The organism is Microbacterium proteolyticum, assembly GCF_014192415.1.
In the GTDB taxonomy this organism is placed as follows: Bacteria; Actinomycetota; Actinomycetes; order Actinomycetales; family Microbacteriaceae; genus Microbacterium; species Microbacterium proteolyticum.
Genome location: NZ_JACHXY010000001.1, coordinates 1,085,246 through 1,140,598, shown reverse-complemented (window position 1 = coordinate 1,140,598; position 55,353 = coordinate 1,085,246). Strand labels below are relative to the sequence as shown.

Genomic DNA, 55,353 nt, shown 5'->3' with positions numbered 1-55,353 from the left:
CACCACCTCGGCGGCACGTTCGCCCTGGCCGCGCGCGAACTGGTCGATGCTGGTGAGCCCGAACCAGCGGCCGAGCTCGTGCCCGTCGACGCCGATGATCGACACGTCGTGGGGTACGTGCAGACCGAGCTCGCGCGCGGCGAGGATCGCCCCGATCGCCATCTCGTCGGATGCGGCGAACACAGCCGTCGGGGCATCGTCGGTCGAGAGCAGGCGGGTCGCCGCGCGCGAGCCTCCGTCGATGGTGAAGTCGGCCGGTTCGACGCCGTGCGCCTCGATGCCGGCGTCGGCGAGCCTCTCCTCGAAGCCGCGGCGTCGGAGGGCCGGTACCGACGAGGCGGCGGCCGCCACGGCATCCGCCCCGATATGGGCGAGGCGGCGGTGGCCGAGTTCGAGCAGGTGCGCGGTCGCCAGCCGCCCCACCGCGAGATCGTCGACGGTGAGCGTGGTCAGCAGGGGGTGGGGTCCGGCGATCGCGACGATCGGCACGTCGAGTCCGCGCAGCGACGCCGACTCCTCGGCATCCAGCTCGAGGGCGACGGTGATGACGGCGTCGATGCGTCGTCGCCGCAGGTGGTCGTCGAAGACGCGGCGCCGTTCGGTCGGGTCTGCGCTCACGCTGTAGAGCGTGATGTCGTAGCCGCGGCGCACGAGCGCGTCGGAGATGCCCGCGAGGACAGTGCTGAAGAACCACCGGTCGAGGAACGGCACGACGACCCCGACGGCCCGCGCCCGCCCGGTCGCGAGGGCCGACGCGGCCGCCGACACCACGTAACCCAGTCTCGCGGCGGCGGCCAGCACGCGTTCGCGCGTCGCGTTCGAGACCGAGCCGCGCCCGCTCAACGCCCGCGAGACCGTGGCCGTCGACACTCCCGCTGCGCGGGCGACGTCGTCGATTCCGGTCACGGTCTCGCGTTCTCGGGGGAGCGGGGTCGGATGCGGGCCGCTCAGACCGCGGCGACCCAGACGGTGGTGTCTGTCGGAATGCGCGTGCCGTCGAGCGGGCCGCTGGCGGCCACGACGTCGCCCTCGGGCAGCTCCACCGCGTCGTCGCCGAGGTTGGCGATCACGACGAGACCGCGGTTGCGCAGCGCCACCACGTCGTCGCCGAACCCGTCGAGCCACTCGATCTCGCCCGCACCGAGGTTTCGGCTGCGGCGCTCGGCCAGCAGCACCCGGTACAGCATGAGCGTCGAGGCGGGGTCGTCGACCTGCACGTCGTGCGCGAGCGCGGCCCACTCGGCCGGCTGCGGCAGCCACGACGCGCCGGTGGAGTTGAAGCCGTACGCGGGGCCGTCGGCGGTCCACGGGATCGGGACGCGGCAGCCGTCGCGGCCGTAGCGCTCGCCGTTCGTGCGGAACCACGTCGGGTCCTGACGGGCGTCGTCGGGCAGATCGATGACTTCGGGCAGGCCCAGCTCCTCGCCCTGGTACAGGTACGACGAGCCCGGGAGGGCCAGCATGAGTGCTGTCGCGGCGCGGGCGCGGTGCAGACCCTTCACGGGATCGGGCTTGCCGGGGGAGTCGGGACCGATACCCGCGCCCTGAGGGTTCTCGGCGGTCAGTGCGAGGCGCGAGGCGTGGCGCACGACGTCGTGGTTCGACAGCACCCAGGTGCTCGGGGCGCCCACGGCACCGTACTCGGCGAGCGACTCGGCGATCACGGCGCGGAGGGCCGCGGCATCCCACTTCGTCTCGAGGTAATGGAAGTTGAACGCCTGGTGCATCTCGTCGGGGCGCACCCACAGGGCGGTCTGCTCCACGGTGGGCAGCCAGGCCTCGGCGCACAGCGCGCGGTCGCCGTCGTACGCGGCCAGCACCTCGTGCCACTCGCGCCACACCTCGTGAACGCCGGGCCGGCCCCAGTACGGCACCTCGTCGGCGTCGCCGCCCATGGAGCCGCCCTCGGGGTCGGGCGTGAAGTCGGGCAGGCCCTCGGCCTTGATCAGGCCGTGCGCGACATCGACGCGGAAGCCGTCGACTCCGCGGTCGAGCCAGAAACGCAGGATGTCGCGGAACTCGGCGCGCACCTCGTCGTTGGTCCAGTCGAAGTCGGGCTGCGACTCGTCGAAGATGTGGAGGTACCACTGTCCGGGCGAGCCGTCGGCCTCGGTCACACGCTTCCACATGCCGCCGCCGAAGACGCTCTCCCAGTTGTTCGGGGGCAGCTCGCCGTTCTCGCCCTTCCCGTCGCGGAAGATGTACCGCGCCCGCTCGGGGCTGCCGGGGGCGGCCTTCAGCGCCTCTTGGAACCACACGTGCTGATCGCTGGAGTGATTGGGCACGAGGTCGACGATGACCCGGATGCCGCGCTCGTGCGCGCCCGAGAGCATCTCGTCGAAGTCGGCGAGGGTGCCGAAGATCGGGTCGACGTCGCGGTAGTCGGCGACGTCGTAGCCCGCGTCCTTCTGCGGCGACGTCTGGAAGGGGCTCAGCCAGATGGCATCCACTCCCAGCGTCTGCAGGTCGTCGAGGTGCGCGGTGACCCCGGGGAGATCGCCCAGGCCGTCGCCCGACGCATCAGCGAACGAGCGGGGGTAGATCTGGTAGATGACGGCGGTGCGCCACCACTCCGAGCCGGGTGCCGAGGCGAGGTCGGCGCGCGCGTCCTCCTGCGTGAAAGTCATGCAGCTACGTTAGTGCAAGCGCTTGCACCCCTGTCAATCGACATCCGCGCCCCCCCCCCTTCCTCGTTGAGTGTCCACAACACGCCGCATCCCGGGTCCGTGTGCGGCGTGTCGTGGACACTCGACGGGGGGAAGGGCGGGGGAGGGGGCAGAGCGCGCGATTAGGCTGAGCGGGTGCCTGACGCCTCTGCCCTCGCCCGCGCTGAATCGCTCATCACCAGCATCCCCGACTACCCCAAGCCGGGCATCGTGTTCCGTGACATCACGCCGCTGCTGACGGATGCCGCGGCCCTGCGCACCGTCGTCGAAGCGCTCATGGAGCCGTTCGCCGGCCGGATCGACGCCGTCGCGGGCGTCGAGGCGCGTGGGTTCCTGTTGGCGGGGGCCGCGGCCATCGTCGCGAACGTGGGGCTCATGCCGATCCGCAAGGCCGGCAAGCTGCCCCGCCCGGCGGCGTCGATGTCGTACGACCTCGAATACGGCTCCGCGCAGATCGAGATGCACGACGACAACGCCGACGGCGCCCGCGTGCTGCTGCTCGACGACGTGCTCGCCACCGGCGGAACCCTCCGCGCCGGCCGCGACCTGCTGCAGGCCGTCGGCAGCGAGGTCATCGGCATCGCGACGCTGCTCGAGATCGACGGCCTGGGCGGCCGCGAGGCGCTGGGCGGCGACGTGCACGCGGTCTTCCACGTCTGAGCGGCGACCCCGCTCGGGAGTGGTGCGCTCCACCGCCCCCGTCGCCTCTCGGCGCAGCGGGACTCGTCAGAGGTCGAACCCGAATGCCAGCAGATCGAGAAAGCGCCCCGGTGCCACCTCGACCGGGTGCTCGCGCTCGGGCAGCCGGTGGAAGCCGAGCTTGAGATAGAGCGCGTGTGCACCGAGCATCTCGGCGTCGCTGTTCATCACCACGCGCTGCGCCCCGCGGTCACGGGCCAGCGAGAGGACGTGCCGTGTGAGCGCCTCACCGACGCCACGGCCGCGAGCCGACGGGGCGACCGCGAGCTGACGGAAGTCGATCTCCCCCTCGGCCGCAAGGGGGGACAGGCGCTCCCCGGGCCGCGGCGTCCACACCGTGCCCACGAGTTCGCCGCCCTCGAGCGCCACCCACACCTCGCCCTGGGCGACCCGGCCTTCGACGTCGGCGAGCGAGTCGAGGTAGTCCTCGTTGAGGCCCGCGTAGCTGTGCCGATAGGCCCCGGCGGTGAGCCGCCCGGCATCCGCGTACTCGTCCGGGGCGACGAGGCGGATGGTGAGGGTGGGGGTCATGGCATCCATTCTGCGACGCGGGTGCGTGCTCCGACTCGGGCGGGTCCACGCTCCGCACCGCGGAGTCCGGCTCCGGGCGGCGGAGTCTGCGCCAACGGCGAGCCCACCCGTGCCCGACCGGAGGGTCTCCGGCCGAGGGGCGGAGATGGGGTCAGCGGGTCAGCGCAACACGCTCGCCCCGAGCTCGACCGGACTGCCCTCGATGTTGCCGACGATGCCGCGGATGACCCCGCTGCCGTCTTCGCGGCGCAGGCCGTCGTACCAGGCCTGCGTCGCGTCGAGGTCGAAGGCGTGGGTCTCGTGCGCGCGCTTGCGGGCGCGCAGCACGAGGTCGCCCGCCCGCTCCGTGCGGATGCGTTCGTAGCGTCGGAGGGAGTCCTCGACTCCCAGGGTCGACGTCGCGAAGACGATGCCGAGGGCGAAGCTGTCCTCCAGGGCCGAGCAGGCGCCCTGCCCGATGTCGGGCGCGGTGTTGTGGGCGGCGTCGCCGAGGATCGCCACGCGTCCTCGCGCCCACGTGTCGAAGGGGTCGATGTCCCAGATCTCCACGCGGTTCAGCGACTGGTCGGGGTCGATGCCGTCGAGCAGCGCCCGCACGCCCGGTGCGCCCCACGACCCGAACGCGGCCTCGAGGGCGGCCATGCGGTCCTCGACCACGCCCGACGGGCCCGGCACGTCGACGAAGAAGTAGAAGCGGTCACCCGCCACAGGCATGACGGCGCAACGCTTGCCGTCGCCGACGTAGGTGGTCCACTGATCGAGCGGCCCGATCCGCTCGTCGGCCTTCACCAGGCCGTTGTAGTTGACGTAACCGGAATAGGACCGTTGCGGACGGATGCCGGTGGGCTCGGTGACGTAGTCGCGCACGAGCGAGCGCGCCCCGTCGGCCCCGATCAGCAGGTCGGCGGTGTCGGTGGAGCCGTCGGCGAAGGCGGCCGTCACGGTCCGCCCGTCGTCGGCGACGGCGACCAGCTGCTTGCCGAGGCGGATGTGCGCCGAGCCTACGGCATCCATCATCATCTGCTGCAGGTCGGCGCGGGCGACGGGGTAGGGCCGCTGGCCGGTCTGCTCGGTCACGGGGGCGAGGCTGAAACGGCAGAGTTCGTCGCCGGTGTGCCCGTCGTAATAGGCCATGTCGTCCATCTGCCCGCCGAGGGCGGCGACCTGCGGGCCGAGGCCGAGCCAGTTGAGCACCTTCACGCCGTTGGACCACAGCGACAGCGCCGCCCCGACCGGGCGGTTCTCGCGCATGCGGTCGTAGACCACGACCTCGTGGCCGAGCTTCTGCAGGGCGAGGGCGGCGGAGGTTCCGCCCACGCCGGCGCCGATGACGATGACCTTCATGACGCTCCTCAGCTGCCGCGGTAGGTCGAGTAGGCGAACGGGCTCAGCAGCAGGGGCACGTGCAGGTGCGCGTCGCCCGAGACGGTGAACGCCACCGTCACGACGGGGTGGAACGAAGCGACGCCCTTCGCGCGGAAGTAGGCGCCGGTCGCGAACGTGAGCGCGTAGTCGCCGTCGTCGAGGCGCTCGGGGCCCAGGGCGAGGCGGCCGTCGGCGTCGGTGGTGGCCGCCTCGATCGTCGTGCCGTCGAGGGGGGCCAGCGTCACGGCGACGCCGGATGCGGGCGTGCCGGTGGTGGCATCCAGGATGTGGGTGGTGACGTGGGTCATTCCGCGGCCTCCGGTTCGGCGGGTGCGTCGTCGGCGAAGGTCGTCCGCAGCCGGAGCAGGGCGATCTCGGCGAGCTGACGCGTGGCCTCGATGGTCTCGGCGTCGGAGTCGTTGCCGAGGCGGCGCTCCAGTTCGGCGCGCATCTCGCTCGGTGTGCGGCCGGCGGCGCGGATGAGGAACACGCGTCCGAACCGCTCCTCGTACGCGGCGTTGCCGGCGGCGATCGCGGCGACGTCGTCGTCGGCGGCGGCGGACATCGAGCCTTGTTCCCGACGGGATGCCGCGGCCTCGGCGCCGTCGCCCGAGACCTTCCCGCCGATGCGGGGGTGGGTGTGGAGGGCGGCCTCGAGGTCGGCGGGCGACCACGTCGAGGCGAGGTCTGCGGCGTAGGCGGCGAGGGCGTCGACGTTCGCGTACGGGCGGCCGGCGACGACGGCGTCGACCCAGCCCGGGACGTCGGCCCAGACGCGGGCGACCGCTGCTGCCTCGGCGGGTGAGTCCGCGTTGAAGTGGTGCAGGTGCATGGGCGCCAGGCTATGCGGTGCGCGTTACGGGGCTGTGGCCCGATGTGTCCGCAATGTTGCTGTGGGGAACATTCCGGACGGCTCCCGAGGCGGTCGGGGTCACTTCCGCGCGAGGGGCTGCGGATCGGGGCGCATTCCGCGCTTTTGCGGCGCGAGAGTCACGCCCCGAGTCTTCTTCGTTTGGGGCGCATTTCGCCTTCTGGGGCGCGAAATTTGCGCCCCGAAGCGCGGATCGCGCCCCAAACCCGAAACGACGCGCGGCCGGGACGCGCGCCTCGACGCGCGGCCCGGAGCCGCACCTCGACGCGCGGGCGGACGTGTCAGGCGTGCACGATCAGCCAGTGCGCGACGGCATCCGTGGTGCCGGTGTTGTGCAGGCGGTGGGGGACCGAGCAGGGGTAGCTGATCGCGTCGCCGGCGCGCAGGACGACGCGCTCGGCCTCGAAGTCGATGGTGAGCTCGCCCGCGACGACCGTTCCGACCTCGTACCCCTCGTGATGGAAGAGGCCGTCGGCGCCGTGGGCGGCGGCCCCGGGCGGGTAGATCGACTCGAAGTAGTCGATGCCCGGTGACGAACCGGGCGTCAGACGGCGGAACGACACCCCGCTGTCGAGAACGATGTCGGCCGTCTGCCCCGCGCGCTGCAGCGTGAAACCCGAGGGGCCGGCGGGTTCGACGGGGCGGTCGGATGCCGGGTCGAAGGCCGCCACGAGCGGAACGCCGAGGGCGTCGGTGATGGCGATGAGTCGCGAGACGCTCGGCTGCATGACTCCCCGCTCGATCTGCGAGACGGCGCTGGGGGAGATGCCGAGGGTCTTGGCGAGGGCACGCGCGGAGATGCCGCGAGACTGACGCAGGTCGCGGATGCGTCCACCGACCGACGCCTCGGCGGGGGCGCTCGAGTCGGGGACTGCGGGCGCGATCGCGGAGCCGGCGCCGGCGGCGTCGGGGGAAGTGACGCGGGCGTCGTCAACGGTGGCGGGCTGCGTCATGCCCCGAGTCTAAGGACGCCTCTCGCGTGAAGGTGTGACTTCACACGCCTGTTACATGAGCGAAACCCGGCGAGCGATGTGAACCCATAACTTCACATCAGAGCTCCACTCCGGCCGCGGACTCCACGTCGTGGCATCCATCGTCCTGAGAGGAATGACATGACTTCGAGCCCGCTCACCGGCCCCCACGATCTCGTGGAGGCTGCCGGCCACCCCCACGGGGGCGGCAACATGCTGCCGCACTACGACGACCGCCTCGCCAACGAGGACCTCGCGCCGCTGCGCAGGCAGAAGTGGTCGAGCTACAACATCTTCGCGTTCTGGATGAGCGACGTGCACTCCGTCGGCGGCTACGTCACCGCGGGCTCGCTCTTCGCGCTCGGACTGCAGTCGTGGCAGGTGCTGGTGGCGCTGATCGCCGGCATCGTCATCGTGCAGCTGTTCGCCAACATGGTCGCCAAGCCCAGCCAGAAGACGGGCGTGCCCTACCCCGTGATCAACCGCGTGGTGTTCGGCATCCGGGGCGCGAACATCCCCGCCATCATCCGCGGTCTGATCGCCATCGCCTGGTACGGCGTGCAGACCTTCCTCGCGGCCGAGTCGCTGAACATCGTGTTCCTGAAGTTCATCCCGGGATCCGCGGCCCTGCTCGACGTGTCGTTCGCGGGGCTGTCCGCCCTCGGCTGGATCTCGTACGCGATCCTGTGGACCGCGCAGTTCCTGCTCTTCTGGAACGGTATGGAGGTCATCCGCCGCTTCATCGACTGGGCGGGCCCCGCGGTGTACCTCGTCATGATCGTGCTCGCGATCTACCTCGTCTCACAGGCGGGCATCCAGAACATCTCGTTCACCCTCTCGACCACGCAGCTGGACTTCTGGGCGTCGATCCCGGTCATGTTCGCCGCGGTCGCGCTGGTCGTGTCGTACTTCTCGGGCCCGATGCTGAACTTCGGCGACTTCGCCCGCTACGGCAAGAGCTTCGCGGCGGTCAAGAAGGGGAACTTCTGGGGCCTTCCGATCAACTTCCTCTTCTTCTCGCTGCTGACCGTCATCACCGCCTCGGCCACCGTGCCAGTGTTCGGCTCGCTCATCACCGACCCGATCGCGACCGTCGAACGCATCGACACCCCCTTCGCGATCCTCCTCGGCGGCCTGACCTTCGTCACCGCCACCGTCGGCATCAACATCGTCGCCAACTTCATCTCGCCCGCGTTCGACTTCTCCAACGTGGCCCCGAAGAAGATCTCCTGGCGTGCGGGCGGCATGATCGCGGCCGTCGGGTCCACCTTCCTCATGCCGTGGAACTGGTATTCCAACGCCGACGCCATCCACTACTCGCTCGGTGTGCTGGGTGCGTTGATCGGTCCGCTCTTCGGCATCCTGATCGCCGGCTACTACATCGCCGCCCGTCAGCGCGTGAAGGTCGACGCGATGTTCACGATGGACACCGCCGGACCCTACTGGTACCGCAACGGCTTCAACCCGAACGCGGTCAAGGCGGTCATCGCGTCCGGTGTGCCGACGGTAGCGATCGCGATCTTCCCGAAGCTCTTCGCCGACCTGGGCCTGTTCGACATCTCCGCGGTGAGCGATTACAGCTGGTTCATCGGCTGCGGATTGGGTTACGTGCTGTTCCTGCTGTTCGAGCGCCTCGACCCCCGCATCCCGACGTTCGACGGCGAGACCGAGGGCATCTCCGACGGCACCGTCGACGCGGTGGCCGCGGACGCGGCATCCGAGGTTCCGGTGCTCGCGCAGACGGCTCGGGATACCGTGCCGGGCTCGGCGCCGGTGCTCGCGAACGACGTTCCGGATGCCGCAACATCGGCGTCCGCGCTCCCGCGACCGACCACGGGACCCTCTCGCGAGGCGCTCGCGTGAAGATCCTGCTGATCAACCCCAACACCTCCCGGGCGATGACCGGGAAGATCGCCGACGCCGCCCGGGACGTCGCCGGACCCGATGTGCTCATCGAGGCCGTGTGTCCCGCCTCCGGAGCCGCCGCGATCGAGAGCCACACCGATGAGATCGCCGCGGCGGCGGCCGTGGTCGAGGCGATCCAGGCGGATCGCGACGGACCCGACCCGGCCGATGCGTACGTCATCGCGTGCTTCGGCGACCCGGGTCTGGACGCTGCCCGCGAGGTGGCCGATGCCCCGGTGGTCGGTATCGCCGAGGCGGCGATGCACCTGGCCGCGGTGTCGGGTCGGCACTTCGGGGTCGTGACGACACTCAGTCGCACGCTGGGCCGGGCCGAGGACCTCGTCACCCGGTACGGCATGGAGCGCGCGTGCGTGTCGCTGGAGGCGACCGGAATTCCGGTGCTCGATCTCGAGGACACGGGATCCGAGGCGGTCGCGACCATCGAGCGATACGGTGCGCGCGCCGCGGCGGACGGTGCCGACGTCATCGTGCTCGGCTGCGCCGGCATGGCCGATCTGTGCGCGGAGCTCACGGCGCGTATCGGGGTGCCGGTCGTCGACGGGGTCGCGGCGGCGGTGGGGATGGCATCCGGAATGGTGCGGATGGGGCTGGGAACCAGCAAGCGCGACGAGTACGCGCGGCCGCCGCGGGTGTGGGGTGTCTCGTCCGGGGTCCGCGGGGGGCCCGTGGTGGCCGGGGTGGCCGGCGTGGCCGGCGGGGAGCGGGGCACGATCTGTGCGCCGGGGTGGACGGGAGACGCCCCGGTGCACGATGAGCGCCCCGCTGCGGCGGTGTCCGGCGCGGCGGTGTCGAGGCGCACTCCTCCTCCCCAGGCGGGCGATCTCGCGGTTTTCGCGTGAATGTTGATGACGGTTACATTCAGGAAATGCGGGGCGCCTAGCGTGAACGACATGAGCACACGGATCGCCGCCCGACGGGTCTACCTCGACGGCGCCTTCAGTCCTGCCACCGTCGTGATCGACGACGGGGTGATCGCCGCCATCGAGCCCTTCGACGCGGCCGCCACCACCGTGTTGCCCGGCGACGCCGTGCTGCTGCCCGGGCTCGTCGACTCGCACGTTCATCTCGACGAACCGGGTCGTACCGAGTGGGAGGGTTTCGCGACGGGCACCGCCGCCGCGGCGGCCGGTGGGGTCACGACGGTGGTCGACATGCCGCTGAACAGCCTGCCCGTCACCACCACCCCCGAGGCTCTGGATGCCAAGCGCCGGGCCACGACAGGAAAGCTCGCGGTCGACGTGGCGTACTGGGGCGGCGCCGTCCCCGAGAACCTCGGATCGCTGCGTGCGCTCTCCGAGGCCGGGGTCGTCGGGTTCAAGTGCTTCTTGTCGCCCAGCGGGATCGACGAGTTCGGACACCTCGACACCGACCGGCTCGAGCAGTGCCTCGCCGAACTCGCCGAGTTCGACGGCCTGCTCATCGTGCACGCCGAAGACCCCGCTCACCTGCACGCCGACGGCGCGCTCGGACCCCACTACAGCGACTTCGAGGCCAGCCGCCCGCCGCTCAGTGAACGTGCCGCGATCCGCCGGGTCATCGATGCCGCGCGTCGCACGGGCGCCCGCGCGCACATCGTGCACGTCGCCGACGGCGGCGCGCTCGACGACGTGCGGGCGGCGAAAGCCGAGGGCGTGCGCCTGACGGTCGAGACCTGTCCGCACTATCTGACGCTCGATGCCGAAGAGGTGCCCGACGGCGCGGGGGCGTTCAAGTGCTGCCCGCCGATCCGCGGCGGCGACAATCGCGACCTGCTGTGGGCGGGCGTCATCGACGGCACCATCGACGCGATCGTCAGCGACCATTCGCCGGCCACCGTCGAGCTGAAGGGCAATCCCGACTTCGGTCTCGCCTGGGGCGGTATCGCGGGGCTGCAGACCGGCCTGTCGGCCGTGCACACCACCGCCCGCGAGCGGGGGCTGGCATTCGAGAGCCTCCTGCCGCTGCTGACGACGGGCCCCGCGCGCATCGCGGGCCTCGGGGGGCTCGGCGTGATCGAACCGGGCGCGCCGGCTCACCTCGTCGCCTTCGCGCCCGACGAGACGTTCGTGGTGGATGCCGCGACGCTGGAGTACCGCAACCCGGTGACGCCCTGGCACGGCAAGACCCTCACGGGCGTCGTGCGCGAGACCTGGCTGCGCGGTGAGTCGGTGTACCGCCGCGGCGCAGCGGTGACCGAGCGCGAGGGCCGCGAGATCCTGCACACCCCCGCGGCGGTGCAGGCGTGAGCGCCGCCGTGGCCGGGGAGCGCGGCTCGGGGAGTGCCGCGGGCGGGACCCACGCCGCGGCCGAGGTCGCTGAGCCCGTCGGAGGGAGCGGACCCCGCGGTGCAGCGGGTGGTGTCGACGAGCTCGGCCACCCTGGTTCGGCCGCGACCGGGCCCGGCACCGCGACGCCGGTGCCGATCCTCCAGCCCGGCGTCGGCGCCGTCCCCGGCGACCATTACCTCCGCGCCACCCCCGACACCGTCCTGTGGGGGCGTCTGCCGTGCGCGCGCGACACCGCCGTGCTCGAGATCGCATCGGGCGCCAGCGTCACGTTCGACACCGTCAGCCACGAGGGGATCCTCGACGACCAGGGCAAAGACCCGGTCGCCTACTTCGCGGCACACGGCGTTCCGCGTGAGCAGGTGCTCGACGACGCCGTCGAGATCGCGGCATCCGTCTCTCGCGACGTGATGGCCGACGGACCCCACGTCGTCGTCGGTCCCGTGCACGTGCGGGACGCCCATCCCGGCGACCTGCTCAAGATCACCGTCGAGACGCTCGTTCCTCGGGTGCCCTACGGCGTGATCTCGAACCGGCACGGCAAGGGCGCGCTCGTGGGCGAGCTGCCGCGCGGCGAGCACAACGTCAGCGTGTTCGCCGCCGTCGCCGAGCGCAGCGGCATCCTGCACGGCACGCTCCCGCTCGTCGAGGGCGGAGAGCCGGTCGTGGCGTTCCCCCTCGCGCCGTTCCTCGGCACGATGGGGGTCGCCGTCGCTGGTCCGGAACGACCGCACTCGGTGCCGCCGGGAACGCACGGCGGCAACATCGACATCAACCTCCTGGTCGAGGGGACGGTCCTCTACCTCCCCGTGCAGGTCGAGGGGGCGCTGGCGTACGTCGGCGATCCCCACTTCGCGCAGGGCGACGGCGAGGTCGCGCTCACCGCTCTCGAGGCGTCGCTGCGTGCCACGTTGCGCTTCGAGGTGATCCCCGCGGCCGCCGCCCACGCCGCGTTCGGCGAGGTCACGGGGCCGCTCGTGCGCACACCCGACTTTCTCGTGCCGACGGGGATGGATCCCGACCTCGATGCGGCGATGCGCGCCTGCGTGCGCTCGTCGCTGGCGCTCCTGCACGGCCGCTGGGGCATGGACGAGCACCTGGGCTACGCCTACCTGAGCGCGGCGACCGACTTCGACATCTCGCAGGTCGTCGATATCGTCTCGGGCGTGCACGCGCGCATCCGCGAGGCCGATTTCGCGGGAGTGCCGTCGGCGGAGCCGGTGGCGCTCGCATCCGTTCCCCTGCCCGAGGGAGGCACCGCATGACCCCCGCCCTGGCCGCCGCGCTCGCCCGCGCCGAGGTCTCCACGTCCTCAACCCCCGTTCGAGTGTCCACGACACGCCGCACGGCGGGGGCGCGAGTCGGCGTGTTTCGGACACTCGACGGGCTGCGACCCCGCGGGGAGGAGAAGCGATGACGGGTGCCACCATCCCCGCCGACCTGCGCGAGGCCTTCGACGCGTACGAGTGCGCCATCGTCGCGAACGACCTCGACGCCCTCGACGCGTTCTTCGCGCCCGGACCCGACACGCTCCGCGGCGACACGGCGGGACTGCTCGTCGGCCATGACGCGATCAGCGGGTTCCGGTCGCTGCGCGGCGGCGTGCCCCCGCGCGACATCGCCGACGTCCACTACCGCCCGCTCGCCACGGCCACCACCGACGCGAGCACCGACGGCGACGTCGCCCTGCTCATGTCGGTGTCGCAGTTCCGCGGCGGCGGGCGAGGCCTGCAGACGCAGGTGTGGCAACGCATCGACGGTCGGTGGCTCATCACCGCGGCGCACGTGACGCCGCGCACGCCTCCGCTCGACCGCACCATCTGGCGCAGCGTCGGCGATCCGTTCCTGCAGGGGGCGTGGGAGGGACCGCTCGAGGGACTCACCGTCGCGGTGAAAGACCTGTTCGCCATCGCCGGTTTCCGTATCGGCGCGGGCAACCCGACATTCCTCGAAGAAGCGCGGCCCGAGAAGGCCACCGCCCCGGCCGTCGCCGACCTGCTGCGAGCCGGCGCGTCGCTGCGCGGTATCGCCCGCACCGACGAGTTCGCCTACTCGATCGCCGGAGACAACGCCCACTACGGCACGCCGCCCAACGGCGCGGTGGTCGGTGCTCTGCCCGGCGGGTCGTCGAGCGGACCGGCATCAGCGGTCGCCCTCGGCCACGCCGACATCGCCCTCGCCACCGACACTGCCGGTTCCATCCGCGTCCCGGCGTCGTACCAGGGGCTCTGGGGGCTGCGCACGACCCACGACCTCGTCCCCCGACAGGGCATGCTGCCGCTCGCGCAGTCGTTCGACACGATCGGCTGGCTCACCCGCGACGGCGACACCCTGCAGCGTGTGGCCGACTGGTGCCTCAGCTACGACGGCTCCGCGTCCACCGAGAACGTGTACGGCGCCGCAGGCAGCGACCTTCCCTGGCGGTTCGTGATCCCCGAAGAGATCCTCGACTGCGCCGACGCCGCTACCCGCGAGGAGTTCTCGCGCTTCCTGGCCGGGCTCGCGGCATCCGACGACCCGCCCTCGTTCCGCGCGGTGCACACGGGAGACCTGGATGCCGGCTTCGCGGCGTTCCGCACCGTGCAGGGCGCCGAGGCGTGGCGCAACGACGGCGAGTGGCTGCGCGCGCATCCCGGTGCCGTGGGCCCGGCGGTCGCCGAACGCTTCCGCGTCGCCGCGCAGATCACCGCCGACGACGAACGGGCGGCGCGCAGCGGCCTCGAACCGATCGCCGCGCACCTGGCCGAGCTCGTCGACGGTGCCGTCATGGTCTTCCCCACCGTCCCGGGTCCCGCACCTCAGCGCACCGCCGATGTCGACGCGGTGCGTGCGGCCACCCTGCGCATGACGGCCCCCGCTGCCATCGCCGGTCTCCCGGCGATCTCGGTGCCGCTGCTCACCGTCGACGGCGCCCCCGTCGGCGTCTGCCTCGTGTCGCGTGCGGGCACCGACATCGCGCTCGTGCGCCTCGCCCGCCGGCTCGCCGCCCTGTCGGCATCCTCTCGTGCTTCCGCCCCCTCCCGCCCCATGGAGACCCCGTGAACAGCCAGCTCCCCGGCCCCATCGACCCGCCCGCCCGTCTCCTCATGGGCCCCGGGCCCATCTCGGCGTACCCGAGCGTGCTGCGCGCGATGGGGGCGCCGCTCGTCGGCCAGTACGACCCGTTCATGACCGCGACGATGACCGAGACGCAAGACCTCTACCGCCAGGTCTGGGGCACCGGCAACGACGCGACGCTTCTCATCGACGGCACCAGTCGCGCCGGCATCGAGGCGGCGATGCTCTCGCTCATCCGCCCGGGCGATCGCGTGCTCGTGCCCGTCTTCGGTCGGTTCGGGCACCTTCTCGCCGAGATCGCCGAGCGCGCGCTCGCCGAGGTCCACACGATCGAGGTCCCCTGGGGTCAGGTCTTCCCCGTGTCGGCGATCCGCGAGGCGGTCGAACGGGTCAAGCCGCACCTCGTCGCCTGCGTGCAGGGCGACACGTCCACCACGATGCTCCAGCCGCTGGACGAGATCGGCGAGATCTGCCGCGCGCACGGGGCCTTGTTCTACACCGACGCCACGGCGTCCCTCGGCGGCAACCCGTTCGAGATGGATGCCTGGGGATTGGATGCCGCCACCGCGGGCCTGCAGAAGTGCCTCGGCGGGCCGTCGGGGTCGGCGCCGATCAGCCTGTCGGAGCGGGCCGTCGAGGTGGTGCGCTCGCGCGCCCGCGTCGAGGCCGGAATCCGGGAGGAGGGCGATGCCGTGGCATCCGACTTCATCCGCTCGAACTACTTCGACCTGGCGATGATCCTCGACTACTGGGGCCCGCGGCGCCTGAACCACCACACCGAGGCGACGACGATGCTCTACGGCGCGCGGGAGTGCGCGCGCGTTCTGCTGCTAGAGGGGCGCGACGCCGTGATCGCGCGGCACCGGCTACACGGCGACGCCATGCTCGCGGGCGTCGAAGGCCTCGGCCTCACGGTGTTCGGCGACGTCGCACACAAGATGACGAACGTCGTCGCGGTCGAGATCCCCGAGGGCGTGGTGGGCGACGCGGTACGGTCGGAGCTGCTGAGCGACTTCGGCATCGAGATCGGCACGTCGTTCGGTCCACTGCACGGCCGCGTCTGGCGCATCGGCACGATGGGGTACAACGCGCGCACCGACGCCGTGCTGACCACCCTCGCCGCGCTCGAGGCGGTGCTGCGTCGCCACGGCGCAACGGTCGCACCCGGTGGCGGGGTCGAGGCCGCGCAGGGCGTGTACGCGGCGGCGCGCTCGTGAGCACCGTTCCCGCCGGGTGTGCGCCGGTTCTGCGGCCGGCTGGTATCGCAGGCCCTGCGCTCGTGAGCGCCGTCCTCGCCGGGCGTGCGCCGGTCCTGCGGCCGCCCGGTCTCGCCGGCCCGGCGAGCGGGGCCCGACCATGACCACCACGACCCGCCTGCAGGTCGCGCCCGAGCGCATCGCCTCGGCGGCGCGGCGGATCATGGGGCGGTGCGAAGAGCTGGCCCGGGTCACGGCGACCCCGGGCAGCATCACGCGCGTGTACCTGTCGCCCGAGCACGCCCGGGTCAACCGCCTGTCGGCGGAGTGGATGCGCGAACTCGGCATGACCACGAGACAGGATGCCGCGGGCAACCAGGTCGGACGCCTCGCCCCGGCCGGAGCCCCCGACGCCCCGGCGCTGCTGATGGGCTCGCACCTCGACACCGTCCCCGACGCCGGACGCTTCGACGGCATCGTCGGGGTGCTCATGGCCCTCGAGGTCGTGCGGCTCATCCGCCTGGTCGACGACGAGGGCACGGCGTCCAGTCCCTTCCCGTTCGCGCTCGAGGTCATCGCCTTCAGCGACGAGGAGGGCACGCGGTTCGGCAAAGCCCTGCTCGGCTCCTCGGCGGTCGCCGGACAGTGGGACGCATCGTGGTGGGACCTGATGGATGCCGACGGCTACACGCTGCGCCAGGCCTTCCGCGAGTTCGGGCTCGATCCGGGCCGCATCGGCGAGGCCGCACGACGCCCCGACGAGCTCGTCGCCTATCTGGAGGCGCACATCGAGCAGGGGCCCGAGCTGCACCGCAGCGGCCGGGCGCTCGCGGCCGTGTCGTCGATCGCGTCTGCGCGCCGCTTCCAGCTGGTCGTCGAGGGCGAGGCGCGGCACGCCGGCGGCACCCCCTACGACATGCGCCGCGACGCCCTGCTCGGTGCGAGCGAAGCGGCCCTCGCGGTGGAGCGCATCTGCCGCGGCGAGCATCACATCATCGGCACCGTCGGCCAGCTCGAGGCGTTCCCCGGCGCGGTGAACGTCGTGCCCGGCGAGGCGCACTTCTCGCTCGATCTGCGCGGCGAGTTCGACGCCAGCCGCGACCACACGTGGGACGAGATCTCGCACGAACTCGATGCCATCATGGGCCGCCGCGGCCTGCGCTGGCGAGCCCGCGAGGTGCACAGCGCACCGGCCGTCTTCTGCGCCCCGCTGCTGCAAGACGTGGTGCGCGCCGGTATCGGCGGCGAGGCGCCGACCCTGTTCAGCCGTGCCGGCCACGACGCGATGGCGATCGGGGCCATCACCGAGGTGGGCATGCTGTTCCTGCGCAACCCCGACGGCATCAGCCATCACCCCGACGAGGCGGTGACCGGTGCCGACGTCGCCGCGGGACTGCGGGCACTCGCCGAGGCGGTGCTGCACCTGGGGGCGGAGCCCCGCTGAACCCGGCGCGCGACGTCGGTCATCGACAGGTCCACTCATCCCCGATCGGCCCTCGGATCCACCGCGAGCCCTGCGCGAGAATCGTGGAATGACCGACACACCCGGCATCCTGCAGCTGCTCGCCTTCGCCGCCGAACCCGGAGGTGGCAACCCCGCGGGCGTCGTCCTGGATGCCACGACCCTCGACGACGCGCAGATGCAGCGCATCGCGGCTGACCTCGGCCACCCCGAGACGGCGTTCGTGACCGCGCGCGAAGGCGATCGCGTCGCCGTGCGGTACTTCTCGCCCGACGACGAGGTGCCCTTCTGCGGACACGCCACCATCGCGACAGCGGTCGCGCTCGCCGAGATCGAGGGCGCCGGCAGCTACGTCTTCGACACCGCCGCGGGCGCGGTCGACGTGGTCGCCGAGCGCGACGCCGGGGGTGCCATGGGCGCCGGTTTCACCAGCGTCGAGCCGCGGATCATCGACCTGGAGCCCGAGGTGGCCGACCGCCTGCTCGGCTTGATGGGCCTGACCCACGACGCCCTCGACGAGCGGATGCCGCTGGCGCAGTCCTTCGCCGGCAACCTGCATCCGGTCGTCGCCGTGACCGCGCGGGAGGTGTTCGACACGTTCACCTTCGATCCCGGCGCGATGCGGGAACTCCTCGACGAACGCGGATGGAAGGGCACCGTCATCGTGGTGCACGTCGCGGGCGGCGTCGCCGACGGCCTCGTCGTCGAGGCCCGAAACCTCTTCCCCGTCGGAGGCATCACCGAAGACCCCGCCACGGGCTCCGCCGCAGCCGCGCTGGGGGCGTATCTGCGTGACCGCGTCGGCGTTCCCGCTCCCTTCGGTTTCACCGTGCGGCAGGGGCGGCACATCGGTCGGCCGAGCGTGCTGCAGGTCGAGGTCCCGGCATCCGGCGGCATCGTGGTGCGGGGCGGCGCGACGCCGCTCTGACCGCGGGCCGGGTTGCGGCGACCCGCGGCTGCGGGGAGGCGCGCCGCGTGTTGGGGCGGGGATTGTGCAGCGGGGCGGGTTGCGGTCGCCCCGGTGCACAAAACGTGCCCCGAACCGGGATCCGGCGGTCGTGCGAGCGGGCCCGCGTGTTGGGGCGGGGATTGTGCAGCGGGGCGGGTTGCGGTCGCCCCGGTGCGCAGATCGTGCCCCGAATCCGGATCCGGCGGTCGTGCGAGCGGGCCCGCGTGTTGGGGCGGGGATTGTGCAGCGGGGCGGGTTGCGGTCGCCCCAGTGCACAAGACGTGCCCCGAACCGGGCCTGGCGGCCGTGGGTGGTGCGCCGGGGCCAGCGGGATGCCGTGGACTTGCTGCCGCAGGGAGAGTGCGGCGAGCTGGGTGCGGCGGGCGTCGGGGGAGCGCATCAGCATTGGGGCGGAGATGGCGCGTTGGGGCGGATACTGCCCGCCCCAACGCGCGAAACGCGCCCCGAAGTCGTCGAGCCCGCCCCGCCCTCGTCGAGCCCGCCCCGAACTGGTCGAGCCCCCGCCTCAAACTCGTCGAGCCCCGGCCCCGAACTGCTCGAGGCCGCCGCCCCCGCCCCACCTCGCCGCCCCCGCCGTCACCGTGTGCACGCGGTCTCGCCCGCGCGAAGGCCTCACTCCCCGCCGGCCAACCTCCACACGCGATCCCGCGAGAACGGCAGCTCGTACCCCCGGCGCCCGAGAGCCCGCGACACGGCGTTGCCGATCGCCGCTCCCACCGGGTTGTAGGGCGACTCGCTCATCGACTTCGCGCCGAACGGACCCAGCGTGTCGTCGGTCTCCGCGAAGTACACCTCGGTGTCGGGCACGTCGGCGAACTGGGGCACGCGGTACGTGCGGAACACCGGGTTCTGCACCACCCCGTCCTCGACGTACACCTCCTCGTACAGCGCCCCGCCGAGGCCCTGGGCCACGCCGCCCTCGACCTGACCGCGGCACTGCGCCGGATTGATGACGACGCCGGCATCGGCGGACTGGATCGACTGGAGCACCTTCACCGTGCCCGTCTCGGGATCGACGGCCACACGCGCCGCGTGAACGTTGAACGCGAGCGAGCGATAGTCGCCGAATTCCGCGCCGTCTGCGGTCAGCCCGTCGATGGTCTGATACCCGGCGGGGGCCGCGGCGATGATCCGCTCCCACGTCACGATCTCGTCTCCCACGCGCACTCCGGATGCCACGAGCTCCGCGCCGAGGCTTCCGGCGCCGGATGCCGCGCCCCCTGCGCCGCCGCCGGCCACGGATGCCGCGCCCCCGCCTGCCACGGATGCCCTGCCCCCCGCGGCATCGCCTCCCGCCAATTCCGTCGCGATCTCGACCATCCGTCGTCGCAAGGCCGTGCAGGCGCCGAAGAGCGCCTTGCCGGCCACGACGGTGCCGGCGGAGGCGAAGGCACCCGTGTCGTGCCGCACCGCGTCGGTGTCGGCGGCCCACAGTTCGAGACGGTCGAGGGGGGCGTCCAGCACGGTCGCGGCGATCTGCCGGTGCACGGTCGAGGTGCCGTTGCCGAACTCGGCCGTGCCCACCCGCAGCAGGTAGGTGCCGTCGGGACGCAGGGTCGCGGTGGTGTGCGCGATGTGGCCCCGGGGCGCCATGGTGGCGATCATGGACGCTGCCATCCCCTCGCCGACGAGCCAGCCGTCGGGGGCGTCGACACCGTTGCCGCGACGCAGGGCGCCCTCGGCGAGGTCGAGGCACTGGTCGAGGCCGTAACTGCCCCAGATCAGGTCTTCCTCGTACTTGTCGTCGTCGGGGTGCAGCGGGTCGCCCTCGCGCACGGCGTTGATGCGGCGGAGATCGAACGGGTCGATGTCCAGCTCCACGGCGAGGGCGTCGAGCGCCGACTCGACGGCGAACACCACCTGTCCGAGCCCGTAGCCGCGGAACGCCCCCGACGGCGGGTTGTTCGTGTAGACCGCCTCGGCGTCGATCCACTTCACCGGCACCCGGTACAGCGTGGTCGATTCGGCGCACGAGTGGAACAGCACTCCGATCGCGTGATTGCCGTACGCGCCGGTGTCGCTGAGCACGTCGATCTTCATCGCGGTGAGGGTGCCCCCGGCATCCGATCCGAGGGTCACGCGCACCCGCATCGGATGCCGCAGCGACGCTCGGACGAACTGGTCGGTTCGCGAGAACTCGTACGCCACCGGGCGTCCGAGTTTCAGCACGGCCAGCGCCGTGAGGTCTTCGGTGAACAGCTCCTGCTTGCCGCCGAAGCCCCCGCCGACCCGCGTGGCGAACACGCGGACGCGATCGCGCTCGAGGCCGAAGATGTGGGCGAGCTCGTCGCGCGCGAGGAAGGGCACCTGCGTGGACGATCGGATGACGAGACGCCCGTCGTCGTCGAGCCACCCCACGGCGCCATGCGTCTCGAGGGCCGCGTGGGTGACGCGCGACGACCGCCACTCGCCGGTGACGGTGGTGTGGCTCTCCGCGAGCGCCGCGTCGACGTCGCCGCCGTGACCGGTGTGGAAGCCGGCGACGACGTTGCGCCCGGCTGCCATGACCCGTTCCGCGGGCGTGCGGTCGGGGTGCAGCAGCGGGGCGCCCGGGCGGCGGGCCTCTTCGGGGTCGAACACGGCGGGCAGCACGTCGTAGTCGACGACGACCGCGCGGCATCCGGCATCCGCCGCTTCCGCCGTTTCGGCGACCACCGCGACCACGCGCTGACCGACGTGGCGCACGACGTCGTCGAGCATGCGCGTGTCGTCGGGATCGTCAGTGCGATGCTCATGGCGGCCCGTCGAGTACCGCAGGTCGGGCACGTCGTGGTGGGTGAAGACCGCGACGACCCCCGGTACGGCGAGGGCGGCCGCGGTGTGGATCGCACGCACGCGGGCGTGTGCGTGAGGCGAGACCACCACCCGCAGCACGAGGGGCGGGCCGCCGGGCACGGGTTCGTCGAAGGTGAACGGCTCGCGGCCCTGGACGATGCGCCGGGCGGCCTCGGGCACGGCCGAGGTGCCGACCAGGCCGGTGGGTGGTCCATCTGCAGGATCGCCGGGGCCGCAGTGCGCTCCCGGGGCGGATGGTGCGCCGGTCGGGATGGGGGTCGGACATCCGGACGACCCCGTGCCGCCGGCCGCCGCGCCGGGGTGGCAGCCCGCCCCGGTCTCGCGCACCGGCCCCAGCACGGACTCGCGGATGGCCTCGCGGATCGGGCGGTAACCCGTGCAGCGGCAGAGGTTGCCCTTCATACGCCGGTCGAGATCATCGAGGTCGGCGGGGCTCAGCGTCGACGCGGTCACGCTCATCCCCGGCGAGCAGAAGCCGCACTGGAAACCGAACCCGGTCGCCAGGGCCTCCTGCACGGGATGCAGCTCGTCGCCCGGGGCGAGTCCCGCCGCGGTGGTGATCGCGCGTCCTTCGAGGCGCATGGCCGGAATGATGCAGGAGTGCGTCGGATCGCCGTCCAGCAGCACCGAGCACGCGCCGCAGTCGCCCGCGTCGCATCCCTTCTTCACCTCGACATGGCCCGTCTCGCGCAGGAGCGTGCGCGCGCTCTGGCCCGGCCTCGGCTCCGCGTCGACGGGGATGCCGTTGATCTCGAATCTCACGTGCGGGCTCCTCGACGGAGAACGTCGGGGCGCCCGGCGGGCCGTTCTCCGGTGATCGTGTCGTGGCGGGTCGGGCTGAGGGGCGCAACGGGGTACGCGATCGTGATTCCTCCGGAGATCGGCGCGTCATCGGCCGGGGTGACGAGACCGATGCTCACGCGGCGCCCTCCTGCAGGTCACGCGCCAGACCCTGGCGCACCCGCTCTGCGAGCACCACGCTCACGCCGCGACGCCAGTCGGCGCTGCCCAGCGGGTCGGTGTAGAAGTCGGTGGCGCTGGCCACGGCATCTCGCAGCTCGCCCGCCCCGGGGATGCGCCCGAAGCGGAGGACCCGGGGCCGGCGCACCGCCGCGGTCACCACGAATACGGCGGATCCGTCGGGGTCGACCCGGGCGGTGACGACCGCGCCCGATCGGCCGAGCTCGGCCAGGGCGATCTTGTGCAGGCCGACGCGGGCGCCGAGGGCATGGGCCGGGATGTCGAGGGCGCGCACCACTTCGCCCGGCGCGAGCGAGGTCGCGGCGTTGTCGATCACGAGGTCGGCCACCGCGATCACGCGCTCGCCGCCGTCGGGCGTCCAGATCAGCGCCGTGGCATCCAGGGTCGAGAGCAGCGCGATCATCGCCCCCGCGGCGAAGGCCTGGCAGACGTTTCCGCCGACGGTGGCGGTGTTCCAGATCTTGAAGGACGCCAGCAGCGCGTCGGCGGAGGGACGGGCGAGTGCGAGAGAGGTCCAGGCGGCGGGTGCGTCGCGCTCGGCCCAGGCGAGCAGGCGCGCGATCGTGCAGGTCGCGCCGATGCGCAGGCCCTCGGCCGTGATCTCGATGTCGGGCCAGCCCAACGTCGTGAGGTCGACGAAGCCCGTCGTGCCGGGCTGCGGCTCGCTCATGAGCCAGGTCCCCCCGGCGATGACGACCTCGCCGGGGCCGAGGGTGAGGTCGTCGCGCGTGCGGGCGGAGCGGAACGAGGTGACAGTGGTGATGTCCATGCGTCAGCCCGCCAGGATCCGTCCCGACCACCGGCCGTCGGTGAGCGTGTACTGCTGTCGGACGCTCTGACCGAGCAGATCGCCGCGCCAGAACGTCAGCGTCAGGGGGCGGACGCGGAACCCGGCCCATCGCTCCGGAGGATCGAGCGTCGGGTGCGCCTCGTCGAACTCGGCCCACAGGTGCCGGCGGTCGTACGCCGGCAGGCGGGCGTTGTCGTTCGTGTTCAGCCACGCCAGCAGCTGCAGGTACCGCGACCGCCGGCGGTAGGTCTCGGCCGCGGAGGCGTTGCTCACGCGCTCGACGATGCCCCGCACCACCAGCTGCCGACCCAGCTCGGGCCAGGCCACCGACAGGGCGGCGACGGGGTTCGCGGCGATCTCGGCGACCTTCTCGCTGGCGGAGTCGGTGTGAAAGTACAGACCGGTGGGATCTTGATCGCTCACGAGCACGTGCCGGAGGGAGGGGATGCCGTCGCGACCGATGGTCGAGAGCGCGGCGAGCGGGCGGAGCTCGCTGTCGTGCGCGGGGAGCCAGCGCACCAGTAGTGCGAGAGGGTCGTCGACGAGCGCGTCGATGTCGTCGACGTCGGAACCGAACGACGTTCCGGCTGTGATCATGGTGACCTCCGAGAGGCTGCGGGTACCGCCGAGCGTAAGGAGTGCTCGTTTCCACAATGTTGCCGCCATGAACATCGGTCGAAACACGTGCTCCCTACACTCCGGTCATGACCCTGCTGCCCCTCATCGACGTGTGCCCCAAGCACATGGAGTACGGCCCGTGCGGCGGTGTGGGCTTCGACGGCTCGTGCGAGATCGACCCCGCCCACCGCTGCGCATTCCTGCACCGCCCGACGGTGCCGTGGACGGGTGTGGACCGCGAGACCATCGTGCCGCCGTCGCCGCGCACGGATGCCGCAGCCGGCACCCTCGCCGCTCTCGGCACGCGAGCGTGGGTGGTGGCGGACCTTCCCGCGCGGGCGTTGAGCGTGGCATCCATCGACGCGTGCGCCGCCGTGTTGTCGGGAGAGGTGGATGCCGTGCTCGCCGGCGACGCGGGAAGCGCTCGGGTGCAGTTCCCTCCCGCGTACCGCGCGCACCTACTGCAGCGGCGGGGGCTGCGCGTCTGGAGCGGCGTGAACATGCGCGACCGCAACCGCGTCGCGATCGAGGGCGAGCTCGAAGCTCTCGCCGTCGAGGGAGTGGCCGGGGTGCACTGCGTGACCGGTGATCACACCCGAAAGGGGGACCGCCCCGACGCCGCCGCCGTCTTCGACCTCGACTCCACCGAGGCGACGGCCCTGGCGCGCGCGGCGGGTCACGTCGTCTCGGTCGCGGCATCGCCGGCTGCTCCTCCCGTCGAGCGACGCGCGGCGCGCCTGCGCGAGAAGCTGCGCGCCGGTGCCGACGTCTGCTTCGTCAACCACGCCGGCGGCGCGGCGCCCGTGCGCCGGTTCATCGACGAGGTGGGCGACGGCATCCGGTTCATCCCGTGCATCCCCGTCGTCGTCGACGAGGCCTCGGCCGACCTGCTGGAGTCGTTCACCACTCTCGTGCTGCCCGAGGGGTTTCTCGGTCGCATCCGCGACGCGCGCGATCCACGGGCCGAGGGGATCGCCCTCTCCGTCGCGCTCGCCGAGGAGATGCTCGCACTCCCCGGCGTCGTCGGCGTCAACCTGTCGGGCGGTCGCGAGGGCGCCGAGGAGTCGTTCGCCGAGGCGCTCGCGGAGGTCGCGCGGCGCGTGCGCTGACCCGGCGGCGGTGGGCGCGCCGCGGCGGGAGGGGATCGGGCGCACCGCCTACCGAACTCCGGGGATCCGGCCTCCGCGGGGGCGATTTCAGGTTCGGGCGACCGGTGCCGCCGTTCCTCCGGAGTTCCGCACGGCCGATCCGGACGCCCGGCTCCGAACCGGGCCGGGGAGGGCGGGGTCAGCGGGTGATGGCGGCACCGAGGTCGGCGGCGACCGCCACGAGATGGCCGCCCTTGCGCTCGGCGCGCTCGACCGCGCCCGGGTCGACGGCGTCGCGCTCGAGCAGCCGCCAGGGATGGGCGTCGATGTCGGCGCCGCCGGTGGCGCACGCCAGCAGCGCGAGCGGCTCGAGCGCGCGCCAACGGCCGTGCGGGCGCTGCATGTCGACGATCCCGGCGCGGCCGCCCGGGCGCACGGCGGCGCGGACGCGCCGCCACGCTTCCTCGCGCGCGGGCATGACACTGAGCGCATACGTCGAGAACACGGCATCCGCGCCTCGCCCGCCGGTGAGCGCGACCACGTCACCGGGATCGAGGGTTGCGGCGTCGGCCGGCACCAGCCGCACGCAGTCGTGCCACCCCATCGCCTCGACGCGGCGGCGGGCCACGGCCAGCATGTCGACACTGCGATCGATGCCGATCACGCGCCCCTCGGGCCCGACCGCGGCGAGCAGACCGGAGAAGTTCAGCCCCGTGCCGCACCCGAGGTCGATGACGGTGTCGCCGCGTCGGGGGCGCAGCAGACGGATGCCGGCCTCTCGGCCCGCGCGATAGACCCACTTCTCGCCCGAGAGCACGTCGTACCACCGTGCACCCGCGCCGTACCTGCGCATCAGCGTCGCCATCGTGCCACCCCCTCTGCGACCACCTTAGGCTTCGGGAATGACCACTCCGCCGGGGCGCCGCGCCCGCACGCTCACCCCCACCGAGGCCGGTCGCCTCACCTGGGATCTCGTCGTCATCGGGGCCGGGAGTGCGGGTCTGGTCGGTGCGCGCACCGCGGCCGCGCTGGGGGCGCGGGTGCTGCTCGTCGAGGCGAGGGACTTCGGCGGCGAGTGCCTGTTCACCGGCTGCGTCCCGTCGAAGGCGCTGATCGCGGCCGCCGACGCGGCCGAGGACGCGCGCGGCGCCCGCCGTCTCGGCATCCACGCGGGACCGGTACGTGTGGATTTCCCCGCGGTCATGGCGCACGTCAGACGCGCGATCGCCGAGATCGAGCCGGTCGACTCGCCCGACACCCTCGCGGCGAGCGGCGTCTACACGCTGCGGGGCCGGGCGCGCTTCGACTCTGCGCGATCGGTCGTCGTCGAGGGGGTCGGCATCCCCTTCCGCGACGCTCTGATCGCCACGGGGAGCTCGCCCGTGCTCCCGGCGGGGGCCGACACCGGTGCCGTGCTCACGAACGAGACGCTGTGGGACCTCGACGAACTCCCCGCGCGCTTACTGGTGCTGGGCGGCGGGGCGATCGGGTGCGAGATGGCGCAGGCGTTCGCGCGGCTGGGCAGCGAGGTCACGCTCGTGCATCGCGGCGACCGCCTGCTGCCCAAGGAAGACCCCGATGCGAGCGCTCTGATTCTCGACGCCCTTCGCGCCGACGGTGTCGACGTGCGGCTGCGCACCACCCTCGAGAGCGCCCTTACGCGGGACGCGGCGACGCTCGCGCGCCTGAGCGACGGCACGACCGTGACGGCAGACCGCGTGTTGGCTGCGCTCGGTCGCCGTGTCGACACGACGGGGCTGGGACTGGATGCCGCGGGCGTCCGCACCGAGTCCTCCGGGGCGGTCGCCGTCGATCGGACCCTCGCCACGAGCAACCCGCGGATCCGGGCGGCGGGAGATACGACGCCCCTTCCCCGGTTCACGCACACGGCCGGCATGTTCGGCAGCGTCGCGGCGACCAACGCCGTGCTCGGGCTGTCGCGGCGCGTCCGCCTCGACGACGTGCCGCGGGTGACCTTCACCTCTCCCGAGGTCGCGGCGGTGGGCGCCTCGTCGGCGGATGCCGCCGCCTCGGGCCTGCGCGTGGTCGAGACGGCGCACGCTCACCTCGACCGCGCGATCGCCGAGAACCGGACCGCAGGATTCACCCGACTCGTCGTCGACCGGAAGGGAAGGGTCGTCGGGGCGACGATCGTCGGACCGCGCGCGGGGGAGTCGCTCGGCGAGATGTCGACCGCGGTGTCGCGGGGTCTGACGGTGAGCGGCCTCGCGGGAGTGATCCACGCGTATCCGACATACTCGGACGCCGCGTGGAACGCCGCGGTGCGCGACGCGCAGAGCGCGCTGCACCGGGGCGTGATCGCCGCGGCGATCCGGCTGCTGCGCCGACTGCGCCGTCGTCGGCGCTGAGCGGGACGGGGCTCGCGCGGATCACGCGCCGTCGACGACCGAACGCGCCCGGCTCAGCGCAACAGGCGATACCCCGCGACCACGCGCTGCACCGCGCTCACGCCCACGAAAACGGCCCACACGAGGGCGATCTGCCAGGCCCAGAAGGGCAGGATCAACCAGAGCGCGTGCACGGCGATCGTCTCGGTACCCTCGGCGATGCGTCCGAGGAACGACAGCGAGCGCCCGTCATCGATGCGGCGCCCGGTGCGCTCGGCGATCGACGAGAACGCCAAGAAGGCGGTGCCGTTGACGTAGTAGGCCACCAGCACGAGGAGGAACGGCCACCAGGGGGCGTCGTAGGCCGCGCTCGCGCCCCACGCCACGCCGAAGACACCGGTACCGTACGCGATGAAGTCCGCCGTGATGTCGAGGAACCCGCCGGCCTCGCTCTCGCCGCCCCGGCCTCTCGCCCGTCGTCGCCGTGCCAGCGTGCCGTCGAGTCCGTCGGCGATACGCGACACGAGCCAGAGTGCGACCGCGACGGCCCACCACTGGGCTGCGGCCGCTCCGGCCGCCCCCAGGGCGAGGACGAGCCCCGCGACGGTGAGACGGTCGGGCGTGATCCCCGGGCGATCGAGGGCCGCCGCGGCGCGGTCGAGCGGCCGCGCGAGGGCTGCGCGCATCGCGCGGTCAATCACCGGAGATCCCGGCGCGGGCGCTCGTCACCGGCATCCCCGTGTCGCGATCAGGCATCGGACGCCTCCGCGCCCCGCCGACGGCGGACGACCGCCCCCGCGACCAGCCCACCCACCAGCAGTACACCGACCGCGGCCACCGCGATCCAGAAGCCCGCGCCGAGCTCCCATCCGAACGCGCCGAGGGCGACGTAGGCGGCCGATCCGGGGACGATTCCGACGGCGGTTCCGATGGCGTAGTCGCGCCGGCGCACCGCCGTCAGCCCCGCACCGTAGTTGATGAGGGTGAAGGGGATCACGGGGATCAGCCGCGCCCCCAGCACGGCGACGAGCCCGCGGCGCCCGATCGCGGCGTCCAACCGGGCCACCCGTGCGCCGGTGTAGTGCTCGACCGCCTCGCGTCCGAGCGCCCGGCCGATGACGAACGATGCCGCCGCCCCCAGCAGCGCGCCGACGTAGACCATCGCGAATGCCACCGGGAAACCCCAGACCAGACCGGCGGCCACGCCGAGGACGTTCTTCGGGGCCGGGCTCAGGGTGAGCGCCGCGTACAGCAGCGTGAACAGCACGGCGCCGCCGAGTCCGGCCGCGCTCGACCAGGCGCGGATCTGCTCGACGTCGTGCGGCACGAAGACGAAGCCAACCGTTGCGACGACGGCGACGAAGAGACCGAGAAGCATCAATCGGAGAAGGGGGCGGCGATCCGCACCGCGCACGGGCACGGCGTTGTCGTTCGGCTCCATCGATTCCCCTCCGCTTCCCCATACCCTAAGTCCGCATGCGATCTCCGGTCGCCGGTCCCGACGAGGAGCCCCATGTCCCCCCTTCGACGCCGACGTCGTGTCACCGCCCTGACGGTTGTCGCGACCTCCTCCCTTTTCGCCCTCGCGGGGTGCGCGGCCCCCGCGACACCCGACGCGGGGGAGTTCGCCGACTGGGATGCCGTGCTCGCGGCGGCCGACGGACAGACGGTGCAGCTGTGGATGTACGGCGGAGACGACCAGGGGAACGCGTACGTCGACGACATCCTCGCCCCCGCGGTCGCCGCGTACGGCGTGACGCTGGAGCGCGTGCCGGTGACCGACACGCGCGACGCGCTCAACCGCGTCTTCACCGAGCTGCAGGCGGGCCGCGACGACGGCAGCGTCGACCTCGTGTGGGTCAACGGCGACAATTTCCGCACGGGCAAGGAGGCCGGTGCCTGGCGCTGCGGCTGGACGAGCCTGCTGCCGTCGATGACGAGCACCTCCGCCGACGATCCGCTGCTGCAGTCCGATTTCGGCACTCCCGTCGACGGGTGCGAGGCGCCGTGGCACAAGGCGCAGTTCACCCTCGCCTACAACGCCGAGGCGATCGCCGATCCGCCCACGACACTGGCCGGCGTGCTCGACTGGGCCGAAGCGAACCCGGGACGCTTCACCTACCCCGCGCCGCCCGACTTCACCGGGTCGGTGTTCGTGCGCGAGGCGCTGGCGAGCGTATCGGGCGGCTCCGATGAGGTGCCGACGGCGTTCTCGCAGGAGGCGTACGACGAGCTCGCGCCCGCCCTGTGGGAGCGCCTCGACGCCCTCGCGCCGAGCTTGTGGCGCGCAGGCGACACCTACCCGGCGAACGAGACCGAGCTCGGCCAGCTGTTCGCCGACCGCCAGGTCGACATGACCATGACGTACGGTCCCGCCACGCTGACCGGCCTGGTCGCCGACGGGACCTATCCGGCCGAGACCCGCGTGCTCACGCTCGACGACGGCACGGTCGGCAACGCCAGTTTCCTCGGGCTGCCGGTCAATTCCGATGCCGCGGCGGGCGCGATGGTCGTGGCGAACGTCGCCCTCTCGGTCGAGCAGCAGGCGAAGAAGGCGGAGCCCGGTGTGTGGGGGCAGTTCCCCGTGCTCGACCTCGCCGCCCTCCCGCCCGAGGACCGCGCGCTGTTCGATGCCCTGCCGGACTCTCCGGTGGTGCCGCCCTACGACGAGCTCTCGCGCAACGCGCACGGCGAGCTCGCCGCCGAGTGGGTTCCCGCGCTCGACGACGGGTGGCGGCAGAACGTCCTGTCGCGGTGACCTGGTCACCCGTCGCCCGCCGCTCCGGCTCCACCCGCGAGCGGCTGCGCGGAGCGCTGCTGGTGCTGCCGGCCGTCGCGCTCGCTCTCGTGGTGTTGGGTGGCGGCGTGGGCGCGACGGTGCTGCAGGCGTTCGGGTTGCTGCCGGTGGTCGGCCCCGTGCGGCCCGGGATCGGGGCCTTCACGGCTCGCCCGGGCGAGGTGGGGGCCGCGGTCGCGGTGTCGCTCGGCGTCGCCGCCGCGGCCACGGCCGTCGCGGTGGTCGTCGGCACGATCGCGGCGGTGGTCATCGTCTCGCGCACGCGCAGCGCGCGCGTCGTCGCGGTGCTCGGTACCGTCACCGTCACGATCCCGCACCTGATCGCCGCCGCGACCGTGGGGCTCCTGCTCTCGGACGCCGGCGTGCTGCCGCGTCTTCTCGGCATCGCGTCCGAGGCGTGGGCGCCGTGGGTCGGCGGGCCCCTGTGGGGCGCGGCGATCGTCGAGCTGGCATGGAAGGAATCGGCGTTCATCGCGCTCATCGTCACCGGGACCCTCGCCACCCGCATCCAGACTTACGACGAGACCGCGGCATTGCTCGGCGCGGGCCGGGCGCAGCGGTTCCGCCACGTGCTGCTGCCGCTGACCGCGCCCACGATCCTGATCGGTGCGGCGATCAGCTTCGTCTACGCCCTCGGCTCGTACGAGGTGCTGTGGCTGCTCGGCCGCACGTCCCCCGAGCCTCTGCCCGTGCTCGCGGTGCGCCTGTTCCAGGGTGTCTCGCTCGACTCCCGGCCGGAGGCGGCTGCGGTGGCGCTGGTCACTTGCGTGATCGCCCTCGCGGTCGTGGCCGCGACCTTCGCCGCCCTTCGACGGACGGCGTCGTGGCGGTGAGCGCCCCGCAGAGCACCCTCACGCGCTCCCACGGCGCCGGGCGCGTGGTGCGCCGTGTCGTCGCGGTGGCGCTGATGGTGTGGTTCGCCCTTCCGCTTCTTCCCCTCGTGCTGTGGTCGTTCGCCGAGAGCTGGACCTTTCCCGACCCGCTCCCCGCCGCGTTCGGCGGCCGCTCGGTGGAGGCGGCCATCGCTTTCGGCGCCCTCCCGGCGCTGGGGCGTTCCCTCGTACTCGGGCTCGTCGTCGCCGTCGCCGCGACCGTCATCGGAGCGCTCGCGGCTCGCGCGCTGACGTTCGGTGCGGTCCCTGGCGCTCGCCTCGTGTCGGTGCTGTTGTTGGCCCCCGTGGCGCTGCCGCCGTTCGCCGCGGTGCTCGGGGTCAACGTCGTGTTGCTGCGCGCCCACGTGCCACCCATCGTGGGGGTGGCGATGGTGCTCACGGTGATGGCGCTGCCGTATACGGCGTTCGTCATGCGTACCGCCTATGGCGCCTACGACCGGTCGTACGAAGAAGAGGCACGCCTCCTGGGTGCCGGGCGTCTGCAGGTGCTCCGCCGCGTGCAGCTGCCCCTCATCGCGCCGGCGCTCGCGCGCGCCGCCTTCCTGGCGTTCCTCGTCGCCTGGAGCGACTACATCGTCACCCTGATCGTGGGCGGCGGAGAGGTCGTGACCCTGCCGCTCGTGGTCGCCTCCGCCGCGGCCGGTCTGGGCAATGACGCCGCGGTCGCGCTCATGTCGCTCTCGGCGGTCGCCCCGCCCGTGATACTGCTGGCCGCCGTCCTCGCCCTCGGCCGTCGTCGCCGCGCCGGCGCGCGCGGCATCCCCGAGAAAGAGGTGGTCGCGTGAGCGCCGACCTGGCCCTCTCAGGCCTGTCCAAGACCTTCGCCGCGTCGGCGGCCCCCGCCCTCGACGACCTGTCGTTGACGGTCGCGGCGGGCACGTGCACGGCGGTGCTCGGCCCGAGCGGGTCGGGCAAGTCCACGCTCCTGCGCGTCATCGCAGGACTGGAGACACCCGACCGCGGGTCGGTCTCGATCGGAGGGCGTGACGTCGCCGCGATCGCGGCCGAACGACGGGGGGTGGGAATGGTCTTCCAGCGCTCCCTGCTCTTCCCGCACCTCTCCGTGCTCGACAACGTCGCGTTCTCGGACCGGGTGTCGGGGATGCCGAAGACCCGCGCCCGCGATCGCGCGGAACGCTATCTCGACACCGTCCGCCTCGCCGGCTACGGCTCCCGGCGGGTGGGGGAGCTGTCGGGCGGCCAGGAGCAGCGCGTCGCGATCGCGCGGGCCCTCGCCGCGGAGCCCGCCGTGCTGCTGCTCGACGAGCCGTTCAGCGCGCTGGACCCGGCGCTGCGCGCCGATATGCACGATCTGCTCGAGGCCGTGCGCGCCGACGTGTCGCCGACGATCCTCCTCGTCACGCACGACCGCGACGAGGCCGCGCGCGTGGCCGACCGTATCGCGCTCGTCGAGAACGGTCGTCTGCTGCACGAGGGAACCGTCGCCGACGCGTATCGGAAGCCCGGGAGCCTGCGCGCGGCCGAGCTCATGGGTGGGCGCAATGCCGTCGTGGGCGAGGTGCGCGACGGCATCCACCGCAGCGCGCTCGGCGCGGCCGCGGCACCCGGCGTCGCCGACGGGCCCGCGACGCTGGTGTTCCGTCACGAAGACGTGCGGGTCGGCGAGGTGACGGATGCCGACCCGCTCCGCGCGGTCGGCACGGTGCAGGCGCGGCGGCCGGTGGGCGCGCGCAGCGAGGTGGTGATCCGCGCGGGTGCGCTCACGCTGTACGCCGAGATCCCCTCGGTGTCGCCCCTGGGCCCCGGCGACGAGGTGGCCGTGGCGGTGCCAGAGGCCCTCGCGCACGTCGTCGCGGGCTGACGTCCCCGCACCGGCGCAGACGAGCGGCGCGGGGTGATGCGGGTTCGTCGCGGGGAAAGAGATGGGGGTCACACCTTCCGCGTCGCATAGACTCGCATCTATGGATGCCGTCGGTTCGACCAGTGCCCTGCGCCTGCTGGCGGATCCCACCCGGGCGCGCATCGCGTCGATGATCCTCGCCAGCCCGGACGGGCGCCAACTCGTCGGCAAGATGGCGGACGCGCTGGAGTTGCGCCAACCCACCGTGAGTCACCACGTGCGCGCCCTCGCGGCGGGAGGCCTCCTGGTGCGAGAACCGGAGGGTCGAAACGTCTGGTACTCGATCGCACCCGGTCAACTCGACCGGGTGAGCGACTATCTGCGCCCTCCGCCTGACGCCGCTTCCGTCGACGGTGACGTCCTCGAGCGGATCGTCGGCGACCTCTCGACCCGGTTCGCCGGAACCTTCTCCTCCGAGACCGTCGAGCGATACGTGCGGGAGAGCCATGAGCTCCTGGCCGAACGTGGGCACCCGCCACGGCTCTTGCCCTCGGTGACGTCGCGCTTCGCTGTCGACCGCCTCGACGCGCTGCGCGTCGGTACGGACTCCGCCGGGGGGAGCGGCATCCCCGATGTCCTCTTCGTGTGCGTACAGAACGCCGGCCGCTCCCAGCTCGCTGCGGCGATCCTGCGCCACCTCGCCGGCGACCGGGTGCGCGTGCGCACCGCAGGATCGGAGCCCGCCGACGCGGTGCGTGCGGTCATCATCACGGCGCTGGATGAGATCGGGGTGCCGATCGCCGGGGAATATCCCAAGCCGCTGACCGATGAGGTGGTCCGCGCCTCCGATGTCGTGATCACGATGGGGTGCGGAGACGCCTGCCCGATCTACCCGGGCCGCAGCTACCTCGACTGGGACCTGGAGGACCCGGTGGGCCTGCCCCTGTCGCGCGTGCGCGAGATCCGCGACGACATCGACAGGCGCGTGCGCGATCTGCTCGACCGCCTCAACCTGAACGCGGCGTGAACGACCTCGGCGGGCGCTGGCCAATCCCATAGATATACGTCTATGGTTTTGAGTGTTCGAGGAAGGAACGCTCATGACCGACAAACCCACCGTCCTGTTCGTCTGCATCCACAACGCGGGACGCTCCCAGATGGCCGCCGGCTACATGCGCGCCCTGTCCGGCGGCGCCGTCGAGGTGCTCTCCGGCGGCTCCGAGCCCGGCGATCAGATCAACCCGATGGCGATCGCGGCGATGGCGGAGGAGGGGATCGACATCTCGCAGGCCGTTCCCACGCTGATGACCACCGACCAGGTGCGCGAGTCGGATGCCGTCATCACGATGGGCTGCGGCGACGTCTGCCCGATCTTCCCCGGCAAGCGCTACGAAGACTGGGCGCTCACCGACCCCAAGGGCAAGTCCCTCGATGAGGTGCGCCCCATCCGTGACGACATCAAGGCTCGCGTCGAGGCGTTGCTCGCCGAGCTGCTGCCCGCGAAGGCCTGATGATGGTCGATTTCAGCGCCCGTCGCGAGCTACCCGGCCTGGTCTACCCGGAGGCGTACCTGGCGCGGCTCGCTGACGAACTCAGCCACAGGTTCACGGGGATCTTCGCCACCGAAACGGTCGAACGCTACGTGCTCGAGTCGTACACGGGCTTGCTGCGAACCTCGAAGGTCAAGGCGCACCTCGCCGGCCAGACCGCCCGCTTCGCGACCGACCGCCTCACCGCCCTCGCCCAAGCGAAGGGCGAGTATGCGCACGACGTGCCCGAGGTTCTGTTCGTCTGCGAGCAGAACGCCGGCCGCTCTCAGATGGCCGCCGTCATCACCGCAGCCCTCTCCGGCGGGCGCGTCCACGTCCGCTCCGCCGGATCGATGCCGGCCGCGGAACTCAACCCGTCCGTGGTCGAGGCGATCACCGAGCTGGGCCTCGATGTGGGCGAAGCGTTCCCCAAGCCCCTCACCGATGACGTGGTTCAGGCCGCGGACATCGTCGTCACGATGGGCTGCGGAGACGCCTGCCCGATCTACCCCGGCAAGACCTATCAGGACTGGGATCTCACCGACCCGGCCGGCCTTCCACTCGAGGACGTCCGCGTCATCCGCGACCAGATCACCGCCAAGGTCGAGGCGATGCTCGCCTCGCTCGGTGTCGCCCCTGAGGGAGCATCCGCATGAGCAGTGTCGAGAACGTCGTCGTCGTCGGCTCCGGCCCCGCCGGCTACACCGCCGCGATCTACCTCGCCCGCGCCGGCCTGAAACCGATCGTGCTCACCAGCGCGGTCGAAGCCGGCGGCGCTCTCGTCAACACCACCGAGGTCGAGAACTTCCCCGGCTTCCCCGCGGGGATCATGGGCCCGGATCTCATGGAGAACATGCGCGCCCAAGCCGAACGCTTCGGCGCCCGCATCGTCTTCGACGACGCCACCGCTCTCGAACTCACCGGCCCCGTCAAGACCATCACCACCGGCTACGGCACCACCCTCCAGGCGCACACCGTCGTCCTCGCGATGGGCTCCGCCTACCGCAAGCTCGGCATCCCCGGCGAGCAGCACCTCACCGGCCACGGAGTCTCCTGGTGTGCCACCTGTGACGGGTTCTTTTTCAAAGGCCAGGACATCGCCGTCGTCGGCGGGGGCGACTCCGCACTCGAAGAGGCGATGTTCCTCACCCGCTTCGCGGACAGCGTGACCCTCATCCACCGCCGGGACTTCCTGCGCGCGTCGAGGATCATGCAAGACCGAGCCCTCGCCAACCCGAAGATCCGCGTGCTGTGGAACACCGAGGTCATCGACGCAGTCGGCGCCGACCGCCTCACTGGACTCCGTCTGCGCAACATCGTGACCGGCGCGGAATCCGCGCTCGCGGCGACGGGCCTGTTCATCGCGATCGGCCACGATCCCCGCTCCGATCTCGTCCTCGGCCAGGTCGACGTCGACGCCGACGACTATGTCCGCGTCGACTCGCCCACCACCCGGACGAACCTTCCCGGAGTCTTCGCCGCCGGCGACCTCGTGGACCACCGCTACCGGCAGGCGATCACCGCTGCGGGCACCGGCTGCTCGGCCGCCGCCGACGCCGAGCATTACCTCGCCGTAAATGGTCTGGCATCTTATGCACAGCAGGAGACCGCTGAACGGGACGACACCCTCACCCGGTGATGCACTCGGCGACCATCGACGCATCCATCCCTCTCCACACGCGCGTGGAGCAGGTGCACGTACGCGAGGTCGCGGACCCACGAGGTACGCGAAACCGCCACCGGGACCCGGTGGGCGGCATCCTTCACGACGGCTGGCGCACTGCACCGTGGCACTCGTCGCTTCCTGACCACCCGAGAAAGAAGACCGTGACCGATCGCACCCCTACCGTCTTGTTCATCTGCCAGCACAACGCCGGCCGCTCCCAACTGGGCGCCGCTCTCCTCGAACACCTCGCCGGCGACAGATTCATCGCCACCTCGGCGGGACTCGCGCCCGCAGATGAGGTCAACCCCGCCGTGGCTGCAACAGTCGCGGAACTCGGCGTGGACATCACGGACCGGGTTCCCCGCGCCGTCACGGACGGCGACCTCGAGCACGCGGACGTCGTCGTGTTGATGAAGCCGGGCCTCGTCCTGCCGTCGACCCCGCGCGGTGAGGTCCTGGAATGGTCTTTCCCCAACCCGGAGGCCTGGGACGCCGACGCCGTGCGCCCGCTGCGCGAAGCCGTCTCCGACAAGATTCAGGCGACGCTCTTCAGCCGCTGAGCGCAAGAGGGGCGGGACGCCCCAGCGTCCCGCCCCTCTCCCACGGAAGTCAGACAGCCGCTGGAGCGCGGCCGATCTGCAGAACCTGCGGGGTCGGGGCGCAGCACGCGCCCCCGAGGGATGCCCCGGAGGCATCGAACAGACCCGCGCCACCGCACACGCCCGTGTCGGGGAGACGCAGCTCCACCCGACGTGCCGCCTCCCGGTCCCCCGCGAGTTCTGCGGCGACGCTGCGAACCTGCTCGTACCCGGTGAGCGCTAGGAAGGTCGGCGCGCGGCCATAGGATTTCGCTCCCACGAGGTAGAAGTCGGGCTCGGGCTGGGCGAGGTCGGCGGCGCCGGTGGCGGCAACGGACCCGCACGAGTGAACGTTGGGGTCGACCTCGGCGGCGACGCGGACGGGCGCTTGAAGCGTCGGGTCCAGTTCGAGACGGAGCTCCGAGAGGAACGACAGGTCGGGCCGGAACCCTGTGAGTACGACAGCTCGGTCAGCGATGAGCGTGCGACCGTCTTCCGCGATGAGCACGGGACGGTCGCTCTCGCGAGCAATGCGCTCGACCCGGAACCCGGTCAGCAGCGACACGAGGCCGGCGTCGACGGCCTCTTTCGCCTTGATCCCCAGCGCTCCGCGCGCGGGGAGTTCGTCGGCGTCGCCGCCTCCGAAGGTGTTCCCCGCCGTTGCTCGACGCAGCGCCCACGTCACGGTGGTTGACGGGTCGCGGCGGGCCATGCGTGCGAGTGCCAGCACGGCGGTGACGGCGGAGTGTCCGGAGCCGATGACGACGGTGTGCGTGCCCTCGAAGCCCGCGCGGTCGCGAGAGTCGGGGATGCGGTACGAGAGCAGATCGGCTGTCTCCCGCTCGCCCATGGCGGGCAGGCCATCCGCGCCCGCGGGGTTGGGGGTCGACCAGGTGCCGGAAGCGTCGATGACGGCGCGCGCCTGCACGCGGTACGGCTCTCCATCGTCAGGCTGTACGTGCACCGTGAAGGGCTGATCGCCGCGGCCGGCGTCCACGAGCCGGTCACGCCCCCGCCGCGACACTCCCGTCACGCGCGCGTTGTAGACGACGCGCTCTCCCAGCGCGGCCGCAAGAGGTGCGAGGTACTTCTCCACCCACTGCGCTCCGGTCGGATACCTCGCAGACGGTGCTCTCCATCCTGTGGGCTCGAGCAGACGTGCACTGGCGGTGTCGATGAGTTCGGACCAGTCCGAGAACAGGCGCACGTACCCCCATTCGGACACCGCGGCCGCGGGCGTAGCGCCCGCCTCCAGCACCAGTACCGGCATGGCCCGTTCGGTCAGGTGGGCGGCGGCGGCGAGGCCCTGGGGGCCGGCGCCGATCACGATGACGGGCAATGCATCGACCATCAGATCTCCTCCTCGCATCGACGTCTGTCGATGAACAGAGAGTCTTCGATGTATCGACAAATGTCAATACGACGTGCAGAATCGTCTCATGCCCACCTCGGTGCCGCCCCTCAGGAACGACACTGCGTCGTGCTGCGCGTCAGCAGAATCCGCGGTGCTGACGGCAGAACAGGCAGATGCGATCGCTCGCACGTTCAAGGCGCTGGGGGACCCCACGCGGGTGCGCCTGCTGTCACTGATCGCGGCATCCCGCGACGGGGAGGCATGCATCTGCGACCTGACCGAGCCGGTGGGGCTCTCCCAGCCCACTGTGTCTCACCACATGAAACTCCTGGTCGACGCCGGCCTCGCCACCCGCGAACAGCGCGGACGCTGGGCGTACTTCCGCGTCGTCACCGACGCGCTCGACACCGCCGCCCACGCCCTCCGACGATGACGCCGCCCACCATCCGCCCCATGCGGGCGGATGACTGGCCCTCCGTGGAGTCGATCTACCGCGACGGCATCGCCACCGGTAACGCGACCTTCGAGCCCGAGCCGCCCACGTGGGCCGACTTCGATACCGGCGAGCTCGCGGTGGGGCGGCTCGTCGCCGTCGACCGCGCCGGCGCTGTGGCATCCCGCTCAGACGATCGTGCGCGTCCCCGTCTCGCGCACCGGGGTCAGACCCGACGGGCGCGCGGTCACGGTGGCGCCGGGGCGCACGGTCGGCAGCGGCAGGATGCGGCGCAGCTCCTCGTTCTCCTTCGGGTCGAGCACCGAGTGCTGCACGCACGCGGGCACGAGGCGGCCGTCGTCGGGGTGGGCCATGGCGTACATGCAGGCGCCGAGGCGTTCCTGCGTCTCGCGCAGCAGGGGATCGTCGGCGACGACGCCCTCCTCCATGAGCTTCCACGCGGGTGCCACCTGCTCGGCGTCCATGAAGTTGTGGATCACGAACGTCTTGAACGACACTTTGCCGCGGCGTGCGGCCTTGACGACCTTGCGTGCGCCGCCCGCGCGTCGAACGACCCGACTCATCAGGCCGATGAGCGGGGGGATGTCGCCGGGGTGGGCGGCGAGGGCGCGCACGACCTTGACCGCGAGCACGTGGCGGGGGATGCCGCCGAAGATCATGCCGCCGAAGTGCGAGAGGAACCGGTCGCGCGCGGCGATGTCCTTCGGGTCGTCGGGGTCGAGCACCGGTGCGAAGGTCTTCTCGACGCGGACGCCGACGGTGGACCGGTTGCAGCGCGGGTCGCCGAACTGCGTCGCCTGCCAGGGGAGCTTCTGCCCGGCGCCGGCTTCGATGCGTTCCCACACCGCGTCGATCGTGACCTCGCCGAAGTCCTCACGCCAGCGGCGGTCGTCGCCGATGAAGGCGGCGGGCTGGAACGACATCATGTCGAACGGCATGTCGAGGACGTCGCGCGTGACCTGCTCGACCTCGGCGACGTTCGAGGGGGTGACGGTCATGTTGTGGGCGAGGTAGCTGTCGACGCCGTGGTCGCGCTTGAGGTCGACGAACATGCGCGCGAATCTCTCGCGGAACGGATTGAGCTCGGCCTCGTTGCGCGGGCGCACCGCTCCGCGGCGTCCGCGCATGAGGGAGTCGAAGTGCGCCGCGAACGACACCTTGTCGAAGCGAGGCTTGCCATCGTCATCGAGGACGACGTCGAGTAGGTAGTCGTAGTCGAAGTCGCCGTGCGTCATCGACATCGGCTCGCGCCCGACCGCGCGCATCGCCAGCAGCGAGCGGGCGTGGTCCTCAGCGCTGAGGAGGCTCACCTCACCGCCGATCAGCTGCGCGTGCGCGCGGGGTCCGCGTACCGCACGCAGGTAGTCCATCTGGCGGGTGACGTTGTCGACGGTGTGCTCGCCGTCGATGCGGACCTTGTTGGCGTCGGCCGAGTGGTAGCAGGGCGAGCAGGTGAGGTTGCACTTGGGGAACACGCCGTGCGTCCCCTCGCAGCCCACGGCGCTGCGTCCGAGCAGCTGACCCGGTGTCTTGGCGTGCTCGGGCAGCTCCTCCCACCGCCGATCGAGCGCCCGGCGCGTCTCGGGATGGATGGGGCGGGTATCGAGCTCGAAGCGTCGAAGGGTCGTGAGCCGCATGTCGTCCTTTCGTGGCGTCTTCGCACTACGAAGAGTGTTCGCCGCGCAGCCGTCAACGGATTGCGCTCGCGTTCATCCTGCTCTTCCGGACGAGCCGTGGCGAGTGCCGCCCGCGCCTCACGCCGGAGTGCGCACCGCTGTGAACCGGTTGACCCGACGCACGGTGAAGCCGAGGCGCTCGTACGCCGCGATGGCTCCGAGGTTCGATGACGCCGCGTGCATGACGGCGCGGTCGCCGCGCTGCTGGATGTGGAAGGCGATGTCGAGCACGAGGCGCGAGGCGAGCCCACGTCGTCGATAGTCGACGTCCACCGCGACCGCGCTGATCTCGGTCCAGCCCGCGGGGTGCAGGCGTTCTCCCCCCATGGCGACCAGACGACCCTCGTGACGGATGCCGATGTACCGGCCGAGCTCGTGTGTCCGCGGCCGGAAGGGCCCCGGCTGATTGCGCGCGACGATCGCGAGCATGTCGGTCACGTCGTCGGCGCCGAGCTCGATCGCCTCGTCGAAGGGGCGCGGCTGCAGGAGATCGGTCTCGACCAACTGAACGCCCTCGCCGCCGCCGAGGAACTCCCACCCGTCCGGAAGATCGCCCTCGTACCCCGACAGCCCGACCTCCGCGTCGGGGCCGACGAGTTCACGCAACGCGTCCCACGCGTCCGGGTCGTCCCACGTGCGGACGGCGACGAAGGGGGCGACGTCCTCGGGATACCGGCGGACGAGGTCGTTGCCGATCGAGAACGACGCGTGCGGGCCGGCGAGGGAGTGCCAGGCGGCGTTGTCGAGTACGGACGGGTCGGCGAGGGGAGGTGCGGAAGTCATGGCGAGGGGTCGAACCGTCCCGGCCCCGACCGCATTCCCGCTTGACGTGCCCCGCCGACCCGGCTCCTCAGGGACGGGGGGAGTCGGGACGATCCCGAAGTTCCTCCGCGGCGTGCGCCACCGAATCGGCGACCTCGGACAGGGCGTCGGCGACGGCGTCCTGGGTGTCGGCGACGTCCGCCTGCGTGTCGTTTCGATCGGGCGCGGTCTGCGATCCGGCGACGGGCGAGGCCGGCCGGTCGCCGCGGCTCACGTCGTCTCGCGCGTCGTGAGTCGCTGCCGCGTCGGTTCGTTCTCCGCCGCGCGAGCCGTCGCGCGTGTCGGTGTCGGGTGCGGTGTCGTCACCGTCCGCCTCCGTTCCGGCGTCGTCCAGAACCTGCTCGGTCTCGGCGACCGGGTCGGTGTCGAAGGGACCCCAGACCCCGGCCACCGTGACGTCGACGTCGATGCGGTCCGAGCCGAGTCCGTCGAGGGCGTGTCGTGCCGCGGCGCGCACCGCGTCGGCGACCTCGCGCAGCTTGTGCGGATAGCCGACGATGACCGACACCGCGCTGGTGACCCGCCCATCCCGGCCGCGGTCGACCGTGACGCCGGCGACGCCACCCGCGAGCCCGACGCGCTGGCGCACCGAGTCGGAGGCGCGCTCGACCAGGGTGCCGAGGGCGTGGACGCCCTCGACGTGCGCAACAACGTCTGCGACCGCGCGAGCGAGATCCGCCGGAGCGGGCTGCGACGCAGGAGAGGGGATCGGGATCGAATCGTTCGTCATGTCGTGTCCTGTCAGTGCACGCGGGTGTTGTCGCGCGCGAGTGTGGCGCGGAGCCCGGTGTGGATGGAGATGTAGGCGCGGAGGTTCTGTCCGGTGAGGGCGGCGAGGTTGGTGACGAGGGTGTCGACGTGCTCGGCGACCTGGCGGGGCGAGGTGTTCTGGCGCGGGGTGACGGCGACGTGCAGCACCGACTCTTTGCCGACTTCTCCGGCGGTCACGCGGGAGGAGAGGATCTCGTCACGGTCGGCGAGGGCGTTCCTCAGCGCTTCGGAGGCGAAGGCGTCGGTGACGGTGATGCGGCCTTGGTCGGTGGCGCTGCCGGTGGACTGCAGGGGCGCGTGGCGGCGGCCGCGGACGGCGGAGGCGGCGATGACGATGAGGATGATGGCGAGCACCACGATCACCGCGACCGCGCCCCACCCGGCGGATTCACGGCCCAGTGACTGCAGCCACCCTTGGAAGCCGCCTGTGACGGTGGTCCAGGTGTCGGTGCCCCCGGGCAGGAGGGCGATGGTGAGGGCGAGAGCACCCAGGCCGAGTAGCGCGAGGGCGACGAGGAACAGGACGAAGCGGTTCAGGCCGCGTCGTGTGGCGTTCATCGGGACTCCTTGGTGTCGGGGCGTTCCACGCGCAGGCGGGTGCGGACGGTGGGGATGAGGTTGTAGGAGGCGATCTCTTCCTCGACGATGTGGCGCAGCTGCGCCTCATCGACGGGGATGCCGATCGCGGGGCGCACGGTCACATCGACGGTGCGGTGGGCGACACCCACGACGATGTCGTCACGGGAGATGCCGGAGTCGTTGCTGAGGTGCTGAGCGAGGGCGGATGCCACGACGCCGTTGTCGACGACGACGGCACGATCGCCCCACTGCATCTCGTGACGCGACAGGCGTCCGGGCGTGAGGGCGAGGATCAGCACGAGCAGCCCGACGAGGGCCAGCACGATGCCGCCGACGATGAACGCCGCCGGCATCAGTGCGCTCGGGGCCGCCACGACGGCGCTGAGGGCGTCGCCGGGGGCGACGAGCAGCGGTGCGGCGCCGACGAGGTCCAGGATGATCTCGACCGCCGCATAGGCGAGGGCGAGAAGCAGCAGGACGACCGCGACGAGCATGGCCGCGGTGCGGGGGGAGTGGGTCTCGCGGCGCACGACGGTACGCAACACGGTGTCGCTCATCACAGCACTCGCTTCCGCTGAGGGGCGGTAGCGCCCGAGATGGTCAGATCCACCCGCGAGATCTCCCGACCGAACAACCGGGCCAACCGCGAACGCAACTCACCCTGAGCCACGGCTGCCGCCTCCCGCACGGGGGTTGCGGCGCGCACCGCCGCGGTGTCGTCGAGGGCCGGGATGGGCCACGGCGAGCGGACACGGATGACGGCACTGTCGCGACCGGATGCGATGTCGATGCCGATGCCCTTGGCATCCACTCCGATCACTTCCGCCGCCACGCGCTGCGCGGTCTTCTCGAGGACGCGGTCGGCGACCTCGACCCGGCCCGGGGGCAAGCCCGGCCCGGCAACCGCGGTGCGGTCGCCGGGCCGGACGGGGGTGACGGTGGTCACGAGGTGCTCCGACCCTTGAAGGCGTTGACGATGTTGCCGAGGTCGAGTTCACCCGCGGTGACGCGGGCGACGACCGCACCGATCGCCATGAACAGCGCCAAGAGGATGAATCCCCAGAAGCCGAAGATCAGGGCGCTCAACGCGAGGACGAGCCCGAAGAGCGCGCCGGTGGTGACGGGGGTCAACGGACGCGCTTCTCGTCGGCGTCGTCGCTGTCGTCGTCTCCGGGCACGTGCACGTCGTTGACGTCGACGTTGACCTCGACGACGTCGAGCCCGACGATCTGACCGATGGCACCCGCGACGCGCGAACGCACCTTCTCTGCGACGTCCTGGATCTGCGCGCCGTACTCGACGACGATGGTGATGTCGGCGGCGGCCTGGGTCTCGCCGACCTCCACCTTGACGCCCTGCGTCAGATCGGTGGCGTTGATCGCGTCACGGATCGCACCGAGGGCACGGGCTCCGCCGCCACCCAGCGCGTACACACCGGCGACCTCGCGAGCGGCGATACCGGCGACCTTGGCGACGACACCCTCCGCGATCGTGGTCTTGCCGGGCGCGTGCGCCTCCTGGCCGCGCCCGGCCAGCGGGCGGTTGACGCGGGATGCCGCCTGGGGGACGTTCTGCGCAGCGGGGGTGGTGGCGTTGTCAGCCATGAGCGGTTCCTTTTCGAAGGGGGTACCCGGTGGTTCCGGGGCGGCGCGATCGCCTGCAGGTACAAGACGTACCGGGCTGACCTTCCGTCGCGCGGGGGTTGCGCGGCGCTCTCGCATATGTATCTACGCGAATAGGCTTACGGCGTATATCGCAGTGATGGCGCGGTAGTCAATCGGCCGAGCCCTCCGCTCGGCACCGCCACGCTGAACGGGTGACGGCCGTGTCCGGCCCTCTCACGTCGCGCGTGACGATCGACCGTTCGCCGACGTCTACAGGGCGACGCCGGCGTTCGGCCGGCCCGCGAAAGGAGTCACCACCGACATGGGCAAGAAGAAGCAGGAGACGAAAAGCGAACCCGTCCGGGTCGCCGATTCGACCGTCGAGCAGCGGCAGCAGGACGCGCGTCAGTGGTCATCGATGGCGAGGTACGGCGCCGAGGCCTTCGGGACGTTCCTCCTGGTGCTGGGCGGCGTGGGAACCGCCCTCTTCGCCGCCAACTTCCCCAGCGCAGACGACAATCAAGCCGGCGTGGGCTTCCTCGGTGTCGCGCTGGCATTCGGGCTGACGCTCGTGGCCGGGATCGCGGCGGTGGGTCACATCAGCGGCGGCCACTTCAACCCCGCGGTCACTCTCGGACTCTTGATGGCCGGTCGTACCGACGCGCGCCACGTCCCCGGCTACATCCTGTCGCAGCTGGTCGGCGGCATCCTGGCGACGAGCGTCATCGCCCTCGTGCTGAGCGGGCGTCCCGACGGCTTCTCGACCGCGCAGGAGGCGGGCTTCGCCTCGAACGGTTTCGGCGAGGGGAGCCCCGGCGGCTATGGACTGGCCGCGGTGTTCGTCGCCGAAGCGGTCCTCACGGGGATCTTCATCGCCGTGATCCTGTCGGTGACCGCGAAGAAGGAGTACACGACCTTCGCGCCGATCGGCATCGGTCTGACGCTGACCCTCATCCACCTCATCAGCATCCCGATCAGCAACACCAGCGTGAACCCGGCCCGCTCCATCGCGACGGCCGTCTACGGCGGTGCGCTCCCCGTGTCGCAGCTGTGGGTCTTCATCGTCGCGCCCCTCGCGGGCGCGGCGGTCGCGGGACTCGTGGTCCGTCTTCTCGGGCGGCGGGTCGTCGGTTCCTGACCGACCGCCTCTCCGCGGGGCGGTGCCAGGCAGGGTCCGGGGGCTGATCGGGGTGCCCCCGGACCCGCTCTCGCGTCGAGGACGGCGCGGAGGTCGGGCCGCTCGCACCGCACGCGGCGTCTTCCCGACGGCGCCGTCCCGAGCTATCGCATCGCGGGGGGAGGATGCAACCAGGCTCCGACCCGGAGCGCCGGCGTCCACCATGGAAACTCCACGAGACGGGCGAGTGACATGGACGATCAGACAGACGCGGCCCGGGCCGCCGCCCCCCGACTCACCCGCGAGTCGATCGTCGCTTCGGCGCTGGATCTCATCGACCGCGACGGGCTGAACGGCCTGTCGATGCGCAATCTCGGAAAGGAGCTGCGCGTCGAGGCGATGTCGCTCTACCGCTACGTGAACGGCCGCGAAGACCTCCTCGAGGGCGTCGTCGAGCTGCTGATGAGCGGCCTCACCGACGCGCTCTCGGAAGCCACCGGTGACCAGTGGCAACGATTCCTGCAGGTCACCGCGCACGAGGTGCGACGCATCGCGGTGGAGCACCCCAAGGCGTTCCCCCTCATCGCCACCCGGCATCCGGCCGCCCCCTGGCTGCGCCCTCCGCTGCGCAGCATCGACGTCGTCGAGATCTTCCTCGCGACGCTCATCGGCTTCGGCTTCACCGACGATCAGGCCGTGGGCGCCTACCGGTCGTTCAGCAGCTTCCTCCTCGGTAACCTGCTGCTCGAGTCCGCGGTGCGCGGCGCCGAAACTTCGCCCGCCGACGAGCCTCTCGATGAAGGCGGAGCGGACGTCCCCCAGGGCGATGGCTCGATGAGCCTGGCCGGCTCGCCGCACGTCCTGCGGTTGCGGGGGATGCTGAGCGAGAACCACGCCGAGGACGAGTTCGAGGAGTCGCTCGAGGCGCTGCTCGATCGCCTCGATCGCCAGCTCTCGCAGTGACGCGGGCGTTCCCTCGCCCCGCCGAGCGGCCGTGACGCGGGCGTCCCTCCCCCGCCGAGAAACGGCATCCGCGGGAGAAAACTCCTCGACGAGGCGTTTCTTCCCGCGGACGGCGTTTCTCGAGGCCGAGGGCGACCACGTTCGCCGAGGCCGGAAGCTCAGTGCATGATCATGCCGCCGGTGACGTTGATCGCCTGTCCGGTCAGGTATCCGCCGGCGGGTGAGGCGAGGAAGTACGTCACCCCGGCGACGTCTTCCGGCATCCCGAGTCGTCCGAGCGGCGACTTGGCGCTCCACGCGACGACATCGGCCTCGGATCTCGTGTCGGCGCCCATGTCGGTGAGCACGTAGCCGGGGCAGACGGCGTTGACGGTGACGCCATGGCATCCCCACTCCTGTGCTCCGGCGCGGGTGAGCGCGACGACCGCGGCCTTCGACGCGGCGTAATGGCCCTCGCCGCCACCGCCCTGTTTCGCGGCCATGCTGGCGATGTTGACGATCGTGCCGCCGCGCGCCCCGAGCATGACCGGTGCCACCGCCTGCATGGTCACCAGGGTCGCGCGGGCGTTGATGTCGAGCACGAGGTCCCAGTCGTCGATGCTGATGTCGAGCAGCGGCACGTGCTGGAACACGCCCGCGCAGTTGATCAGCACATCCACTCCCTCGAGGGCATCCACCGCCTCCCCGACGGCACGACGGGTGTCGAGCGGGTCGCGCAGATCGACGGCGACGAAGACGGATGCCGACCCCTCGGCGGGCGGGCGACGATCGAGCACCGCGACCTGGGCGCCGTCGGCGACGAACCGGGCGACGATGGCGGCACCGATGCCACCCGAGCCTCCCGTGACGATGACACGCTGCGGCATGGCATCCCTTCTGCGGGCGTCGGGTGCGCCCTCGGCGTCACCGTACGCGGCACGGCGCACGGGCTCGAGACGCCCGTGTTTCCGCGGCGTGAAGTGTGCGCGGGCGTCGAACGCGCCGCCGGCACCGGCCGGCTGCGGCGTGTTCCGGACACTCGACGGGGGTTACACGACGTGTCAGCGCGCGAGCAGCGCCCACACCACATCGGCGTCGACCTCGAGGCGCGCATCGGTGCCGCGTGTGCGCCACGCGTCGCGGTCGAAGACGAACGCCCGCACGACCTCGAAGGCGTACAGGCGCTTCGTCGGCACCGCGAGCACCGCGGCCGGATCGTCGTCACCCGCATCGCGCGGCAGCCGTGCCGCCAGCACGTCGCGGATCGCCGGCGCTTCGGCATCCACCTCCCGCGCGCGGAACGCCAGCTGCACCCCATCGGCGTCGGCCACCGCGGCAGAAGAGTCGTACACGACACCGGAGGCCGCACCCGACGCCGCGATCGCGCGGGCGTGCCGCGACGAGACGTCGGACTCCACGTACAGCCCGCGCGGGAGGAGGCGGTACTGCGCGGCCGCGGTCCACGGCCCGTCGGCGTCGGCCGTGCCGATCACGACGAAGTGCTGGGCGGCGAGGATCGCGGCGGCGCGCCGCTCGGGAGTCGTCACCGACTCATCGTCGGCGCCTCGATCGACGCCCGTGTTTCCACGCCGTAACGCTTGCGCGGCGGCGGTCGGGGTCGGCCGCGCCGCGGCCTACGCTCGGGACCACCGCCGCCGTCGCCTGCCCGTCGAGTGTCCAAGACACGCCGCACCAGGTCGCCACCATGCGGCGTGTTCTGGACACTCGACGCGCAGGAGAACCGTGACCGACGCCGTGCACCCCGCGATCACCGACCCCGCCGCGCGCGCGCACCTCGCGCGCCTCGCCGCGCAGGCGGGCACGATCCCCTCCGGAGCGACGGATGCCGACGGCGATGACGCCGCTCGTGTCGCCGTGCTGCGCGCGAACCCGTCATGGATCCGCAGTCCCGACGACGAGATGATCGAGTCGATCGACCTGGATGCCGACGGCCTGGCCCTGCGCCTCTACCGTCCGCGCGCCGGACACCGCGGGACGCTGGTCTTCGCCCACGGCGGCGGGTGGGTCGCCGGCGACCTCGACAACAACGACGCCCTGTGCCGCGCGCTCGCTACGACCACCGGCACCCAGGTGCTGAGCGTCGATTACCGCCTCGCGCCCGAGCACCCCTTCCCCGCCGGTCTCGACGACCTCGAGCGCGCGCTGCGGTTCGCCGCCGACGGTGCGGACGGGCACGTCGACCCGGCGCTCCTCGGCGTCGCCGGGCACAGCGCGGGCGGCAACCTCGCAGCGTCCCTCGCGTTGCGTTCGCGCGACGGCCGGGCTCCCGGCATCCGGTGCCAGGTGCTGCTGTGCCCGGTGCTCGACGCCCCCGACCCCGAGCGCCCCAGCTACCGCGCGCACACCGAGAACCTGCCCCTCACCGCCCGGGGGATGCAGTGGTACTGGGGGCTCTACGTGCCGGATGCCGCGGGCCCCGCGCCGGTGGAGGCCGCGCCGCTGCGTGCGATCGACCTCGCCGGATCCGCTCCGGCCGTGATCGTCGCGGCAGCCGTCGACCCGCTCTCGGACGAAGCCGAGGAGTACGCCGGCCGCCTCACGGCATCCGGGGTTCCGACGACGTTCGTGCGGCGCGAGGGCGTGCCGCACCTCTTCCTGGTGTTCCCCTCGACGCCCGCGCGCGACGAGGTGCTCGCTGCCGTCGCGCCGGCCGTGCGCGCGGCGTTCGACTGACCAGCCCTGCTGGACCCTCGTCCCACCTGTGGTGGGTGGGGCGGCTCGCAACCGGCGATTTTCGGGACACGCACCGCCCGAAGTGGGACGAGGGTTCCCCGCAAACAGCCCGCCACCCACCCGGAACACCGCGGAAACACGCCATTGTTACCGTCATCAACATGTCGCTTCTGGTCACGAACGCACGTCTCATCACGGTCCCCGCGGGTACCGACGACCCCGGGTACATCGAGCGCGGGTACCTGCTCGTCGAGGACGGACGCATCGCCGCGATCGGCGCCGGCGACCCTGCCCCGGGCACGACGGCCGACGAGATCCTCGACGTCGACGGCAAGTTCGTCGCGCCGGGCTTCGTCTCGTCGCACAGCCACCTGTTCACGAGCGGCTCGCGCGGACTCGGCGTCGACCAGACGCTCTACGGCTGGTGCACCTCGATGTTCAGCGTGCTCAACAACGCCTCGCCCGACCAGATCTACTGGGCGACCCTGCACGGCTCGCTCGACTTCCTCGCCAACGGCGTGACCACGGCCTACAACTTCACCGACCCCCTCCTGCCCTGGGAACCGATGGTCGAGGGCAAGCGCGCCGACGGAGGCGGGCAGCTCCGCGACCACGCGTGGCACACCCGCCAGGCGGATGGATGCCATGACGCGGGGCTCCGCTTCGTGGACTCCATCGCCCTGGATGCCACCGTCGGCACCGACGACGAGATCTTCGCCCGCTTCGAAGCCTCTCTCGACCACGTGCTCGCGATGGACCCCGACATCGCCCTCGGCGCATCGATCATGGGCCAGGTGCAGTGGTCGACGCGGCCCGACGCCGCCGAGATCGAGGTCGCCGTCATGGACCGCTTCGGCGTCACCAACCAGGCGCATTTCCTCGAGACGTACGAGGCGATCGAGCACCAGCAGACGAAGTTCCAGCTGTACAAGAACGCCGGAGCCCTGCGCCCCGGCATGATGTTCGGCCACTTCATCCAGACCACGCCCGAGATCATCGCGGATGCCGCTGCCGGCGGCGCATCCATGTCGTGGCAGCCCGCGTCGAACGGGCGTCTCGCGTCGGGCATCGCCCATGTGCCCGAGATGCTTGACCAGGGCATGAAGGTCGGGATGGGACTCGACGACCAGGCCTGCACCGACGTCGCCGACCCCTGGCAGAACATGCGCATGGGCATGTTCATGCAGCGTGCACGCACCCACGACCCGCTGTCGATGATGCCCGAGCGGGTGCTGCGCCTGCACACCCTCGGGGGAGCCGAGATCATGGGCGTCGACGACCGTGTCGGCAGCCTCGAGGTGGGCAAGTTCGCCGACTTCGTCGTCGTCGATCCGCGCACCCCCGACGTCGGGCCCCTGTGGAACCCCGTGCGGAGCTACGTGCTGGCATGCGGTCTGCGCAACCTGCAGCAGGTCTACGTCGGCGGCAGGCTCGTCAACGACCGCGGCGTCTCGACCAACCCCCTCGCCGAGGAGGCCTCGCGCGTGCTGCACGAGGAACTGCCCGCGCTGGCGGAGGAGTTCGGCGTCATCCTCTGACGCCGACCCGTTCACTCACCGGGTTCCCTTCGACACGGGATGCCGCTCACGCCGCTTCGGCGCAGCGGCATCCCGTTCAGTCGTCCTGTCCCGCGCGACGGGCCAGGGGGACGAAGACCCGCATGCGGGACGGTCCGCGCTCCGCCCAGCGGTGGTACGGCACGAGGGGGACCGAGGTCGAGCGCGTGGCCGTCTCGGCATCCGCGCGCGCCCCGTAGGGCAGCGGTCCGGCGGATCCCGGCGGGTCGACGATCACCGCCGCGGCGAGCGCCCCGTCGCCCGCGGCTTCCGGGGCGCCGGGCAGCAGTCGCACGTCCTCGAGCGACACCTCGGCGGGGAGGTCGACCGACTCGAGGCAGAGCACGAGGGGCCCGCGCTCGACGGCGACCGTCCCGCGCACACCGTCGATGCGGGGGTCGGGGAAGACCAGGCGCGGCTGTCGCGGCAGGGTCAGGGTCACGACGGAACCCGCGGAGACGTCGGTGACGTCGAACCAGCCCGGAGCCGCGGGGCGGGCGGGGGCGTCGCCGATCGCGACGGTGGCCCCCTCGGCCCACGCGGGGACGCGCAACCGCAGCCGCGCGGCGTCGGCCGGGGCCTCGTCGACGCCGATGAGCACGCGATCCCCGTCGGGGTACCGCGTCTGCACGCGCACTCGCCAGCCTCCCGCCCGCACCTCGCCCGCGGCGTACTGGAGCAGCAGCAGGCCGTCGTCGTCGAGGGCGACCGTATAGGCGGCGAGGGAGGAGAGCGTGCGCGCGACGTTGGTGGGGCAGCACGACACCTCGAACCAGGGCGCGCGCACCCCTCCCTCGGCGCGGGTGTTGACCCCGTCGGCGGCGGGAGCGCCGGCCTCGCGCTGGTGCAGGGGGTTGGCGTAGAAGAAGGCGCGACCGTCGGCGCTCGGCGAGGTCGCCACCACGTTGAAGAGCGTGCGCTCGATCAGGTCGGGGTAGCGCACGTCGCCGGAATGCAGGAAGAGTCGCCACGCGAACATGATCGAGGCCACCCCCGCGCACGTCTCGCAGTAGGCGCGGTCGGCGGGGAGCTCCCAGTCGTCGCCGAAGCCCTCGTCCTGATGCCGCGAGCCCATTCCCCCCGTCAGATAGGTGCGGCGGGCCACGGTGTTCTCCCACTGGCGCTCGAGAGCGCTCAGCAGCGCCGAATCCTCGGTGTCCACCGCGACGTCGACGCCGCCCGCCGACAGGTAGAGGGCGCGCACCGCGTGCCCGCGCAGGACGGTGGCCTCACGCACGGGGACGTCGTCCTGGAAGTACTCGGCCGACTGCAGCGGGGGGACCGGCAGGGTGCCCCGGCCGCGGCGCGCGAGGAAGATGCGGGCCTGCTCGAGGTAGCGACGCTCGCCGAACGCGCGCCCCGCTTCGGCGAGCGCCACCTCGATCTCGGCGTGGCCGCACACGCCGTCGCGTGCACCCTCGCCGAATTCCCGGCAGATGTGGTCGGCGGCCCGCCGAGCCACCTGGACGAGTTCGTCGTCGGGGTGCCCGGCGCGCGCGCGGGCGACCGCGGCCTGCAGCAGGTGACCCATGTTGTACAGCTCGTGCCCCATCGACAGGTCGCTGTAGCGCGGCGCCTGCCCGGTGTGACCGAAGGCGGTGCCCAGGTATCCGTCGGCATCCTGGGCGCGCGCGACCCGGTCGACGAGGGTCGAGAAGGCGACCTCGAGCGCGTCGTCGGGCTGGCGGCCGAGCTCCCAGGCCATGGCTTCGAGCAGCTTGTAGACCTCGGAGTCCGAGAACACCCATCCGGTTCGCTCGTCCAACGCCTCGCCCCGCGCGACGCGGTCGAAGTTCGTCAGCCACCCCAGGCGTTCCATCCACTCGCGGCAGTGCGTGAGGGTCGCGGCGGCGTTGACCGCTTGGCGACGGCCCCAGAATCCCTCGGCATCCATGCGGAGGGCTCCGACGTCCACGCCGCGCACGCGCGAGGTCGGGGGGACGACCGGCACGGCCAGCACGCGGGGTCGGGCGGTGAGGGGGTTTTCCAGAACCACGGGTCAGTCCTTCACGGCGCCGGCGGTCACGCCCGCGGCCACGTAACGCTGGGCGACGACGAGCAGGATCGCCGCGGGGATGGATGCCACGGCCGCGGTCGCCATGATGGCGTTCCACTGCGTGGTGTTGTTGCCGATGTAGGCGTAGATGCCGAGCGTGATCGGCTTCAGCGCGGAGTTGCGGGCGAGGGTCGACGCGAAGATGAAGTCCGACCAGGCCCACAGGAACGAGAACAGCGCCACGGTCAGCACCGAGTTGCGGCTGAGCGGGAGCACGATCGACACGAAGGTGCGCCACGATCCGGCGCCGTCGATGCGCGCGGCCTGCAGCAGCTCACGCGGGAGGCCACCCATGAAGGCGGTGAACAGCAGCACACCGAACGGCACGGCCACCGTGGAGTCGGCGAGGATCAGCCCCGGCACACTGTTGAGCAGTCCCGCGCGGGCGTAGATGGCGTAGAAACCCATCGCCATCACGACGGCGGGGATCATCTGCGCGACCAGCAGCACGAAGTTGAGCGTGCGGCCCCCGCGGAGGTTCAGCAGGGCGATCGCGTAGGCCGCGGGGGCCGCGATCACGACGGTGACGACGACGCAGCCGAGGCCGATCACCAGGCTCGTGCCGAGGTTGGGCAGTTGCTGGCTGAGCACGGCGGTGTAGCCCTCGACGGTCGGATCGAAGGGGAACACGTGGGGCGGACTGTCGCGCAGGTCGCTCGTCTTGGTGAACGAGACGTTCAGCATCCAGTAGACGGGGAAGAGCATCAGGGCGGTGAAGACCAGGCCGAGACCGGTCTTCCACCACGAACGTCGAACGGTCATGAGTTCTCCTGGCGACGCTGGGCCCGCAGATACACGAATCCGAAGACGAGCGCGATGACGATGAGGATGTTGCCGACCGCGGCGGCGGGCGACAGGTCGGGCTGGCCGGTACCGAAGGCTTCGCGGTACGACCAGATGGCGAGCGTCGTGGTGGCGTCGGCGGGGCCGCCCCGGGTCATGATCCAGATGATGTCGACGACCTTGAGCGTGTACACCAGGCCCAGCAGCAGCGTGATCGCGGAGACCGGCCGCAGCAGCGGGAAGGTGATGCTCCAGAACTGCCGCCAGGGTCCGGCGCCGTCGAGGGAGGCCGCCTCGTAGAGCTCGACGGGGATGTTCTGCAGCCCGGAGTACAAGATCACCAGGTTGAACGGGATGCCGAGCCAGATGTTCGCGATGATGACCGCCGTCATCGCGGTGTCGGGTGAGGTCAGCCAGTTGATCTGACCGATGCCGAATGCGCCGAGGACCGAGTTGATGATGCCGTTGTCGCTGTTCAGCATCCACGACCACGTGGATCCCGAGACGATCAGGGGCAGCAGCCACGGGACGAGGAACAGCCCGCGCAGCACGCCGCTCAGGGGGAAGTGCGAGCGGAAGAACACGGCGAGTGCGAGCCCGATCGCGTACTGGAAGACGAGGGAGACCAGGACGAAGACCGCGGTGTTGGCCAGTGCGGGGCCGAATGTCGGCGACGAGATGACCGCGAGGTAGTTGTCCACACCCACGAAGGCGGCGTCGCCCTGCACGAAGGCTCGGACGGTGTAGTCGTGGATGCTGAGGTCGATGCTGCGCACGAGCGGCCACAGGTAGAACACGACGAGGTAGACCACGAGCGGGGCGGCGAAGGCCGCCGCCACCCACGGGGATCCGTCGCGGTGGGCGCGACGGCGTCGTGCCGCGGCGGGTACGGTCACGGCGACGGTGTCGTCGGCCGCGCGAGGATGCTCGCGCAGGGTCGGGAACGACATGGGATGCCTCTTTCGACGGGGGATCCGGGGGACGTCGCCGTCCCCCGGACCCGATGGATGCCGTTACTTGCCGGTGGCGGATTCGGCCGCCGCCTGGGCGGCGTCGAGGGCCTCCTGGGGCGACTGCGCGCCCGAGAGCACGTTCTGCACGGCCGTCCACAGCTGCTCGGAGATCAGCGGGTAGTCGGTGCCGAGGTTGTCGCTCGTGCGGCCCTTGGCCGCCTGGACCGCCGAGACCCAGGTCTCGAGGCCGGAGTTCTCCGCCAGCAGCTCCTTCTGTCCCTCCGCCGTCGGCGGGATGTAGTACGCGAAGGTGTTGGCGGTGTCGACGAAGCCTTCGGGCGTCGTCATGCACTCGATGATCTTCCGGGTGGTCTCGTAGCGCGCGGTGTCCTTCTGCACCGGGGCGACGATGAACTCGCCTCCCGTGGGAGCGGGGGCGGCGCCGCCGTCCTTCGCGGGCAGTTCGATCACGCCGCTGGCGAAGGGGGCCTTCGCGGCGCTGTTGACCTGCCAGGTGCCGTTCTCGGCGAAGGCGAAGTCTCCGGTGAGGAACTCCTCCCAGACGGTGTTCTGCGAGTTGGTGATGACCGAGTTGGGGGCGTAGCCCTTGTCGAGCCAGTCCTTCCACAGGGTCACGGCCTCGACGGCTTCGGGCGACGACAGGTCGGTGAGCTCGGCCCCCGCGCCCCAGAACCACGGCAGGAACTGGAACGAGCCTTCCTCGGTGTTGATGCCCGAGAAGGTGATGCCCTTCTTGCCGGCGGCCGACACCTTCGCGAGGGCCGCGTCGAGCGAGGCCCAGTCGGTGATCGACGCCGGGTCGACGCCGGCTGCCGTCAGCACGTCGGCGTTGTAGTAGAGCGCGAGGGTGTTGGCACCGATCGGGATGCCGTAGGTCTTGCCGTCGAGGACGCCGGCGGCGAGCAGGTTCTCGTCGATGTCCGCGGTGTCGAGACCGAGGTCGTCGGTGGTGGAGAGCATCCCGGTGTCGGCGAGGGTGGACACCGCGGGGTTGTCGATCAGGATGATGTCGGGTGAGGTGCCGTCCTGAGCCGAGAGCAGTGCCTGGTTCGTCAGGGCGGTGGTGTCGTACGCGGTGCGCTGGATGGTGACGCCCGCCTGGGTGCCGCAGTCCTGGACGCGCTGGGCCCAGTCGGAGTCCTCGGCGTGCTGCGGGTACGGGTCCCACCAGGTGTAGGTGCCGCCGGCCGCGTCTGCGCCGGAGTCGCCACCGGTGGTGCCGCCGCCGGAGCAGCCGGCCAGGGTGCCCACGGCGATGCCGGCCGTGGCCAGGGCTGCGGCGATGCGCAGGACCTTGGGGTTCATTGTTCCTCCTCGAACATGCTCGGGTGAGCGCTGTGTATGTCCCGTCTCAGCGACGGGGTGGGGGTGCGGCGATGCTGCCGCGGTCATCGATGACGGGCGCGATCAATTCGATGACGTGGGGACTCGCGTCGGCGGCGGTGCGCAGGCGCGAGACGAGTTGTTCGACGGCACGGCGACCCAGCAGGTCGGCGGCGCTGTCGATGGCGCTGAAGGGCAGCGAGAACGTGCGGGCGAACTCGTCGGAGTAGCGCCCGATGACGGAGATGTCGGCGGGCGACGACAGGCCGCGCGCCGCCAGCACCGAGGGCAGGGCCGCGGCCGCGGCCTCGTTGTTGAGCAGGAGGCCGGTGGCCTGCGGGTACCGGTCGAGCACCGCGTTCAGGTCGTCGCCGATCTGCGGCTGGTGCGAGGAGCCGAAGACGTGGTTGAGGCGGATGCCGTGCTCGTCGGCCTTCGCGCGCGCTCCGTCGGCCAACCGCCACACGTAGGCGCCGCCGCGCTCGACGACGTGCTCCGGCTGTGACACGAGGGTGAGTTCCCGGTGCCCCATCTCGTGGAGCCGCTCGACCATGAGCCGCCCGGCCGCGTCGAAGTCGAGGTCGAAGGTGTCGATGCCCGTGGCGTCCCCCGGCAGCCCGACGAGGGCCCCGGGCTGCTGTGCAGCGCGGAGCGGGTCGAGCCGCTCGTCGAACTCGGCGACGTTCAGCAGCACGAAGCCGTCGACCATGCGCGAGGTGGCGATGCGGGTCAGTGCCTCGACCCCGTCGCCTTCGGTGACCAGGAGGGTGTCGAAGCCGAGCTCA

General features: G+C 71.7%; 55 protein-coding genes (2 of these 55 only partly in view). 25 read left to right on the top strand and 30 right to left on the bottom strand.

Annotation, left to right across the window (positions count from 1 at the left end):
- Both FHS07_RS05290 and FHS07_RS05285 read right to left on the bottom strand, forming a co-directional pair.
- A protein-coding gene (locus tag FHS07_RS05290) for a substrate-binding domain-containing protein (protein WP_183418801.1) crosses the window boundary here: on the bottom strand, positions 1–906 show its 5' portion. It extends 96 nt beyond the left edge of the window; the window shows 906 of its 1,002 coding nt (coding positions 1–906); its start codon is at positions 904–906; its stop codon lies off the left edge, out of view.
- Positions 907–947: 41 nt separating this feature from the next.
- Positions 948–2,627, bottom strand: a complete 1,680-nt coding sequence (locus tag FHS07_RS05285; protein WP_183418800.1) for a glycoside hydrolase family 13 protein — start codon at positions 2,625–2,627, stop codon at positions 948–950.
- A 174-nt stretch (positions 2,628–2,801) separates the two neighbouring features.
- On the opposite strand from FHS07_RS05285, the gene FHS07_RS05280 reads away from it, so the two are divergent.
- Positions 2,802–3,326: an adenine phosphoribosyltransferase gene (locus FHS07_RS05280; RefSeq protein WP_183418799.1), complete on the top strand. Its 525-nt coding sequence runs from the start codon at positions 2,802–2,804 to the stop codon at positions 3,324–3,326.
- 66 nt (positions 3,327–3,392) lie between these two features.
- Here the strand turns inward: FHS07_RS05280 and FHS07_RS05275 are convergent, their stop codons facing one another.
- From FHS07_RS05275 to FHS07_RS05255, 5 genes are all read right to left on the bottom strand, one after another.
- Positions 3,393–3,896, bottom strand: a complete 504-nt coding sequence (locus tag FHS07_RS05275; RefSeq protein ID WP_183418798.1) for a GNAT family N-acetyltransferase — start codon at positions 3,894–3,896, stop codon at positions 3,393–3,395.
- 159 nt (positions 3,897–4,055) lie between these two features.
- Positions 4,056–5,240, bottom strand: coding sequence for an FAD-dependent urate hydroxylase HpxO (gene hpxO, locus FHS07_RS05270; RefSeq protein WP_183418797.1), 1,185 nt, complete (start codon positions 5,238–5,240; stop codon positions 4,056–4,058).
- Between the two features lie 8 nt (positions 5,241–5,248).
- On the bottom strand, positions 5,249–5,569 hold the full coding sequence (gene uraH, locus FHS07_RS05265) for a hydroxyisourate hydrolase (RefSeq protein WP_183418796.1): 321 nt from the start codon (positions 5,567–5,569) through the stop codon (positions 5,249–5,251).
- Positions 5,566–6,093 carry a 2-oxo-4-hydroxy-4-carboxy-5-ureidoimidazoline decarboxylase gene (gene uraD / locus FHS07_RS05260; protein WP_183418795.1) on the bottom strand — a complete coding sequence of 176 codons (528 nt, stop codon included), beginning with the start codon at positions 6,091–6,093 and terminating at the stop codon, positions 5,566–5,568. Before uraD ends, uraH begins: the two co-directional genes overlap by 4 nt.
- Before the next feature lie 320 nt (positions 6,094–6,413).
- Entirely contained in the window at positions 6,414–7,085 is a 672-nt protein-coding gene (locus tag FHS07_RS05255; RefSeq protein ID WP_246383115.1) for a helix-turn-helix domain-containing protein, read from the bottom strand.
- 159 nt (positions 7,086–7,244) lie between these two features.
- Between FHS07_RS05255 and FHS07_RS05250 the strand changes: the two genes are divergently transcribed.
- From FHS07_RS05250 to FHS07_RS05215, 8 genes are all read left to right on the top strand, one after another.
- Positions 7,245–8,966: an NCS1 family nucleobase:cation symporter-1 gene (locus FHS07_RS05250; protein WP_246383114.1), complete on the top strand. Its 1,722-nt coding sequence runs from the start codon at positions 7,245–7,247 to the stop codon at positions 8,964–8,966.
- The gene (locus FHS07_RS05245; RefSeq protein WP_343054609.1) at positions 8,963–9,868 is read left to right on the top strand and encodes an aspartate/glutamate racemase family protein; all 906 of its coding nucleotides are present in this window, start codon (positions 8,963–8,965) and stop codon (positions 9,866–9,868) included. Before FHS07_RS05250 ends, FHS07_RS05245 begins: the two co-directional genes overlap by 4 nt.
- Positions 9,869–9,919: 51 nt before the next feature.
- Positions 9,920–11,254: an allantoinase AllB gene (gene allB / locus FHS07_RS05240; RefSeq protein WP_221189121.1), complete on the top strand. Its 1,335-nt coding sequence runs from the start codon at positions 9,920–9,922 to the stop codon at positions 11,252–11,254.
- 170 nt (positions 11,255–11,424) lie between these two features.
- A complete protein-coding gene (locus FHS07_RS05235) occupies positions 11,425–12,558 on the top strand; it encodes an acetamidase/formamidase family protein (protein ID WP_183419412.1) in 1,134 nt (377 codons plus the stop codon).
- A 148-nt stretch (positions 12,559–12,706) separates the two neighbouring features.
- Complete coding sequence (locus FHS07_RS05230) at positions 12,707–14,335, top strand: AtzH-like domain-containing protein (protein ID WP_183418793.1); 1,629 nt, start codon at positions 12,707–12,709, stop codon at positions 14,333–14,335.
- Positions 14,336–14,379: 44 nt separating this feature from the next.
- Positions 14,380–15,567 (top strand): pyridoxal-phosphate-dependent aminotransferase family protein, encoded by a 1,188-nt coding sequence (locus tag FHS07_RS05225; protein WP_183419411.1) that lies wholly within the window; start codon positions 14,380–14,382, stop codon positions 15,565–15,567.
- Positions 15,568–15,706: 139 nt separating this feature from the next.
- Positions 15,707–16,990 carry an allantoate amidohydrolase gene (locus tag FHS07_RS05220; RefSeq protein WP_183418792.1) on the top strand — a complete coding sequence of 428 codons (1,284 nt, stop codon included), beginning with the start codon at positions 15,707–15,709 and terminating at the stop codon, positions 16,988–16,990.
- Positions 16,991–17,078: 88 nt separating this feature from the next.
- A complete protein-coding gene (locus tag FHS07_RS05215; protein ID WP_183418791.1) occupies positions 17,079–17,936 on the top strand; it encodes a PhzF family phenazine biosynthesis protein in 858 nt (285 codons plus the stop codon).
- A 654-nt stretch (positions 17,937–18,590) separates the two neighbouring features.
- On the opposite strand, the gene FHS07_RS05210 is transcribed toward FHS07_RS05215, so the two are convergent.
- From FHS07_RS05210 to FHS07_RS05195, 4 genes are read right to left on the bottom strand one after another with little or no spacing between them, the layout of a single operon-like run.
- Complete coding sequence (locus FHS07_RS05210; protein ID WP_183418790.1) at positions 18,591–21,536, bottom strand: molybdopterin cofactor-binding domain-containing protein; 2,946 nt, start codon at positions 21,534–21,536, stop codon at positions 18,591–18,593.
- The gene (locus FHS07_RS05205; RefSeq protein ID WP_183418789.1) at positions 21,533–21,694 is read right to left on the bottom strand and encodes a hypothetical protein; all 162 of its coding nucleotides are present in this window, start codon (positions 21,692–21,694) and stop codon (positions 21,533–21,535) included. Before FHS07_RS05205 ends, FHS07_RS05210 begins: the two co-directional genes overlap by 4 nt.
- Positions 21,691–22,524, bottom strand: coding sequence for an FAD binding domain-containing protein (locus tag FHS07_RS05200; RefSeq protein ID WP_183418788.1), 834 nt, complete (start codon positions 22,522–22,524; stop codon positions 21,691–21,693). The genes FHS07_RS05205 and FHS07_RS05200 overlap by 4 nt, the downstream gene beginning before the upstream one ends.
- A 3-nt stretch (positions 22,525–22,527) precedes the next feature.
- Positions 22,528–23,142, bottom strand: coding sequence for a pyridoxine/pyridoxamine 5'-phosphate oxidase (locus FHS07_RS05195; RefSeq protein WP_183418787.1), 615 nt, complete (start codon positions 23,140–23,142; stop codon positions 22,528–22,530).
- 107 nt (positions 23,143–23,249) lie between these two features.
- Between FHS07_RS05195 and FHS07_RS05190 the strand changes: the two genes are divergently transcribed.
- Positions 23,250–24,272 carry a methylenetetrahydrofolate reductase C-terminal domain-containing protein gene (locus FHS07_RS05190; protein ID WP_183418786.1) on the top strand — a complete coding sequence of 341 codons (1,023 nt, stop codon included), beginning with the start codon at positions 23,250–23,252 and terminating at the stop codon, positions 24,270–24,272.
- Positions 24,273–24,450: 178 nt separating this feature from the next.
- Here FHS07_RS05190 and FHS07_RS05185 read toward each other — a convergent pair whose 3' ends face one another.
- Entirely contained in the window at positions 24,451–25,116 is a 666-nt protein-coding gene (locus tag FHS07_RS05185) for a class I SAM-dependent methyltransferase (RefSeq protein ID WP_246383112.1), read from the bottom strand.
- A 37-nt stretch (positions 25,117–25,153) separates the two neighbouring features.
- Between FHS07_RS05185 and FHS07_RS05180 the strand changes: the two genes are divergently transcribed.
- Complete coding sequence (locus FHS07_RS05180) at positions 25,154–26,620, top strand: dihydrolipoyl dehydrogenase family protein (protein WP_183418785.1); 1,467 nt, start codon at positions 25,154–25,156, stop codon at positions 26,618–26,620.
- 53 nt (positions 26,621–26,673) lie between these two features.
- Here FHS07_RS05180 and FHS07_RS05175 read toward each other — a convergent pair whose 3' ends face one another.
- Positions 26,674–27,300, bottom strand: a complete 627-nt coding sequence (locus FHS07_RS05175) for a CDP-alcohol phosphatidyltransferase family protein (protein WP_183418784.1) — start codon at positions 27,298–27,300, stop codon at positions 26,674–26,676.
- Positions 27,301–27,347: 47 nt separating this feature from the next.
- On the bottom strand, positions 27,348–28,040 hold the full coding sequence (locus tag FHS07_RS05170) for a TVP38/TMEM64 family protein (RefSeq protein WP_183418783.1): 693 nt from the start codon (positions 28,038–28,040) through the stop codon (positions 27,348–27,350).
- 72 nt (positions 28,041–28,112) lie between these two features.
- Here FHS07_RS05170 and FHS07_RS05165 point away from each other — a divergent pair, with 72 nt between their 5' ends.
- The 9 genes from FHS07_RS05165 (at position 28,113) to FHS07_RS05125 (ending at position 35,845) form a co-directional block, all read left to right on the top strand.
- On the top strand, positions 28,113–29,357 hold the full coding sequence (locus FHS07_RS05165; RefSeq protein ID WP_183418782.1) for an ABC transporter substrate-binding protein: 1,245 nt from the start codon (positions 28,113–28,115) through the stop codon (positions 29,355–29,357).
- Positions 29,354–30,229: an ABC transporter permease subunit gene (locus tag FHS07_RS05160; RefSeq protein WP_343054608.1), complete on the top strand. Its 876-nt coding sequence runs from the start codon at positions 29,354–29,356 to the stop codon at positions 30,227–30,229. Before FHS07_RS05165 ends, FHS07_RS05160 begins: the two co-directional genes overlap by 4 nt.
- A complete protein-coding gene (locus FHS07_RS05155; RefSeq protein ID WP_343054607.1) occupies positions 30,226–31,074 on the top strand; it encodes an ABC transporter permease in 849 nt (282 codons plus the stop codon). Before FHS07_RS05160 ends, FHS07_RS05155 begins: the two co-directional genes overlap by 4 nt.
- Positions 31,071–32,111, top strand: a complete 1,041-nt coding sequence (locus FHS07_RS05150) for an ATP-binding cassette domain-containing protein (RefSeq protein ID WP_183418781.1) — start codon at positions 31,071–31,073, stop codon at positions 32,109–32,111. Before FHS07_RS05155 ends, FHS07_RS05150 begins: the two co-directional genes overlap by 4 nt.
- 100 nt (positions 32,112–32,211) lie before the next feature.
- Entirely contained in the window at positions 32,212–33,117 is a 906-nt protein-coding gene (locus tag FHS07_RS05145; RefSeq protein ID WP_183418780.1) for a metalloregulator ArsR/SmtB family transcription factor, read from the top strand.
- 73 nt (positions 33,118–33,190) lie between these two features.
- Positions 33,191–33,601 (top strand): arsenate reductase ArsC, encoded by a 411-nt coding sequence (locus FHS07_RS05140; protein WP_183418779.1) that lies wholly within the window; start codon positions 33,191–33,193, stop codon positions 33,599–33,601.
- Positions 33,602–33,603: 2 nt separating this feature from the next.
- Positions 33,604–34,275 carry an arsenate reductase ArsC gene (locus FHS07_RS05135; RefSeq protein ID WP_183418778.1) on the top strand — a complete coding sequence of 224 codons (672 nt, stop codon included), beginning with the start codon at positions 33,604–33,606 and terminating at the stop codon, positions 34,273–34,275.
- Entirely contained in the window at positions 34,272–35,258 is a 987-nt protein-coding gene (trxB, locus tag FHS07_RS05130; protein WP_183418777.1) for a thioredoxin-disulfide reductase, read from the top strand. The genes FHS07_RS05135 and trxB overlap by 4 nt, the downstream gene beginning before the upstream one ends.
- A 188-nt stretch (positions 35,259–35,446) precedes the next feature.
- Complete coding sequence (locus FHS07_RS05125) at positions 35,447–35,845, top strand: arsenate reductase/protein-tyrosine-phosphatase family protein (protein ID WP_183418776.1); 399 nt, start codon at positions 35,447–35,449, stop codon at positions 35,843–35,845.
- A 49-nt stretch (positions 35,846–35,894) separates the two neighbouring features.
- On the opposite strand, the gene FHS07_RS05120 is transcribed toward FHS07_RS05125, so the two are convergent.
- Positions 35,895–37,214: an NAD(P)-binding domain-containing protein gene (locus FHS07_RS05120; protein WP_183418775.1), complete on the bottom strand. Its 1,320-nt coding sequence runs from the start codon at positions 37,212–37,214 to the stop codon at positions 35,895–35,897.
- A gap of 88 nt (positions 37,215–37,302) precedes the next feature.
- Between FHS07_RS05120 and FHS07_RS05115 the strand changes: the two genes are divergently transcribed.
- Positions 37,303–37,650, top strand: a complete 348-nt coding sequence (locus FHS07_RS05115) for an ArsR/SmtB family transcription factor (protein ID WP_183418774.1) — start codon at positions 37,303–37,305, stop codon at positions 37,648–37,650.
- 188 nt (positions 37,651–37,838) lie between these two features.
- Here FHS07_RS05115 and FHS07_RS05110 read toward each other — a convergent pair whose 3' ends face one another.
- The 8 genes from FHS07_RS05110 to FHS07_RS05075 all read right to left on the bottom strand — a co-directional run bounded on the left by FHS07_RS05110 (position 37,839) and on the right by FHS07_RS05075 (position 43,123).
- Positions 37,839–39,308, bottom strand: coding sequence for a radical SAM domain-containing protein (locus tag FHS07_RS05110; RefSeq protein WP_183418773.1), 1,470 nt, complete (start codon positions 39,306–39,308; stop codon positions 37,839–37,841).
- Between the two features lie 117 nt (positions 39,309–39,425).
- On the bottom strand, positions 39,426–40,130 hold the full coding sequence (locus tag FHS07_RS05105) for a GNAT family N-acetyltransferase (RefSeq protein WP_183418772.1): 705 nt from the start codon (positions 40,128–40,130) through the stop codon (positions 39,426–39,428).
- Positions 40,131–40,197: 67 nt separating this feature from the next.
- On the bottom strand, positions 40,198–40,899 hold the full coding sequence (locus tag FHS07_RS05100; RefSeq protein WP_183418771.1) for an Asp23/Gls24 family envelope stress response protein: 702 nt from the start codon (positions 40,897–40,899) through the stop codon (positions 40,198–40,200).
- An 11-nt stretch (positions 40,900–40,910) separates the two neighbouring features.
- Complete coding sequence (locus FHS07_RS05095) at positions 40,911–41,498, bottom strand: hypothetical protein (RefSeq protein WP_183418770.1); 588 nt, start codon at positions 41,496–41,498, stop codon at positions 40,911–40,913.
- Positions 41,495–42,076, bottom strand: a complete 582-nt coding sequence (locus FHS07_RS05090) for a DUF6286 domain-containing protein (protein WP_183418769.1) — start codon at positions 42,074–42,076, stop codon at positions 41,495–41,497. Before FHS07_RS05090 ends, FHS07_RS05095 begins: the two co-directional genes overlap by 4 nt.
- Positions 42,076–42,465, bottom strand: a complete 390-nt coding sequence (locus FHS07_RS05085; RefSeq protein WP_183418768.1) for a hypothetical protein — start codon at positions 42,463–42,465, stop codon at positions 42,076–42,078. Before FHS07_RS05085 ends, FHS07_RS05090 begins: the two co-directional genes overlap by 1 nt.
- Positions 42,462–42,650: a DUF2273 domain-containing protein gene (locus FHS07_RS05080; RefSeq protein WP_183418767.1), complete on the bottom strand. Its 189-nt coding sequence runs from the start codon at positions 42,648–42,650 to the stop codon at positions 42,462–42,464. The genes FHS07_RS05085 and FHS07_RS05080 overlap by 4 nt, the downstream gene beginning before the upstream one ends.
- Positions 42,647–43,123 (bottom strand): Asp23/Gls24 family envelope stress response protein, encoded by a 477-nt coding sequence (locus FHS07_RS05075; protein WP_183418766.1) that lies wholly within the window; start codon positions 43,121–43,123, stop codon positions 42,647–42,649. Before FHS07_RS05075 ends, FHS07_RS05080 begins: the two co-directional genes overlap by 4 nt.
- A 322-nt stretch (positions 43,124–43,445) precedes the next feature.
- On the opposite strand from FHS07_RS05075, the gene aqpZ reads away from it, so the two are divergent.
- Entirely contained in the window at positions 43,446–44,261 is an 816-nt protein-coding gene (gene aqpZ / locus FHS07_RS05070; protein WP_221189120.1) for an aquaporin Z, read from the top strand.
- A 231-nt stretch (positions 44,262–44,492) separates the two neighbouring features.
- The gene (locus FHS07_RS05065; protein ID WP_183418765.1) at positions 44,493–45,203 is read left to right on the top strand and encodes a TetR/AcrR family transcriptional regulator C-terminal domain-containing protein; all 711 of its coding nucleotides are present in this window, start codon (positions 44,493–44,495) and stop codon (positions 45,201–45,203) included.
- A gap of 158 nt (positions 45,204–45,361) precedes the next feature.
- Here the strand turns inward: FHS07_RS05065 and FHS07_RS05060 are convergent, their stop codons facing one another.
- Both FHS07_RS05060 and FHS07_RS05055 read right to left on the bottom strand, forming a co-directional pair.
- The gene (locus tag FHS07_RS05060) at positions 45,362–46,069 is read right to left on the bottom strand and encodes an SDR family NAD(P)-dependent oxidoreductase (RefSeq protein WP_183418764.1); all 708 of its coding nucleotides are present in this window, start codon (positions 46,067–46,069) and stop codon (positions 45,362–45,364) included.
- 174 nt (positions 46,070–46,243) lie between these two features.
- The gene (locus FHS07_RS05055; protein WP_183418763.1) at positions 46,244–46,729 is read right to left on the bottom strand and encodes a pyridoxamine 5'-phosphate oxidase family protein; all 486 of its coding nucleotides are present in this window, start codon (positions 46,727–46,729) and stop codon (positions 46,244–46,246) included.
- A gap of 196 nt (positions 46,730–46,925) precedes the next feature.
- Here FHS07_RS05055 and FHS07_RS05050 point away from each other — a divergent pair, with 196 nt between their 5' ends.
- Together FHS07_RS05050 and FHS07_RS05045 are read left to right on the top strand one after the other, a co-directional pair.
- Positions 46,926–47,876, top strand: a complete 951-nt coding sequence (locus FHS07_RS05050) for an alpha/beta hydrolase fold domain-containing protein (protein WP_183418762.1) — start codon at positions 46,926–46,928, stop codon at positions 47,874–47,876.
- Positions 47,877–48,037: 161 nt separating this feature from the next.
- On the top strand, positions 48,038–49,414 hold the full coding sequence (locus tag FHS07_RS05045) for an amidohydrolase family protein (RefSeq protein ID WP_183418761.1): 1,377 nt from the start codon (positions 48,038–48,040) through the stop codon (positions 49,412–49,414).
- A 76-nt stretch (positions 49,415–49,490) separates the two neighbouring features.
- Here FHS07_RS05045 and FHS07_RS05040 read toward each other — a convergent pair whose 3' ends face one another.
- From FHS07_RS05040 to FHS07_RS05020, 5 genes are all read right to left on the bottom strand, one after another.
- Positions 49,491–51,326: a glycoside hydrolase family 127 protein gene (locus tag FHS07_RS05040; protein WP_183419406.1), complete on the bottom strand. Its 1,836-nt coding sequence runs from the start codon at positions 51,324–51,326 to the stop codon at positions 49,491–49,493.
- Between the two features lie 105 nt (positions 51,327–51,431).
- Entirely contained in the window at positions 51,432–52,250 is an 819-nt protein-coding gene (locus tag FHS07_RS05035; protein ID WP_183418760.1) for a carbohydrate ABC transporter permease, read from the bottom strand.
- A complete protein-coding gene (locus FHS07_RS05030; protein WP_183418759.1) occupies positions 52,247–53,221 on the bottom strand; it encodes a carbohydrate ABC transporter permease in 975 nt (324 codons plus the stop codon). Before FHS07_RS05030 ends, FHS07_RS05035 begins: the two co-directional genes overlap by 4 nt.
- 63 nt (positions 53,222–53,284) lie before the next feature.
- The gene (locus FHS07_RS05025) at positions 53,285–54,550 is read right to left on the bottom strand and encodes a sugar ABC transporter substrate-binding protein (protein ID WP_183418758.1); all 1,266 of its coding nucleotides are present in this window, start codon (positions 54,548–54,550) and stop codon (positions 53,285–53,287) included.
- 46 nt (positions 54,551–54,596) lie between these two features.
- Positions 54,597–55,353, bottom strand: partial view of a LacI family DNA-binding transcriptional regulator gene (locus tag FHS07_RS05020; RefSeq protein WP_183418757.1) — the 3' portion only. Its footprint extends 266 nt past the window's final position; the window shows 757 of its 1,023 coding nt (coding positions 267–1,023); its start codon lies off the right edge, out of view; the stop codon is at positions 54,597–54,599.

What these genes read in the sequence shown, in the direction of transcription:
- FHS07_RS05285 (WP_183418800.1), bottom strand. Translation starts at nt 2,627, where the DNA reads ATGACTTTCACGCAGGAGGACGCGCGCGCCGACCTCGCCTCGGCACCC.
- FHS07_RS05275 (WP_183418798.1), bottom strand. Translation starts at nt 3,896, where the DNA reads ATGACCCCCACCCTCACCATCCGCCTCGTCGCCCCGGACGAGTACGCG.
- hpxO (WP_183418797.1), bottom strand. Translation starts at nt 5,240, where the DNA reads ATGAAGGTCATCGTCATCGGCGCCGGCGTGGGCGGAACCTCCGCCGCC.
- uraH (WP_183418796.1), bottom strand. Translation starts at nt 5,569, where the DNA reads ATGACCCACGTCACCACCCACATCCTGGATGCCACCACCGGCACGCCC.
- uraD (WP_183418795.1), bottom strand. Translation starts at nt 6,093, where the DNA reads ATGCACCTGCACCACTTCAACGCGGACTCACCCGCCGAGGCAGCAGCG.
- FHS07_RS05255 (WP_246383115.1), bottom strand. Translation starts at nt 7,085, where the DNA reads ATGACGCAGCCCGCCACCGTTGACGACGCCCGCGTCACTTCCCCCGAC.
- FHS07_RS05250 (WP_246383114.1), top strand. Translation starts at nt 7,245, where the DNA reads ATGACTTCGAGCCCGCTCACCGGCCCCCACGATCTCGTGGAGGCTGCC.
- allB (WP_221189121.1), top strand. Translation starts at nt 9,920, where the DNA reads ATGAGCACACGGATCGCCGCCCGACGGGTCTACCTCGACGGCGCCTTC.
- FHS07_RS05230 (WP_183418793.1), top strand. Translation starts at nt 12,707, where the DNA reads ATGACGGGTGCCACCATCCCCGCCGACCTGCGCGAGGCCTTCGACGCG.
- FHS07_RS05225 (WP_183419411.1), top strand. Translation starts at nt 14,380, where the DNA reads ATGGGCCCCGGGCCCATCTCGGCGTACCCGAGCGTGCTGCGCGCGATG.
- FHS07_RS05220 (WP_183418792.1), top strand. Translation starts at nt 15,707, where the DNA reads ATGACCACCACGACCCGCCTGCAGGTCGCGCCCGAGCGCATCGCCTCG.
- FHS07_RS05215 (WP_183418791.1), top strand. Translation starts at nt 17,079, where the DNA reads ATGACCGACACACCCGGCATCCTGCAGCTGCTCGCCTTCGCCGCCGAA.
- FHS07_RS05200 (WP_183418788.1), bottom strand. Translation starts at nt 22,524, where the DNA reads ATGGACATCACCACTGTCACCTCGTTCCGCTCCGCCCGCACGCGCGAC.
- FHS07_RS05195 (WP_183418787.1), bottom strand. Translation starts at nt 23,142, where the DNA reads ATGATCACAGCCGGAACGTCGTTCGGTTCCGACGTCGACGACATCGAC.
- FHS07_RS05190 (WP_183418786.1), top strand. Translation starts at nt 23,250, where the DNA reads ATGACCCTGCTGCCCCTCATCGACGTGTGCCCCAAGCACATGGAGTAC.
- FHS07_RS05185 (WP_246383112.1), bottom strand. Translation starts at nt 25,116, where the DNA reads ATGGCGACGCTGATGCGCAGGTACGGCGCGGGTGCACGGTGGTACGAC.
- FHS07_RS05180 (WP_183418785.1), top strand. Translation starts at nt 25,154, where the DNA reads ATGACCACTCCGCCGGGGCGCCGCGCCCGCACGCTCACCCCCACCGAG.
- FHS07_RS05170 (WP_183418783.1), bottom strand. Translation starts at nt 28,040, where the DNA reads ATGGAGCCGAACGACAACGCCGTGCCCGTGCGCGGTGCGGATCGCCGC.
- FHS07_RS05165 (WP_183418782.1), top strand. Translation starts at nt 28,113, where the DNA reads ATGTCCCCCCTTCGACGCCGACGTCGTGTCACCGCCCTGACGGTTGTC.
- FHS07_RS05145 (WP_183418780.1), top strand. Translation starts at nt 32,212, where the DNA reads ATGGATGCCGTCGGTTCGACCAGTGCCCTGCGCCTGCTGGCGGATCCC.
- FHS07_RS05140 (WP_183418779.1), top strand. Translation starts at nt 33,191, where the DNA reads ATGACCGACAAACCCACCGTCCTGTTCGTCTGCATCCACAACGCGGGA.
- FHS07_RS05135 (WP_183418778.1), top strand. Translation starts at nt 33,604, where the DNA reads ATGGTCGATTTCAGCGCCCGTCGCGAGCTACCCGGCCTGGTCTACCCG.
- trxB (WP_183418777.1), top strand. Translation starts at nt 34,272, where the DNA reads ATGAGCAGTGTCGAGAACGTCGTCGTCGTCGGCTCCGGCCCCGCCGGC.
- FHS07_RS05120 (WP_183418775.1), bottom strand. Translation starts at nt 37,214, where the DNA reads ATGGTCGATGCATTGCCCGTCATCGTGATCGGCGCCGGCCCCCAGGGC.
- FHS07_RS05115 (WP_183418774.1), top strand. Translation starts at nt 37,303, where the DNA reads ATGCCCACCTCGGTGCCGCCCCTCAGGAACGACACTGCGTCGTGCTGC.
- FHS07_RS05110 (WP_183418773.1), bottom strand. Translation starts at nt 39,308, where the DNA reads ATGCGGCTCACGACCCTTCGACGCTTCGAGCTCGATACCCGCCCCATC.
- FHS07_RS05105 (WP_183418772.1), bottom strand. Translation starts at nt 40,130, where the DNA reads ATGACTTCCGCACCTCCCCTCGCCGACCCGTCCGTACTCGACAACGCC.
- FHS07_RS05100 (WP_183418771.1), bottom strand. Translation starts at nt 40,899, where the DNA reads ATGACGAACGATTCGATCCCGATCCCCTCTCCTGCGTCGCAGCCCGCT.
- FHS07_RS05095 (WP_183418770.1), bottom strand. Translation starts at nt 41,498, where the DNA reads ATGAACGCCACACGACGCGGCCTGAACCGCTTCGTCCTGTTCCTCGTC.
- FHS07_RS05090 (WP_183418769.1), bottom strand. Translation starts at nt 42,076, where the DNA reads ATGAGCGACACCGTGTTGCGTACCGTCGTGCGCCGCGAGACCCACTCC.
- FHS07_RS05075 (WP_183418766.1), bottom strand. Translation starts at nt 43,123, where the DNA reads ATGGCTGACAACGCCACCACCCCCGCTGCGCAGAACGTCCCCCAGGCG.
- aqpZ (WP_221189120.1), top strand. Translation starts at nt 43,446, where the DNA reads ATGGGCAAGAAGAAGCAGGAGACGAAAAGCGAACCCGTCCGGGTCGCC.
- FHS07_RS05065 (WP_183418765.1), top strand. Translation starts at nt 44,493, where the DNA reads ATGGACGATCAGACAGACGCGGCCCGGGCCGCCGCCCCCCGACTCACC.
- FHS07_RS05060 (WP_183418764.1), bottom strand. Translation starts at nt 46,069, where the DNA reads ATGCCGCAGCGTGTCATCGTCACGGGAGGCTCGGGTGGCATCGGTGCC.
- FHS07_RS05045 (WP_183418761.1), top strand. Translation starts at nt 48,038, where the DNA reads ATGTCGCTTCTGGTCACGAACGCACGTCTCATCACGGTCCCCGCGGGT.
- FHS07_RS05040 (WP_183419406.1), bottom strand. Translation starts at nt 51,326, where the DNA reads ATGGATGCCGAGGGATTCTGGGGCCGTCGCCAAGCGGTCAACGCCGCC.
- FHS07_RS05035 (WP_183418760.1), bottom strand. Translation starts at nt 52,250, where the DNA reads ATGACCGTTCGACGTTCGTGGTGGAAGACCGGTCTCGGCCTGGTCTTC.
- FHS07_RS05030 (WP_183418759.1), bottom strand. Translation starts at nt 53,221, where the DNA reads ATGTCGTTCCCGACCCTGCGCGAGCATCCTCGCGCGGCCGACGACACC.
- FHS07_RS05025 (WP_183418758.1), bottom strand. Translation starts at nt 54,550, where the DNA reads ATGAACCCCAAGGTCCTGCGCATCGCCGCAGCCCTGGCCACGGCCGGC.